The organism is Amycolatopsis sp. NPDC101161, from assembly GCF_044768185.1.
Lineage (GTDB): Bacteria > Actinomycetota > Actinomycetes > Mycobacteriales > Pseudonocardiaceae > Amycolatopsis.
The window spans coordinates 1,611,265-1,666,191 of the sequence record NZ_JBIWPI010000002.1 but is presented as its reverse complement, the minus strand read 5'-3'; the positions used below and the strand labels follow the sequence as shown (position 1 = coordinate 1,666,191).

Here is a 54,927-nt window from a genome sequence, read left to right as displayed (position 1 = left end):
TTACCCGGCGATGGTGAGCCTGCTCGCGCCCGGCGGGTCCGAACGCGCTGTCGGCGTCCTCTTCGCGACGCTCACCGTGTCCCGGGTGCCGCTGCTGCTGCTCTCCCCGCTGCAGGCGCTCGCCGTGCCGACGGTCGTCCGGCTTTCGGGCACCGAGGACGGGCAGCACCGGCTGCGGAAGCTCCTCGCGGTCGGCGCGCTCGGCACGATCGTCGTCGGCGTGGTCGGCGCGCTGGTCGGCTGGCTGATCGGGCCGTGGCTGGTCTCCCTGCTCTACGGCTCGGGCTTCGTCGCCCAGGGCTGGTGGGTGGCGTGGATGGTGTGGGGTGCGGTGCTGCTCACCGCGCTGCAGCTGATGACGGCCGTGCTGGTGGCCCGCAAGGAAGCCAACAAGGTGCTGGTCACCTGGGCCGTGGTCGCGGTCGCCACCGCCGCGACGCTGCTGCTCGTGCCGGGTGACCCGATCCTCAAGGCGGTCGCCGGGCTGGCCGGGGGGCCGACGCTGGGTCTCGTGGTCGTGTTGATGTTCGTCTTGCGGCGCCCGGGCAACGTGCGGCCCGCTCCGGACGTCCCAGTAGGGTGACCCCGGCCGGACCCGGGACAGGGCGGCGTGAAACGCCGGTGAGGTTGGACAGCGGAAAACCATGAACGTACTTCTGGTCGTGCTCGCCTTCTGGCTGCCGGGCCTCGTCTTCGGGGCGGCGATCCGGCTGCGTGGCTGGCTGCTCGCCGCGGCCGCGCCGATCCTGACGTTCGGCATCGTCAGCCTGGGCGTCCCGGTGCTCGGCGGCCTCGGCATCCGCTGGACCACGCTCGACGTCGCGCTGTGGACGCTCGTGCTGTCGGTGGTCGGCTTCGGGCTCGCGTTCGCAGTGCAGCGGTTCACCGCGCGCCGCCACCCTGACTGGGCCGAGAAGGACGCCGCCGCGGCCGCGCCCGCCCGCTCGCTGCGCGAGCACCTGCTGATCGGTGCCGGCGTCGGGGCCGGCAGCCTCGTCGGGATCGTCACGTTCCTGCGCGGCGCCCGCGGCCTCAACCAGGTCCAGCAGGGCTGGGACGCGCCGTTCCACGCCAACCTCGTCCGCTGGATCGCCGAGCACGGCGACGCCCGGCCCTCGACCGTCGGCACCATCGCGAACCTGCCGAACCAGACGAACTACTTCTACCCGGACACCTACCACGCCCTGCTCGCGCTGGTCTTCGACAAGGCCGGGCTGGCGATGATGCCGACGCTCAACACGGGCGCGCTCACCGTCATCCTGTGCGTGCCGATCGGCGTCGCGGCGATGTGCCACGTCTGGCGGATGCCCACGCTGGCGGTCGCCGCGGCCGCCGCGGTCTCGGCGTCGTTCACCAACTTCCCGTACGACTCGCTGTGGCGCGGCCCGCTGTGGCCGTACGTCGCCGGGGTCGCGCTGATCCCGGCGATGCTCGCGCTCGCGCGCCGGCTCCTGGAGCCGCGCGGGATCTCCGGCCCGGTCGCGATCGGCGTCGGCGTCGCGGGCCTGATCGGCCTGCACACCAGCGTCGCGTTCGTCGTCGTCGTGTACTTCCTGCTGATCCTGCTCGCGGTGCTCTTCAAGTTCGAGCCGATCGACTGGCGCCGGTCGGCGGCCTCTCTCGGGGCCACGGTCGCGCTCGCCGTCGTCTGCGGGCTGCCGCTCGCGCTGCCTTCGCTGTACAACGCCGGCGGCGTGACGAGCGCGTACTGGGCGTCGGAGGCCACCGTCACCGGCGGCCTCGGGGAGACCATCACCTTCTCGCCGATGGCCGCGTTCCCGCAGTGGTGGATCGGCGTGCCCGCCCTGATCGGCGTCTTCCTGCTGGTGAAGCACCGCCGGATGCTGTGGATGGTCGCCGCCTACGTCGTCTTCGGCGGGCTGTTCGCGGCCACCGTGTCGCTCGAGACGCCGCTCATCCACACCCTGACCGGCATCTTCTACAACGACCACTGGCGGATCGGCGCGCTGGTCCCGCTGGCCGGCGCGGTCGCGTTCGGCGAGTTCACCGACACCGCCGCCCGCTGGTTCGCGCGCAAGGCCGGCGGCCGGCTGCCGAACGTCTCGCCGGCGACGCTCACCGCGGTCGGTGTCGTGCTGCTCGTGGTCGTCGTGGGCGGCCTGAGCCGCGGTGGCTACATCGGCCGCAACGCCGCCCGCCTGCAGATGAACTACAGCGGCGGCCCGACGGTCAGCAACGACGAGCGCTCGGCGTTCGACTGGCTCGCCGGCCACGTCGCGCCCGGCGAGCGGGTGATGAACGGCAAGGCCGACGGCTCGGTCTGGATGTACGCGCTCGACGGCGTCCAGCCGGTCGAGTGGACGTTCTACGGCGCCGAGGGGAACACCCCGGCCGGCTACCTCGGGGTCTACCTCGACGACATCGACAAGTTCCCGCGCGTGCGGGAACTGCTCACCGACCTCAAGGTCCGGTACGTCTTCGTCGGCAAGGGCAAGGTCACCCCGGACACGAACAACGGGCCCGGCCTGAACCACCTCGACGCCACCACCGGCTTCAAGGTCGTCTTCCGGAACCCCGGTGCCACGGTCTACGAGATCGAGGGTCAGCAGGGCGTCGTCTCAGCTGGGGCCGCTCCAGGGTCCGGGGCCGGTAACGGGCAGTGAAAGGCTAAAGTGATCGCGTGTCCAGCACCTCTGTGACCAGCCGCCGCGTGCTCATCGTGATGCCCGCGCTGAACGAGTCCGCGAGCGTCGCTTCGGTCATCGACCAGGTGAAACGCGCCCTCCCGGACGGCGACCTGCTGGTCGTCGACGACGGCTCGGTCGACGAGACCGCCAAGCTCGCCCGCGCGGCCGGGGCCGAGGTGGCCCGCCTCGCGGTCAACCTGGGCGTCGGCGGTGCGATGCGCACCGGGTTCCGCTACGCCGCCGCCCGCGGGTACGACGTCGTCGTGCAGGTGGACGCGGACGGCCAGCACGACCCGGACGAGCTCGACGCGCTGCTGCGCGGGCTGGACGACGCCGACATCGTGATCGGTTCCCGGTTCGCCGGCAAGGGCTCGTACAAGGCCAGCGGGCCGCGCAAGTACGCGATGGTCGCGCTCTCGCTGGTGTTCTCGCGGCTGGCGAAGACCAAGCTCACCGACGTCACGTCGGGGTTCAAGGCGATGGGGCCGCGCGCGATCAAGCTGTTCGCCGGCTACTACCCGGCGGAGTACCTCGGCGACACCGTGGAGTCCCTGGTCATGGCCATCCGGGCGAAGCTGACCATCAAGGAGATCCCGGTCGTCATGCGGGAACGCGCGGGCGGCACGCCCAGCCACTCGCCGCTCAAGTCGGCCGTCTACCTGAGCCGGGCCGGGCTCGCACTGCTGCTGGCGCTGGTGCGTCGCCGCCCGGCGGTCGACTCCTCCGACTCGGCGTAAGGGGAAGCAGAAATGCAGGGTTGGCGCATTCTCAGCATCATCGTCGCCTGCGTCGTGCTGTTCGTCGTCCTCGAGATGATGCGCCGGCGGAAGCTGCGGGAGAAGTACGCGGGCGTGTGGCTCGTCGTCTCGATCGGCGTGGTCGTCCTCGCGGTGCTGCCGCAGGCGGCCGACTTCCTCGCCAAGCACACCGGCGTCCAGACGCCGTCGAACTTCGTCTTCCTCCTCGCCGGCGTCGTGCTGGCCCTGGTGTCGCTGCACCTCTCGACCGAGGTCGGGCACCTGGAGGAGGAGGTGCGCACGTCGGTCGAGGAGATCGCGCTGCTGCGCTGCGAGCTCGAGGACGCCAAGCGCGAGCTGGCGGGCCGGATCAGCGAGCTGGAGGCGCGCACGACCGCGCCGGACGACGTCAAAGGGCTTCCCGAGGTCGAGCGCGTCAGCAAGTGACCGCGTGATCGACGCCCTCCTCGCCGCGCCCGCGCGGCTGGGGGCGGTGCGGCTGCTGGCCGTCGACGGCCCGTCGGGCGCCGGGAAGTCCACACTGGCCGCCCAGGTCGTCGCCGACCTGCGTGCGCGCGGCTGCCGGACCGAGCTGGTGAGCACCGATGCCTTCGCGACGTGGGAAGACCCGGTTTCGTGGTGGCCGCGGCTGGTGAACGGCGTTCTGAGGCCTCTCGCGGCCGGCGTCGAAGGCGCTTACCGGCGGATGGACTGGACAAGCGGGACGCCGCGGCCGGGCGAGCTCGTCCGGGTGCCCGTGCCGGACGTCCTGGTGCTGGAAGGCGTCTCGAGCGGCCGCACTTCGGTAAGACCCCTGCTTTCGCACCTCTGCTGGCTTTCCGGCGGCTCCGACACCGACCGGCTGGCCAGAACCGTGGCACGGGACGGCGCGGCCGCACAGGCTGAACTGGAGCGCTGGCAGCGCTTCGAGCGCGGCTGGTTCGCCGTCGACGGCACTCGTGCGGCCGCCGGCACCCGACTTTCGTAGGGGTTCGTTCGGTCACCGTGCGTGAACGCTGGACTCCGGATCGATCAAGGTGGAACGGTTGCGCCACCACGACCGGGCTAACGTTGGTACCGCCATCTGAGTTAGTGATCCGGCACCCGGTGCAGTTGCGGGCCACAAACGGTCACATTTTGTCACGAATTATGGACACATTGCGGTCAAATCGGTGCCCACGTAGCGCGATCGTAACCTCACGTACTTAAGCCTGGGCCGAGTTCCCGCTAGTGTCGCGGGGCACACCGATCGTCCGTCGAGTTCCTGACCGACCGGACGGTGACTTTGATCCCGAACATCTCCCAAGGGGTGCCAGATGCAGCAATTGCGGCTGACCCGAACACGCCGCGTGGCCCTGATCGGGCTCGCCGGCGCGCTCGCGGTTTCGCTGTCCGCTTGTGCGGAATCCAAGCGTGATGAGGGCGCGGGGGGTGGTTCCGGGGGCACGATGATCTTCGGTGCGGCCGGTAACCCGAAGTTGTTCGACCCGATCTTCAACGACGAGGGCGAGACCTTCCGGATCACGCGGCAGATCTTCGACACGCTGATCCAGAACAAGCCGGGCACCGCCGACCTCGAGCCCTCCCTCGCCGAGAAGTGGGAGCCCAGCAACGACGGCAAGACCTGGACCTTCAGCCTGAAGCAGGGCGTGAAGTTCTCCGATGGCACGGCCTTCGACGCGACCGCGGTCTGCTACAACTTCGACCGCTGGTACAACATGAAGGGCGCTGCCGCCCAGAGCCAGATGATCTACTACGCCGACGTCTTCGGCGGGTTCGCCAAGAACGAGAGCACCGACTACAGCGACCCGGTCTACAAGAGCTGCGAAGCCAAGGACCCGGCGACCGCGGTCGTGAACCTGAACAAGGCCAAGGGCGCGTTCCCGGCGGCGTTCACGCTGCCGTCGTTCGCGATGCAGAGCCCGGCCGCGCTGAAGCAGTACAACGCGGACCAGGTCACGCAGAGCGGTGACTCGTTCACCTACAGCGAGTACGCGAACAAGCACCCGGTCGGCACCGGGCCGTTCAAGTTCGACAGCTGGGACCAGGGCAAGGGCGAGATCACCCTGGCCAAGAACGACACCAGCCCGACCCAGACGGCGAAGCTCGACAAGCTGATCTTCAAGGTCATCCCGGACGAGAACGCCCGCAAGCAGGCGCTCAAGGCCGGCGACATCCAGGGCTACGACTACCCGGCGCCCGCCGACTACAACCTGCTGCGCGGGGACGGCGAGCAGGTGCTCGTGCGGCCGCCGTTCAACGTGCTGTACCTGGGCATCAACCAGTCCGGCCCGGCCGGGGAGAAGCTGAAGGACGTCCGCGTCCGCCAGGCGCTGGCCTACGGCATCAACCGCGAGCAGTTCGTCAAGAGCAAGCTGCCCGAGGGCTCCGAGGTCGCCACCGAGTTCGTCCCCAAGACGATCTCCGGCTACACCGACGACGTCACCAAGTACCCGTACGACCAGCAGAAGGCCAAGGACCTGCTGCAGCAGGCCGGCGCGACGAACCTGACGCTGAAGTTCTACTACCCGACCGAGGTCACGCGTCCGTACATGCCGAACCCGGCGGACGTCTTCACGTCGATCTCCGAGGACCTGAAGGCCATCGGCATCAAGGTCGAGGCCGTCGCCAAGCCGTGGAACGGTGGCTACAAGGACGACGTCCAGAAGTTCGGCAAGCAGGACCTGCACCTGCTCGGCTGGACCGGTGACTACAACGACGCCGGGAACTTCGTCGGCACCTTCTTCGGCCGCAAGAAGCCGGAGTTCGGGTTCGACAACCCGCAGCTGTTCCAGGCGCTGTCCGCCGCGGACGCTTCGCCCGCCGGCGACGCGCACGCCAAGGCGTACCAGGAAGTCAACAAGCAGATCATGGACTACCTGCCCGCGATCCCGATCTCCTACGGCCCGCCCGCCATCGTGGTCGGCCCGAAGGTCAAGGGTCTGGTCGCCAGTCCGCTGACCGACGAGCGGTTCAACACCGTCACCGTCAACTGAGTTCTGCCTCGAGGGCATGGGGTGGGCGCTACCGCGCCCACCCCATGCCCGTACCTCCCGGGCTGGCCCCAAAGGACACCAAGTGCTCCGTTTTCTCGTGCGTCGGCTGCTACAAGCGATACCGACGCTGCTCATCCTGTCCATCCTGGTCTTCGCCTGGCTCCGCTCGCTGCCCGGAGGGCCCGCGGCCGCCCTCCTCGGCGACAAGGCCACGCCGGAGAAGATCGCCAACCTCAACCACGTGCTGGGGCTCGACCAGCCGGTCATCATCCAGTACTTCAAGTTCCTCGGCCGCGCGGTCACCGGTGACTTCGGCTCCTCGCTGGTCTCCACCCAGCCGGTGATGTCGGAGATCGGCACGTTCCTGCCGGCCACCATCGAGCTGGGGATCTCCGCGATGATCGTCGCGGTGCTCATCGGCATCCCGGCGGGCTACCTCTCGGCGCGCTACCGCGGTGGCGTCGCCGACAACGTGATCATCGTGCTGACCCTGGTCGGCGTCGCGGTCCCCGTCTTCTTCCTCGGCTACATGATGCAAGACCTGCTCGCCGGCCCGCTGGGCCTGCCGTCGCAGGGCCGGCAGACCGCCGGGCTCGACGCCACCGCCGTCACGAACTTCGCCGTCCTCGACGGCATCATGACCAGCGAGTGGGACGCCGTCTGGGACGCGATCAAGCACCTGATCCTCCCGGCGTTCGCGCTCGCGACCATCCCGCTCGCGGTGATCACCCGGATCACCCGCGCGTCGGTGCTCGAAGTGCTCAACGAGGACTTCATCCGCACGGCCAACTCCAAGGGCCTCACGCAGCCGGTGGTCCGCCGCCGGCACGTGCTGCGCAACGGCCTGCTGCCCGTGGTCACCACGATCGGCCTGCAGACCGGCGCGCTGCTCGGCGGCGCGGTGCTGACCGAGCGCGTGTTCAACTTCCGCGGCCTCGGGTTCCTGCTGGCCGAAGGCATCGAACGGCGTGACTACCCCCGGCTCCAGGCACTGCTGCTGTTCGGGGCTCTGGTGTACGTGCTGGTGAACATGCTGGTCGACGTCTCGTACGGGATCATCGACCCGAGGGTGCGTGTGCGATGAACACTTTGGTGAACAAGAAGAAAGAGCCGATCGACAAGCTCGCCGCGGCGAGCGGGCACAGCCTCGGCGGCGAAGCCCTGCGGCGGATGCTGCGCAGCCCGGTCGCCATCACCGGCGCCGCGATCACCGGCCTCTTCGTGCTGCTGGCGGTGTTCGCGCCGCTGATCGCGCCCAAGGACCCGTTCGAGCGGTACCTGCAGGACAAGGTCGCCCTCGGCCAGGGGATCATCCCCGGCGCCCAGCCGGGCTTCCCGCTCGGCGTGGACGACTTCGGCCGCGACGAGCTGTCGCGGCTGATCGTCGGCGCGCAGAACACCCTCCTCGTCGGCGTGCTGGCCACGGTGATCGGCGTGCTCCTCGGCGTCGTGATCGGCGGCCTCGCCGGCGCGTTCGGCGGCTGGGTCGACACCGTCCTCATGCGACTCGTCGACGTCATGCTGTCGGTGCCGTCGCTGCTGCTGGCCATCTCGGTGGCGGCGCTGTTCGCCAAGCCGAGCCAGTGGACGGTGATCCTCGCCGTCTCGATGATCGGGGTACCGATCTTCGCGCGGCTGCTGCGCGGTTCGATGCTGGTGCAGCGCAGCAGTGACCACGTCCTCGCGGCGACGTCGCTGGGCGTGAAGCGCGGCGCGATCGTGTTCCGGCACATGCTGCCGAACTCGCTCGGCCCGGTCATCGTGCAGGCGACGCTGACCCTGGCGACCGCCATCCTCGAGGCCGCGGCGCTGTCGTTCCTCGGTCTGGGCGACCCGGACCCGAACCGGGCGGAGTGGGGCATCATGCTGAGCAAGGGTGCCCGGCAGTTCCTCGACGTCCGGCCCGAGCTGGCGTACTACCCCGCGATCGCGATCATCGTCGTCGCGCTCGGGTTCACGCTGCTCGGCGAGTCCCTCCGCGAAGCCCTCGACCCGAAGAACAGGCGGTGAACCCCGATGGCACTCCTTGAGGTCCGTGATCTCACGGTCCAGTTCGTCCGCCGTGGCGAGCAGTCGTTCACCGCGGTGGACAACGTCAGCTTCGACGTCGAACCGGGCCAGACGGTCGGCCTGGTCGGCGAGTCCGGCTGCGGCAAGTCCGTGACGTCGCTGGCGATCATGCGGTTGCTCGCCAAGCGCGGCAACAAGGTCAGCGGTTCGGTGCGCTTCGAAGGCACCGACCTGCTGCGGTTGTCCGACCGCGAAATGCGCGACCGCCGCGGCCGCGACCTCGGCATGGTGTTCCAGGACCCGCTGTCCTCGCTGAACCCGGTCATCCCGATCGGGCTGCAGATCACCGAGGTGCTGGAGCGCCACCGCGGGATGTCGCGCAAGGCGGCGTCCGTCGAAGCGGTGGACCTGCTCGACAAGGTCGGCATCCCCGACCCGTCGCGCCGGCTTTCCGAGTACCCGCACCAGCTTTCCGGCGGGATGCGGCAGCGCGCGCTGATCGCGATCGCGCTGGCGTGCCGGCCGCGGCTGCTCATCGCCGACGAGCCGACCACCGCGCTGGACGTCACCATCCAGGCGCAGATCCTGGCGCTGCTGCGGGAACTGGTGCAGGACACCGGCACCGCGCTGATCATGATCACGCACGACCTCGGCGTCGTCGCCGGGCTCTGCGACGAGGTCAACGTGCTCTACGGCGGCAAGATCGTCGAGCGCGCGCAGCGGCACCAGCTGTTCGCCGAGCCGCGGCACCCGTACACGCACGGCCTGCTCGCCTCGATCCCGCGCCTGGACGCGGGCCGCGGCGAGAAGCTGATCCCCATCCGGGGCTCGGTGGCCGACAACATCCCGTGGGACCACGGGTGCGCGTTCGCGCCGCGGTGCCCCAACGCGCTGCAGGTCTGCCGCGAGGTCCAGCCGCAGCTGGTGCCCGACCAGGGCGCGCTGCTGCGCTGTCACAACCCCGTGCGGCCCGCGGTCGCCGCGGGAGGAGGAGCCCGATGACCCGTCCTGCTGGTGACGTGCTGCTCGAGGTCAGCGACCTCAAGGTGCACTTCCCGATCAAGCGCGGCGTCGTGTTCGACCGGACGGTCGGGCACGTCTACGCGGTCGACGGCGTCGACCTGGCCATCCGCCGTGGCGAAACCTACGGCCTGGTGGGCGAATCCGGCTGCGGCAAGTCCACTTTGGGCCGGGCGATCCTGCGGCTCAACGAGCCGACCGCCGGTTCCGTGAAGTTCGACGGCACGGACGTCGCTCAGCTCAAGGGAGAGGAACTGCGGAAGGCCCGGCGCCGGATGCAGATGATCTTCCAGGACCCGATGTCCAGTTTGGACCCGCGCCAGTCGGTCGAGTCCATCCTCGTCGAGGGCATGCACGCGCACGGCCTCGACAAGGACAAGGACGCCACCCAGCGGCGGCTGCGGCAGCTGCTGGCCGCGGTCGGCCTCCCGGAGACGTCGCTGCGCAAGTACCCGCACGAGTTCTCGGGCGGGCAGCGCCAGCGCATCGGCATCGCGCGGGCGCTGGCGGTGGAGCCGGACCTGATCGTCGCCGACGAGCCGGTGTCCGCATTGGACGTTTCGGTGCAGGCCCAGGTCGTCAACCTGCTGGAGGACCTGCAGGACCAGCTCGGCCTGACGTACGTGGTGATCGCGCACGACCTCGCGGTGGTGCGCCACATCTCCGACCGCATCGGCGTGATGTACCTGGGCGCGCTGGTCGAGGAGACCGACGCGGACTCGCTGTACCGGGACCCGCTGCACCCGTACACGCGGGCGCTGCTGTCGGCCATCCCGGTGCCGGACCCGCAGGTCGAGGACACCCGCGAGCAGATCCTGCTCGCCGGTGACCTGCCCTCGCCCGCCAACCCGCCGACGGGCTGCCGCTTCCACACGCGCTGCCCGTGGCGGCAGGCGAGCCTGTGCGACACCGACCGCCCGCAGCTGCGCGAGATCGGCGGCGGGCACCGGGTGGCGTGCCACTACGCGGAGGACATCCGCGACGGGCGCATCCAGCCGCACGACGTCGAGCCGGAGCTGGTGGAGCTCACCGGGGCGCTGAACCCCGACCTGGGCCCGCCGGACGTCGGCACAGCCGCCGAGATCCTCTGAGTTCTCGTTTTGCGGGGCCGGCCGGGGTTTTCGCCCCGGCCGGCCCCTTTTTCACGGCTTGAGGTCGAGCGCGGCGCTCATCGAGCCGTCCATGTAGAACGGCGTCGAGTCGTGGACGTGGGTGATCCGCCAGTCGCCGTCCTGCTCGCGGAAGCAGACGGTGGAGCGGAACCACAGCTCGAAGGGCTGGGGCATCCCCTTCGGCGTCGTCGACAGGCGGGTGAGCGCGTGGCAGTACGCGATGCCGCCACCGACGACGATTTCGAGGTCGCGGGTCTCGTACTCGATCGGACCGTCGAAGCCCGCGAACCACGCTTCGCGGGCTTCGACGTCTTCGCCGTGGTGGACCAGCGGCGGGGCGAGGGTGAACGCGACGGCGTCCGGTGCGTACTGCGCGGCCAGCGCTCGGGCGTCACGGGTCGTCATCGCCTTTTCACGCGCCGCCATCAAGTCGCGGATTCGCTGCTCGGTCATGCCATCCTCCTGGGGTGTGGTGGGCGTTCGCCGGGGACGTAGGCGCCACCGCGCGGATTTCGACACCGGCCGGGAGGCGTTCGTGAAATACGTGGTCCTGATCTACGGCAACCCCGAGTCCCGCCAGGCGTGGGAGGGCATGAGCGAGGAGCAGCGGGCCGCCGGGCTCGCGTACTACCAGCAGCTCAACGACGACCTCGACGAGTCCGGGGAGCGGATCGTCTCCGAGCGGCTGGCGTACCCGGAGCTGACGACGAGGATCAGCGCCGGCACGACGACCGACGGGCCGTTCGCCGAGGCCAAGGAGTTCCTCGCGGGCTTCTACCTGCTCGACTGCGCGGATCTGGATCGAGCGGTCGAGATCGCGGGACGGATCCCGGAGGCGGCGTTCGGGGTGGTGGAGGTGCGGCCGGTGATGGGGCTGCACGGGCCGGAGCTGTGAACCCGGAGCTGCTGCGGTCACTGGCGCCCCAGGTCCTGGCGGCGCTGGTCCGGAAGTACGGCGACTTCGAGGCGTGCGAGGACGCCGTCCAGGAGGCGTTGCTGGCGGCGTCCCAGCAGTGGCCGTCGTCGGGGGTTCCGGACCACCCGAAGGGCTGGCTGATCACGACGGCGTCCAGGCGGCGCATCGAGCAGTGGCGCAGCGACTCGGCCCGGCAGCGGCGCGAGGAGGCGGTCGCGTTGGCCTCGCCGCCGGACCCGTCGCCTGCTCCCGGCGTCGACGACACGCTGACGTTGCTGCTGCTGTGCTGCCACCCGGCGCTTGCGCGGCCTTCGCAGGTGGCGTTGACGCTGCGCGCGGTGGGAGGCCTGACGACGGCGGAGATAGCCCGAGCGTTCCTGGTCCCGGAGGCGACGATCGGCCAGCGGATCAGCCGGGCGAAGCGCGCGCTGCGCGGCGAGCGGTTCTCCGGGGACGCGGGTCCCGAGCGGCTGGCGGCGGTGCTGCAGGTGCTGTACTTGATCTTCACGGAGGGCCACACGGCCAGTTCGGGCGGCTCGGTGAGCCGAGTCGAGCTGACGACGGAAGCGATCCGGCTGGTCCGCGGATTGCACGCGGAGCTCCCGGCCGACGGCGAGGTGACGGGCTTGCTGGCGCTGATGTTGCTGACGGAGGCCCGCCGCCCGGCCCGGGTGTCGGCGTCGGGGGCGTTGGTCCCGTTGGCTTCGCAGGACCGGAAGCTGTGGAGCGCGGAGTCGATCGCGGAGGGGGTCGAGTTGATCACGGATGCGTTGGCGACGGCCCCGATCGGGCCATACCAGCTCCAGGCGGCGATCGCGGCGGTCCACGCGGAGGCGGCTTCGACGGAGTCGACGGACTGGGAGCAGATCTTGACGTTGTACGACTTGCTGCAGGTGGTGGCACCTGGGCCGATGGTGACGTTGAACCGGGTGGTGGCGTTTGCGCAGGTCCACGGGGCTGAAGCGGGGTTGGCGGAGCTGGCCGGGGTGGAGTTGAAGGACCACTATCGGGTGGACGCCGTGCGGGGTCACTTGCTGGAGGAGGCGGGGGATTTCGGTGGGGCCCGGGAGGCGTATTTGGCGGCGGCTCGGCGGACGTTGAGTCTGCCGGAGCAGGGCTACCTGCAGGCTCGGGCGGCGAAGCTGAAGCCTTGACCACTGCGTCCCCAGGTTGTCCACATGGGGGTGAACCCTGTGGACAACTCCACCCCACCTGGGTGACCCCCGACTGAAGTCGTACCCCTGGCAATACCTGAGTAGGCCGCCCGGGGCACCCCGCCCCCGGTACCCTTTGAAAAGCAGATTCCGAAACAGCAGGGGGTACGGCCAGTGCACATCGACCAATGGCTGGAGGCGATCCCGCCGCTTTCGGTGTACCTGATCGTCGGCGCGGTGATCATGATCGAAAGCCTGGGCATTCCGCTGCCCGGCGAGATCGTGCTGGTCAGCGCCGCCCTGCTGGCGTCGCAGCACAGCACCCTGAACCCCCTGTGGATCGGTGTTCTGGCCAGCGCCGGGGCCATCATCGGGGACAGCATCGGCTATCTGATCGGAAAGACCGGCGGCCAACGGCTGTTCGCCTGGGCGGGCCGGAAATTCCCGAAGCACTTCGGCCCGACGCACATCGCCAACGCCGAACGGATCTTCAACAAACGCGGTGTCTGGGCCGTCTTCCTCGGCCGCTTCATCGCGTTCCTGCGCATCCTCGCCGGGCCGCTCGCCGGCTCGCTCCGCATGCACTACCCGAAGTTCCTGCTGGCGAACGCCGCCGGCGGCATCATCTGGGCCGGGGGCACCACCGCCGCCGTCTACTACCTCGGCGTCGTCGCCGAACAGTGGCTCGGGAACTTCTCCAAGTACGGCCTCGTCGCCGCCATCGTCCTCGGCGTCGTCGTCTTCTTCGTCATGAAGAAGCGGCTCGGCAAGAAGCACGAGAGCGAAGAAGCGCCGAAGCAGGAAGAGAACGCGGCCTAGACCGCCACCAGCTCCGGCGCCGGCTTGCGCGCCGGCCGCAGGGAGCCCAGCAGCACCCCGGCGATCACGACGACGGCGGCGCCGACCTCCAGCCAGGTCGGCCGCTCGCCGAGGAACGCGAACGACGCCGTCAGGCCGACCACCGGCACCAGCAGCGAGAACGGCGACACCACGCCGGCCGGGTTGCGGCGCATCAGCGTCGTCCACAGGCCCGACCCGACGACCGTGCCGATCAGCACGACGTAGGTCAGTCCGCCCAGCGCGGTCAGGCCGGTCGGCGTCCCGAGCGTGGCCAGCGACCGCCACTGCGCGGCCGGGCCCTCCATGACCAGCGACAACGCGAACATCGGCAGCGGCGGCACCACCGACATCCACAGCGTGAAGTGCAGCGGGTTGTCCGGTTCGGCCTTGCGCGTGCTCAGGTTGCCGAACGCCCAGCTCAACGCGCCCAGCAGCGTCAGGACCATCGGCAGCAGCGCCGCGTGCCCGGACTGCTGCCACGCGATCGCGGCCATCCCGGCGACGGCCAGCGCGATGCCGGCCAGCTGGTGCGGCGTGACGCGTTCACGCAGGAAGACCGCGCCGAGCAGCACCGTGAACGGCGCCGACGCCTGCAGCACCAGCGACGCGAGCCCCGTCGGCATCCCGGTGTCCATCGCGATGAACAGGAACGCGAACTGCCCGGTGCCGAACCCGAGGCCGTAGCCGAGCAGGTACCGCACCTTCACCTTCGGCCACGGCACGAACAGGATCGTCGGCACGGCGATGACGGCGAACCGCAGCGCGCCCGCGAACACCGGCGGGAACTGGCCGAGCGTCGCGTGGATGGCGAGGAAGTTGAGGCCCCAGAGGACGGCGACGAGCACGGCGAGCAGGCGGTCACGGGTGGGCATGCCTCCACTGTGCCGAGGGCGACCGTGAAGGACCAGCGAGAATATCTGTACGAACCTTGTAGCCGTGCTTCACGAAAACCCGCCCTGACCTGGGCCGATCGGTGGACGTGACGTCTCGGGCCGTGCTCACCCGGCCGCCGCGCTATTGCCCGGGATGTCCGGATCCGGTGACGATGGGCCTCCGCCGACGACTGGGGAGTTTCCGATGCTGCGAGGCGTACTGCCACTGACCGGGTTCGCGGCGCTGACGGCGGCGCTCGACGTCTTCGCCGGCAACCAGCTGGAACAGCTGCGACCGGCGACCGTCGCCGCGGTGTCCTTCACCCTCGCTGCCGTGTTCTTCCTGGTGTTCGCGCTGCTGCGCGACGGCGTGGCCGCGACGTTCCGCCCGCTGCGCGACCTGCGCCGGGACGTCGTGATGATCAACGTGACGACGGCCGCGACCTGGCTGTCGATGCTCTTCGCGCTGCGCTACCTCGAACCGGCGGTGGTGAACGTCGTCGGCATCGCGCTCGGCCCGGTGCTGACGCTGGCGTTCAACCCGTTGCTGCGCAAGGGAACCGCCATCCTGCGCGCGGAGGCCTGGGTCGCGGTCGGGATCGGCGTGCTGATCGGACTGCTGGTCTGGGGCTCGTTCACCGGCCACAGTGGACTCGACCGGACGCCCGGCGAGACGCTGGTCGGCGTCGTGCTCGTGCTCATCACCGGGGTCGGCTCGGTCACCAACGTCATCTACTCGAAGCGGCTGAGCGACGCCGAGCTGCCGCCGCGGCGGGTGCTCGCCGTGCGGTTCTTCCTGATCCTGGCGATGACCTGGGTGCTCGTCGCGGTCGACGACGCGCCGGCCGTCGGGGCGGCGTTCGGGCCGTCCGCGCTGATCGCCCTGTTCGGCGTCGCGCTGCCGCTCTACCTGCTGCAGGTGGGCATCCGGCGGACCGAGCCGATCACCGCGTCGATCCTGCTGACGCTGTCGCCGCTGTTCGCGTACGTGCTGCAGCTCGCCGACCACCGCCTGACGCCGTCGGTGCTCACCCTCGGCTGCGTGGCCGGGATCGTCGCGCTGGTCAGCGCCGGGACGGTCGCGCGTCTGCGGCACGACCGTGAAGCGAGGGCCGCCGAAAGCGTCGCCACTGTGTAGCCGCGCTTCAACTACGCTGGGGCCGTGGACCTGGGTCGCCTGCGCACGCTGCGCGAGTTCGCCGACCGCGGCAGCGTTACGGCGGCCGCGCGGGCGCTGCACTGCACGCCGTCGGCGGTTTCGCAGCAGCTGCGCGCGCTCCAGGGCGAGGTCGGGCTGCCGCTCACCGAACCGGCCGGGCGGGGGCTGCGGCTGACCGACGCCGGCCGGGCGCTGGTCGCCCGCGCCGACGAGGTGCTGGCCGCGCTCGAACGCGCGGAGTCCGAACTGGACACCTACCGCAGCGCGCCGCGCGGGCGCGTGCGGGTCGCGATCTTCCAGTCGGCCGGGCTGATGCTGCTGCCGGGCCTGCTGACCCGCGTCGCCGGGCACGACGGCCTGGAGGTCGACGTCCGCGACGTCGACATGACGCCGCCGGAGGTGCCCGGCCTGGTCGCGGACTACGACGTCGTCGTCGCGCACCGGGACGAGCACGCGCCGGAGTTCGACTCCGGCCGCCTGGACGTCGTGCCGCTGCTGCGGGAGCCGCTCGACGTCGCGCTCCCGGCCGGGCACCGGCTGGCGGCCAAGCGGCGGGTGGACCTGGCGGAGCTGGCCGACGAACGCTGGATCGGCGTCGACCACGGCTTCCCGGTGGACGACGTGCTGCGCTCGCTGACCGTCCGCACCGGCGTCCGGCCGGTGGTGGTGCAGCGGATCAACGACTTCCGCATCACCGAGCGGCTCGTCGCGGCGGGCCACGGGATCGCGCTGGTCCCGCGCTACACGATCGACACCCGCCGCGGCAGCGGCCTGGTCAGCAGGCCCCTGGCGGGGATCCGCGCGGCCCGGCTGGTGGAGGCGGTCTGCCGCACGGGAGCCCGGCAACGGCCGGCGGTGGCCCAGGTGATCGACGAGCTGCGCGCGGAGGTCGCCCAGCTCACCGCTTGAAGCCGCGCAGGTAGGCCAGCGCGATGCCCAGCGCGTCCTCCAGCGCCGTGAGGTCGTGCCGGATGTGGGCCAGCAGCAGTCCACCTTGGACGGACGTCATCGCCGCCTGCGCCAGCCGCGCCGGGTCGGCGTCGGGTGCGAGCTCTCCCCTGTCCCGCAACGTGGTCAGCCCACGCTCCAAATGGGACTCCCACATCCGGTAGGCCTGGTCGACCAGTGGCGCGAGCTTCGGGTTGTCGCCCACTTCGCCGGCGAGGTTGCCCAGCGGGCACGCGATCGGCGCGCCGGCGCGGCGGTGGACGTCCAGCAGCTGCTCGGTCCACGTCTCGAGATCGGCCCACGAGGACAGCGTGAAGATCGCCGGCTGGTTGCCGAGGATCTGCTCGAGGTACCGGTCGATCACGGCGCCGACCAGCTGCTCCTTGTTCTTGAAGTAGTGGTACATCTGCGATTTCCCGGCCCCGCTCGCGGCGAGCACCTTGTCGACGCTCGTGCCCGCGACGCCGTCGACGTACATCAGCTGGGCCGCCGCGTCGACGATCGCGTCCCGCGTCCGCTTGCCGCGCGGGGTCGAAGCCGCTTGCGTCTCCATGTACTGGATAGTACAGTTCGGCCCACTGTACCGATCAGTACAACTGACCCAGGGGGATCCATGACGCTCAACGACGCCCTGACCGACGTCAACGCGAAGGCCCGCGGTGCCTTGCCGCCGGAGATCTTCGAGGTCCTCGAAGCGGACCGCCGTCGGGCGACCGGGACGAAGTTCGCCGAGGTGGGCGACAAGGTCGACGACTTCGAGCTGCCCGGCGCCGACGGCACACCGTCGAGCCTGGGCGATTTCCTCGTGGACGGCCCGGCCGTGCTCGTCTTCTACCGCGGCCAGTGGTGCCCGTACTGCAACCTGACCCTGCGCACCTACCAGCAGGAACTCGTGCCCGAGCTGAAGGCGCTCGGCGCGAGCCTGGTCGCGATCAGCCCGCAGAAGCCGGACGGCCCACTCCCGGACCTCGAGTTCCCGGTGCTGTCGGACGTCGGCAGCACCGTCGCGCGCGGACTCGGGCTGAGCTATCCGGTTTCCGCGCCCGTCCGCGAGGCCATGGAGAAGCTCGGCACGGACCTCGAGCAGGTCAACGGCACCTGGGAGCTGGTCCACCCGGCGGTCGTCGTGGTCGACCAGGACCGGGTGCTCCGGTTCGTCGACGTCCACCCGGACTTCGTCACGCGCACCGAGCCGGCCGACGTCCTCGAAGCCGTCAAATCGCTCTAGCGCCGCGCTTCACGCCGTAGGTGATCACCGAACCCAGGATCAGGGCGACGCCCAGGGAGAGCAGCATGCTGATCCCGGGTTCGGTGATGAGCCGGCCGCCCGCGTAGCCGAGGAAGGCGACGTAGGACGTCCAGAGCGTGACGCCGACGGCCGAGGCGGTGAAGAACTCCGCCATCGGCCAGCGGAGGGAGCCGGCGAGCAGTGCGCCGACCGTGCCGCCCGACGGCAGCCAGCGGGCGATCACCAGTACGGGACGCGGGTGGCGCTGCAGCCGCCCGTCGACCCAGCCGATGCCGGCGGCGATCGTGCGCCGCCGGCTCAGCCGGTTCAGCGCCGCCCGGCCACCGAACCGGCCGAGGGCGTAGAGCGCCTGGTCGGACGCCAGGCACCCGGCGCTCGCCACGGCGATCACCAGGGCCAGCGAAGTCCCGCCCTGCGCCGCCGCGACGCCCATGCCGAGGAGCGTCACCTCGGTGGGCAGCAGGGGCACCAGCGAGACGACGAACAGCACCAGCAGTCCGGCCGTAGTCGCGTCCACATCTCCATTAACCGCCTGCCGGGTCCGGAAAACTCCTGATCAAGGGGGACTCACAGGAACCCGACAGGCGGCCCACAGGTTCAGCGGTTGGCGCGGTTCACCGCCGAGACGACCGCGCGCAGCGACGCCGTCACGATCGACGGGTCGATGCCGATGCCCCAGAACACCCGGTCCGAGATCGCGCACTCGATGTACGACGCGGCGCGCGCGTCGTCGCCCGGGGAGAGCGTGTGCTCGGAGTAGTCCAGGAGCCGCAGGTCGAAGCCTACGGTCGACAACGCGTCGAAGAACGCCGCGATCGGGCCGTTGCCGCGGCCGGTGACCTCGTGCTCGTCACCCTCGACCTTCACGGTCGCGGTGATGTCGTATTCGCCGTCACCGTTGTCGCGGACGTGCTGGCGGACCAGCTCCAGCGGCGTCTTCAGCTCCAGGTACTCGGCCGAGAAGGCGTTGTACATCGTGGCCGGGTCGACCTCGCCGCCCTCGGAGTCGGTGTAGCGCTGGATGACCTTCGAGAACTCGATCTGCAGGCGCCGCGGCAGGTCGAGCTGGTGCTCGGCCTTCATGATGTAGGCGACGCCGCCCTTGCCGGACTGCGAGTTCACGCGGATCACGGCCTCGTAGGTGCGGCCGACGTCCTTCGGGTCGATCGGCAGGTACGGGACCTCCCACGGGTACTCGTCGATCGGGACGCCCGCCTTGTCGGCGGCGTCCTTCAGCGCGTCGAGGCCCTTGTTGATCGCGTCCTGGTGGCTGCCCGAGAAGGCCGTGAACACCAGGTCGCCGCCCCACGGCGAGCGCTCGCCGACCGGCAGCTGGTTGCAGTACTCGACGGTCCGCTTGATCTCGTCCATGTCGGAGAAGTCGATCTGCGGGTCGATGCCCTGGCTGTAGAGGTTCATGCCCAGCGCGACCAGGTCGACGTTGCCGGTGCGCTCGCCGTTGCCGAACAGGCAGCCTTCGATGCGGTCGGCACCGGCCTGGTAGCCCAGCTCGGCGGCGGCGATGCCGGTGCCGCGGTCGTTGTGCGGGTGCAGCGACAGGATCACCGAGTCGCGGCGCTCCAGGTTGCGGCTCATCCACTCGATCGAGTCGGCGTAGACGTTCGGCGTCGCCATCTCGACGGTCGCCGGCAGGTTCAGGATCACCGGCTTCTCCGGCGTCGGCTGCCAGATCTCGGTGACGGCGTTGCAGACCTCGAGCGCGTACGACAGCTCGGTGCCGGTGTAGGACTCCGGGGAGTACTGGAAGCGGAAGTCGGTGTCCGGCTGCTTCGCGGCCAGCTCGACGACCATTTCCGCGGCCTGCGTCGCGATCTTCTTGATGCCTTCGCGCTCCTCGCGGAAGACGACGCGGCGCTGCAGGATCGAGGTCGAGTTGTAGATGTGGACGATCGCCCGCGGCGCGCCTTCGAGCGACTGGAACGTCCGCTCGATCAGCTCGGGGCGGCACTGGGTCAGCACCTGGATGCTGACGTCGTCCGGGATGGCGCCCTCTTCGATGATCTCGCGGACGAAGTCGAAGTCGGTCTGGCTCGCGGCCGGGAAGCCGACCTCGATCTCCTTGTAGCCCATGCGTACGAGCAGGTCGAAGAACTTCCGCTTGCGCGCGGGCGACATGGGGTCGATCAGGGCCTGGTTGCCGTCCCGCAGGTCGACGGCGCACCACAGCGGCGCGCGCTCGATGCGCTTTTCGGGCCAGGTGCGGTCGGGCAGGTCGATGTTCTCGACGAGGTCGTACCAGGGGCGGTAGCGGTGGACCGGCATGGAGGTGCCGCGCTGGGTGTTCCAGGCGGGCTGGTCGGCGGGCGCGGTACGCGAAGGCTTGCGGATCTTGCTCATGGTGTTTCGAAGGTCTCCAGCTCGACGGGTGCGACCGGCACCACGAAGCCCCGCGACGAGGAGCCGGTCAGATCAGGCCCCGTCGCGGCAGCGAAGCAGGAGAACACGCGCCACGCCCCCACCATAACCACGGAACGCCGGGTGAGGGAAGCCGGGCGGTCCGTTCCGGGGGTTACCTGTGGGTAGCCATCGGTCGGTCGCCGTGCGAAACTGCGAGCATGGGTGAGCACGCAGAGTCGTCGTCTTCTTCGTCGGCGTCGTCTTCGGAGGAGACGAAGGTCTCCCGCCGGGCCCCGGTCGACTGGCGCGGCGCGAGCGGCCGGGTGGCCTCGGTGCTGGCGTCGATCGTCCGCTGGGTGGGGTTGATCTTCGCCGCGTTCCTGGTGATCCACGTGATCTTCACGGTCGGCTCGGCGAACCCGGACAACGGCATCGTGTCGTTCGTGAAGTCCTGGGCGGACTCGCTGGCGCTGGGGTTCAGCGATCTGTTCACACCGAGTGACGAGAAGCTGCGAGTCCTGGTGAACTACGGCATCGCGGCGATCTTCTGGCTCGTGGTGTCCGGGATTCTCGCGAAGGTGATCCGGCGGGTCGGCGGCGCTTCCTGATTCCGCGGTGATCACGATCGGCGCGGCCTCGTAACGCACGGTCGCCGCCGGGCGACATCAGCACGCCGGAAGGGGTGCTGATCATGTCCGTTTCACAGCCTGTCGTGACGAAGCCGAGCGCGGTCGCCCGCGTGGGCAGTCGCTGGTACTTCGTCGTCACCATCGCCACTGTCGGGCTGTTCGCCTGGGTTCCGTTCGTGCACGCCGCCGTCCGCCTCGGGCGGAAGTCGCTGTACGCGCGGGCCGCCGCGTTCGGTGCGGCCGCCGCGGTCATGGGTGTGCTGCTCTCGCTGGCACCGAAGGACGCCGCAGGCAAGACGGTCGGCACGACCGGGGACGTGCTCACCTCGATCGCCACGATCCTGGGCCTTGTCGTGGTCGCCGTCGCCTGCGTCCAGCAGGTCAAGCTCCGCCGGCAGGTCCTCGGCCTGGCGCCGGTCGAACAGGGCGACCCGGCCCTCGCCGCCGCGCTCGCCGCGCGGGAACGGCGTGCCGAGGCCAGGAAGCTCGTCGCCACCGATCCGCTGATCGCGCGCGACCTGCGGATCGGCCGGCCCGACCTGCCGCGCAACTACGACGACGGCGGCCTCGTCGACCTCAACAACGCGCCCGCGGCCGTCATCGCGTCGGTTTGCGGGCTCGATCCCGAGACGGCCGCTGCCATCGTCGACATCAGGGTGGAAGTCGGTGGGTTCGCCGCCGTGGACGACGTCGGCACCGTGGTGCCCTACGCGGCCCTGGACCGGGTACGCGACCGGGCGATCGTCCTGCCGAGCTAGAACGCGGCCGTGCCCCACTGGTCGGTGAACGCGAACTCCTCCAGCGGCAGCCGCACCCGTTCCGACTTCTCCCGCTCGACCCGCCAGTCCTCCTCCAGGACGTCGGGTGGAGCCGGTGACCCCACCGCGATGGCCACCTTCGGGACGGCATCGGCAGGCAGCGAAAACGCCGACCGCACCGCGTCCGCCGAAAACCCCGCCATCTGGTGCGCCACCAAGCCCAGCTCCACGGCCTGCAGCACGAGGTTCTCCGACGCCAGCCCCAGTCCGTACTCGGCGTACGGCACCGAACCCTTCTCGTTCGTCGTCACCATCACGCCGATCAGCAGCAACCCGGCCCGGTGCGCCCAAGCGCGGTTGCCCGAGTTCAACGTCGACAAGATCGCGTCGAACGACGGTGTCCCGCGCAGCCCGACCAGGTAGCGGGCCGGCTGGGTGTTGCCGAACGACGGGGCCCAGCGGGCTGCCTCCAGCAGCGCCCGGACCTGGTCCTGAGTCACCGGAACAGACGCGTCCAAGGCCCGCGGGCTCCACCGCTCGGCCATCAGGGAAGCGATCGGGACGCTCGTCACAGCTGGTTTGCGCACGATCATCACCGTACCCAGGCGTGCGCTGCATCACTCGGGAGGAAGGGCTCCGCGCATTTCGTTGGTGTTACGGAAGATTTACTTCCCAACGAGCCGCGCCCGGGGTCCGCCGCACGTCAAGAGGGTGGCGGCCCGTCCAACCCCCGGTAGGCTCCACTTCAAATCATGGGACGCGGGGGCTCTCCGGTGCCCACCAGGGAGCCGCCCGGCCCGCGAGGAGGTTCGGGCGTGGCCCTCGTGGTCCAGAAGTACGGCGGATCGTCGCTGGAAAGTGCCGACCGGATCAAGCGCGTCGCGGAGCGGATCGTCGCCACGAAGAAGGCGGGCAACGACGTCGTCGTGGTCTGCTCGGCGATGGGTGACACCACCGACGAACTGCTCGACCTGGCGCAGCAGGTGAACCCGGCGCCGCCGGAGCGGGAGATGGACATGCTGCTCACCGCGGGTGAGCGCATCTCGAACTCCCTCGTCGCCATGGCCATCGCGGCCCAGGGCGCCGAGGCCTGGTCGTTCACCGGTTCGCAAGCCGGCGTCGTCACGACGTCGGTGCACGGCAACGCGCGCATCATCGACGTCACCCCGAGCCGCGTCACCGAGGCGCTCGAGCAGGGCTACATCGCGCTGGTGGCGGGCTTCCAGGGCGTCGCGCAGGACACCAAGGACATCACCACGCTCGGCCGCGGCGGGTCGGACACCACCGCCGTCGCGCTGGCCGCCGCGCTGAACGCCGACGTCTGCGAGATCTACTCCGATGTGGACGGTGTGTACTCCGCCGACCCGCGGATCGTGCCGGACGCGAAGAAGCTCGACGTCATCCCCTACGAGGAGATGCTCGAGCTCGCCGCGAGCGGGTCGAAGATCCTGCACCTGCGTTCGGTCGAGTACGCGCGCCGCTACGGCGTCCCGATCCGAGTCCGCTCTTCCTACAGTGACAAGCCGGGCACGACGGTGACCGGTTCTATCGAGGAGATCCCCGTGGAACAAGCCCTGATCACCGGTGTGGCGCACGACCGCTCCGAAGCCAAGATCACGGTCACCGGGGTGCCGGACCACGCCGGCGCCGCGGCCCGGATCTTCCGCGTGATCGCCGATGCCGAGATCGACATCGACATGGTGCTGCAGAACGTGTCCAGCACGGTGTCCGGCCGCACGGACATCACCTTCACGCTGTCGAAGGCCAACGGCGCCAAGGCGGTCAAGGAACTCGAGAAGGTCAAGGCGGAGATCAGCTTCGAGTCGGTGCTCTACGACGACCACGTCGGCAAGGTCTCGCTGGTCGGCGCCGGGATGCGCTCGCACCCGGGTGTCACGGCGACGTTCTGCGAAGCGCTGGCCAACGCCGGCGTCAACATCGAAATCATCAACACCTCGGAAATCCGGATCTCGGTGCTGATCCGGGACGCCCAGCTCGACGACGCCGTGCGCGCGATCCACGACGCGTTCGAGCTCGGTGGCGACGAGGAAGCTGTGGTCTACGCGGGGAGTGGTCGCTGATGGCGGAAGGTCTGCGGGTCGGGGTGGTCGGGGCGACCGGCCAGGTCGGCGCGGTCATGCGCAAGCTGCTGGCGGAGCGGGAGTTCCCGATCGCCGAGCTCCGGTACTTCGCTTCGGCGCGCTCGGCGGGTTCGAAGCTGCCTTGGCGCGACACGGAAATCACGGTCGAGGACGCGGCGACGGCCGATCCGTCCGGTTTGGACATCGCGCTGTTCTCCGCGGGCGGCTCGACGTCCAAGGCGCAGGCGCCGCGGTTCGCCGAGGCGGGCGCGACGGTGATCGACAACTCCTCGGCGTTCCGGATGGACCCGGACGTGCCGCTGGTCGTCAGCGAGGTCAACCCGCAGGCGATCAAGGAGGCGCGCAAGGGGATCATCGCGAACCCCAACTGCACCACCATGGCCGCGATGCCGGTGCTGAAGCCGCTGCACGACGAGGCCGGGCTGGTCCGGCTGGTGGCCTCGACGTACCAGGCGGTGTCCGGCAGCGGGCTGGCCGGCGTCGACGAGCTGGCGGGCCAGGTCAAGGCGGCCGCCGAGCACGCGTCGCTGCTCACCCACGACGGCGCGGCGATCGACTTCCCGAAGCCGGAGAAGTACGTCCGCCCGATCGCGTTCAACGTCCTCCCGATGGCCGGGTCCATTGTGGACGACGGCGAGTTCGAGACGGACGAAGAGAAGAAGTTCCGCAACGAGAGCCGCAAGATCCTGAGCATCCCGGGCCTCGGCGTGTCGTGCACCTGCGTGCGCGTGCCGGTGTTCTCGGGCCACTCGATCTCGGTGAACGCCGAGTTCGAGCGGGCGCTGACGGTCGAGCGCGCGACGGAGCTGCTGACGCACGCGCCCGGTGTGGAGCTGTCGGAGGTCCCGACCCCGCTGCAGGCGGCGGGCAACGACCCGAGCTACGTCGGCCGCATCCGCGTCGACCAGGGCATCGAGGACGGCCGCGGGCTGGCGCTGTTCATCTCCAACGACAACCTCCGCAAGGGCGCGGCGCTCAACGCCGTGCAGATCGCGGAGCTGATCGCCGAACAGAAGTAGCGGTCCACACGACGAAGGCCCCCTCGCGCGAGGGGGCCTTCGTCGTGTTCACGGCCGGGTCGCGCCGTGGCAGGCCAGGTAGCGCGTCTTGACGAATTCGAACACCGGCTTGCCGCCGTAGGCCCAGACCAGCGCGTCGGCGTGCGCGCCGAGCACCTTGAACTGCTCGACGGCCTCGTCGCAGCGGCCGGCGACCACCAGCGCCTTGGCCGCGTAGGCGCGGTCGCGGAGGTTCGCCGGGTGGTCCCGGCCGTCGCCGGCCAGCCACGGCAGGACGACGTCCAGGGCCTTCGCGGTCCGGTCGCTCTTCCACGCCTCGACCTCCTTGGCCTCCGCTTCATGCGCGGCGACGAGGCCCAGGCCGGCGAGCTTCGGCGCCTTCGCGACGGCTTCGTCGGCGAAGGCGAACATCTGCTCGTGCGAGCCGAACCACTTGGCGCACCAGTACTGCAGCGCCTGCTCGTGGCCCTGCCGGTGGACCGGGTCGCGGGCCACGAGCTCCGCCCACACCTCGCGGAAGGCGTCGTTGCCGTACTGCCGCCCGCGGGCGATGGTGAGCATCGTGTACCACGGCGTCGGGTCGGCCGGTGCCGCCGCGGCCGCGGCGCGGACGGCTTCTTCGGCCTGCTCGAGCACGCGGAAGAACCCGGCCCACTGGTCTTCGGAGACGCGTTCGGCGGCGAACGACGTGCGGATCTGCCAGGCCAGCGCGACCAGGCCCTGCGCGTGGACGGCTTCCGCGTCCGCGGTTCCCGTCACCCTCCAGGCTTTCACCGGGGCATCGTCGTCCGCCGCGGCGTCCCCGAGCTGCTGCACGGCGAAGGCGCGGCGGTCCCAGTCGGTGCCGAGGTCCGCCAGCAGCGCGGCACCAGGCTGCCAATCACCGGCGCGGTAGGCCGCGACGGCCTCGGCGAGGCGGGCGTCGGCGAAGAACTTCGCCGCCGTCACGTCCTTGTCGGGCGGGAGACCCCACAGAGCGACGTCCGGCATCTCGGTCTTCGGCTTGCCGTCTTGGGGCACGTACTGCGCGAGCTCCGCCGGCGAGAGCGTCTTCGCGTAGTCCTCGACGCTCATCCCGCGGGCGCGCGCGGCCTTCACCAGCGCGACGGCGGCCTTGCGGCGCTTGGAGTTGAACAGGGACAGCAAGGTTTCTCCTCAGGACGGGACGGGCAGCGCGCCGGCGGCGGTGAGCAGACGGCGCAGGGGGACGGTGTCGGGGTCGGCCGCCGCGGCGGCGTCGAGAGCGGTGGGCAGGTCCGTGCCGTACGGCTCGTCGAAGACGAGCTCCGGCGGACCGGACCAGGACAGCTTCCAGCGCAGCACGCCGGCTTCGGCCAGCGCCGGGGTGACCACGACGGACAACCGCTCGCGGACGGACGTGGCCAGGAACTCGCGCTTCGCCCGCGGCCCGGCCGACGCGGGCGGCTTGCTCTCCGGATCGGCCAGCTCGGCCGCGCGGCCCGCGTCGATCAGGTCGAGCGCTTCGGCGAGGGTCCGCCCGGCGAGGATCCCGGCGGCGAACCGGGCACCGGTGTGGCGGAGACCGACGTTCACGAGGGCGTCCCAGTCGAGCCGTCCCTTGGCCTTCGCCTCGGGTGACAGCCCGTCGGTCAGGACGGCGTCCAGCGTCGCGACCGGGTCGCGCAGGACCTCGCTCGCCGGGTGGGCGCCGTCGGGCCGCGCGGGCACCTCGGGCCGGGCCTCCAGCGCCGCGATCCGCGCCGGCGTGGGCGGGTGCGTGTCGTAGCGCGACGCCTCCTCGTCCGGCGGGTTCCGGCGGATCCGGTCGAGCTCCTCGGCGCGCTCGGTGTCGGCGAGCAGCAGCTGGAACCCGGCGGCCAGCCGGTCGGGCAGGTAGCCGGCGTCCCAGCCGAGCGAGGCGTAGCGGTCGAGGTAGAAGCCCCAGGCCACCCCGAGGGCTTCGACCTCGCGCAGCGCGCTGGTCGCGGCCGCGGTGCCGGCGAGGCTCGCCGCGGCCACGTCGGCCGCGAGTTCCTGACGACGGCAAACCGCCGCGGACACCGAGAAGTAGAGCTTCGCGTAGAGCACGAACAGCCTGCGGATCAGGCCTTCGAACCAGCCGTCGCCGCCCAGGCCGGTCAGCGCTTTCTCGATCGACCGGCGGCCGCGGTAGGTCAGCCCGGCCAGCCGCGTGTCGCGGTTGGTGTAGTGCGCCAGCTCGTGCCCGAGCAGGGCGCGCAGCTGGTCGTGGCGCAGGCCGGCGAACAGCTGGGCGCCGATGAACATCTCGCGCCGGCGCACCCGCAGGCCGAGCCACCCGGTCCGCTCGCGCACGCCGGCGTTGACCTCGCTGACCAGCGTGATCGAGTCCGGCGGGCGGGTGCCGACGGTGTCGGCCAGCTCCCGGACGAGCGCCCACAGCGCAGGCTGGCCCTCCGGGGTCACCGGCACGCCCGGCTGCGCGTCACCGCGGGTCCGCTCGATCGCGAACAGGGCCTTGAGCAGCGCGAACGACACCGGAACCGCGACGATGCCGAGCTTGATCGCCAGCAGCCCGGAGTGCTGGAACGCGTAGTATTCGGCGACGGCGAGGCCGCCGACGACCAGCAGCACGAGCACCGGGAACCCGGCCAGCAGTACGACGGCGACGAGCGCGCGCCACGAAGTCTTCACGATTCCTCCCCCACACCGTCCCTTCCGGACAGTCGGCTCATTCTGCCGGATGGAGCGCGTCCACCGGATTTCTTTTTGCTCACGAAGAAATCGCGTTGGTGTTTTGACGGCGGCCGGGGGATCCTGTGCACCGCAAGCAAGTCCAGGGGAGGAAACCATGTACACCGCCGTCGACGGCGCGCGCGTCCCGATTCGGATGTGGGCGGATCCCGCGTCCGTCGAAGACCAGGCCATGCGGCAGCTGCAGAACGTCGCCAACCTGCCGTGGGTGCACGGCGTCGCCGTGATGCCCGATGTGCACTACGGCAAGGGCGCCACCGTCGGCAGCGTCATCGCCATGCGCGACGCCGTTTCGCCCGCCGCCGTCGGGGTCGACATCGGGTGCGGGATGAGCGCCGTCCGCACGTCGCTGACCGCCGCCGACCTGCCCGACGACCTCGGGAAGCTGCGTCGCCGGATCGAAAGCGCCGTGCCCGTGGGCTTCGGGCTGCACAAGACGCCCGTGAACCCCGCGAAGGTGCACGGCGTCGGCGGCTGGGACGCCTTCTGGAAGGGCTTCGGCCGGCTGCACGAGGGCGTCCAGGAGCTGCACGACCGGGCCGCGCGGCAGATCGGGAGCCTCGGCGGCGGGAACCACTTCATCGAGGTCTGCCTCGAGCAGGGTGGCGCCGACGAGGGCCGCGTCTGGCTGATGCTGCACTCGGGTTCGCGCAACATCGGCAAGGAGCTCGCGGAGCGGCACATGGCCGTCGCGCGGAAGCTGCCGCACAACGCCGACCTGCCGGACCGGGACCTCGCCGTGTTCGTCGCGGGCACGCCGGAAATGGCGGCGTACCGGCGCGACCTGTTCTGGGCGCAGGACTACGCGGCGCGCAACCGCGCCACGATGGTCGCGCTCGTGAAGCAGGCGCTGAAGGACGTCGTCCCGCAGACGACCTTCGACGACGCGATCTCGTGCCACCACAACTACGTCGCCGAGGAGACCTACGACGGCGTCGAGCTGCTCGTCACCCGGAAGGGCGCGATCCGCGCCGGATCGGGTGACCTCGGGATCATCCCGGGCAGCATGGGGACCGGTTCGTACATCGTCCGCGGCCTCGGGAACGAGTCGTCCTTCCAGTCGGCGTCGCACGGCGCCGGCCGCCGGATGTCGCGCACCAAGGCCAAGAAGCTGTTCACGGCCGACGACCTCGCGGCGCAGACGGCGGGCGTCGAGTGCCGCAAGGACTCGGGCGTCGTCGACGAGATCCCGGCCGCGTACAAGGACATCGAAACGGTGATCCAGGCCCAGACGGACCTGGTCGAGGTCGTGGCGCACCTCAAGCAGGTGGTCTGCGTCAAGGGCTGAGCGGTACCTTGGCGCCATGACGAGGGGTGGAACGACGGCCGCGTTGCTGGCCGGGGCCGCACTGCTGCTGAGCGGGTGCGACGAGGTCAGCAACGCGGTCGACCAGGGCTCCAAGACCGTCGACAAGGTGAGCGTCTGCACCGAAGCGCTCGGGCTGGCGGACCTGAACCCGCTGGTCGACCCGGACAAGCTCAAGGCCCGTGCCGCGGACAAGGAGAAGCGGCTGCGGGAGCTCGCCTCGGACGTCCAGGACCAGGACGTCCGGAACGCGCTGCTCGGCATGGCCGGGTCCTACGTCGAGGTGCAGAAGGAGCGCATCGAAGACGCCGGCGTCGTCGCCCAGTGGGTGCAGCGCAACGTCAAGAAGCTCGACGCCCTTCGCGCGGCCTGCGGCTAAGCCCTCACGACGTCCGGCACCGCGAAGCGCGGGTTGGCGCCGGCAGCGACCACCCGCATCACGAAGCCGGCCGCTTCCTCGGCCTGCCGGGCCGCGGTGAGCCCGCCCAGCACCGCGGTCCGCGCGCCGAGGTCACGGATCAGCGCGGTGGCCCGGCTCAGGGCGTCGGTGTCGTCGCCGCAGAGCGCGACGACCGGCGACGCACTCCTCTCCCCGGTGAACGGCCAGGACGCGCCGGCGAACAGGTGCAGTGCCTTGACCACGTGGGCACCGACCGCGACTTCGGCGACCAGTTCGGCGGCCGACCCGGTCTCCGGGAGCAAGCGCCCGGTTGCGTAGTCCACGGCGTTGGTGCAGTCGATGACGGTCTTCCCCGACAGCAGCCCATCCGCGCCGCCGACGAGCTTCAGTGCTTCTTCCAGCCCGTCCCAGGCGATCGCCACCACGATGGCCTCGGCCTGGCCGGCGAGCTCGCCCGGATCGAGCGGCGTGGCGGCATCACCGATCCGCTCCGCGGCGGCCTTCGCCCGGTCGGGGCGACGGCCGGTGACGACGATCGAGTGCCCGGCGCTCGCCCACGCGCTCCCCAGTGCCACCGCGAGGTTCCCGGTCCCCAACAGTCCGATCTTCACCTTGGTCTCCTTCGTCTCGTGAGGTCTCACGACGACGCTAAGAGCCCGTCTCCTACCCATCGGTAGGAGCGCGGGTGGAAGGTTGGACAGGTGAACGAACAAGGCTGCGAGACCTTCATCTCGGACTGCCACGTACGAGCCGCGGTCGAGCTCATCAGCCACACGTGGGACCCGGTCGTCGTTTCCGCCCTGCGCATGGGGCCGACCCGGCGCAGCATTCTGCTGGATCGCATCGCCGGAGTCAGCGACAAGGTGCTGACCGAGTCCCTCCGGCGCCTGGCCTCGCGCGGACTGGTCGCGCGGACGGGACGCGACGCCGCCGTCTACGAACTCACCCCGCTGGGGGCGTCCTTCGCCACGGGGCCGCTGGCTCACCTCGCCGAGTGGGCCGCGGAGAACCAGGGCGAACTGTCCTGACCCGCTAGCTTTCGGCCAGCGCGGGGACCGGCTCCGCGGCCGGTTCCGGCGTTCGCCGGTGGAGCAGGCCGGCCGCCGCGATCACCAGGCCGCCGAGCCCGGCCGCGGCGAAGCCCCACGCCGGACTCGAGTGGTCGATCGCGAAGCCGACCACCGGGCTGCCCAGCGCCAGCCCGAGCCGCGTCGACGCGTCCTGCAGCCCCATCGCCTCGCCGCGGACCTGCGGCGGCGCGATCCGGCTGACCGTCTCGGTGGTCGCCGCGAGCGTCGGCGCGCAGGCCAGGTTCGTGGGGATCAGCAGCAGCATCAGCAGCCACCACGGCTGGTCCGCGAGCCCGACCGGCACCACGAGCAGCGCGAGCAGGAGCATCAGCAGGCCCTGCGGCAACGACTTCTTCACCGCGCCGTGCACGATGCCGCCGGCGATCGAAGCCACGCACATCACCGCGATCACCAGCCCGGTCACGCCGATTTCGCCGTTCGCGCGCAGCGCCGCGAGGGTCGCCAGCTCGGTGCCGACGAGCACGAACAGCGCGCCGGCGGCGATCAGCAGCGTCGCCACGAGCCGGCCGGTCAGCCAGCTCCGCAGCGGCGGCCGGGTCGTCGACGCACCGGGCTCGACCGACTCGCGGATCGGCGGGTCGATCAGCCAGATCAGGAACGCCGTGCCGCCGAACAGGACGCCGAGCGCGCTGAGCGTGAACGTCGGCGAGAGCGTGGTGATCGCCGCGATGCCGATCGCCGGGCCGATCATGAACGTCGCTTCGATCGAGATCGTGTCGAGCGAGTACGCCGCGCGGCGCTCCTCGACCGGCACGAGCGCGGCCAGGACCTGCCGCGCCAGCGAGCCCGCCGGCACCGAGAGCATCCCGGCCGGGACCGCGACCGCGGCGAGCGCCGCGTAGGGCAGGTGCGGCGCGGCGAACCAGAACACCGTCGTGCCGATCCCGCAGACGGCGACGATCGGGCGCAGGCCGTAGCGGTCGAAGCAGCGGCCCAGCAGCGGCGCGCCGAGGGCCATGCCGAGGGTGATGCCCGCGCCGACCAGCCCGGCGGCGCCGTAGCCGCGGCCCAGGCCGGTGACGATGTACAGCGTCATCAGCACGCCGTTCATGGTCATCGGCAACCGCGCCAGGAACATCAGGGCCATCGTCGACGGGACTCGGGGAACGGACAGGACCCGGCGGTACGGCTGGAACGGCACGTCTCGATGAGAACCCAAGGTGGTACGCGCGTGCAACTTATTTCTCGCTGGTGTCCGGAGATTCTGAGAGTTACTATCATTTGGTAGTCGCTATCAAATGGGGGTAGCTATGACTCAACTACAGCCACGCAGGTGGTGGGCGCTCGGAGCGCTCGCGGTGAGCCTGCTGACCGTCGGCCTCGACCTGACGGTGCTGAACGTCGCCGTGCCGACGCTCGCCGTCGACCTCGGCGCCACGACCACGCAGCTGCAGTGGTTCGGCAACGCGTACACGCTCGCGCTGGCCGCTCTGCTGCTGCCCGCGGGCCTGCTCGGCGACCGGTTCGGCCCGAAGAAACTGCTGCTCGGCGCGCTCGCGCTGTTCGGGCTGGCCTCGCTGGCCTGCGCCTACGCGAGCACGCCCGGCCAGCTGATCGCCGCCCGCGTCGTGCTCGGCGCCGGTGCCGCGTTCCTCATCCCGCTGTCGCTTTCGCTGCTCAACACCCTGTTCCCGCCGCAGGAGCGGGCGAAGGCGCTGACGACGTGGGTCATGGCCACGTTCGCCGGCATCCCGCTCGGACCGCTGCTCGGCGGCTGGCTGCTCGACCACTACGCGTGGGGCTCGGTGTTCCTGATCAACGTCCCGCTGACCGTGATCGGCCTGGTCGCGGTGCTCTTCCTGGTCCCGCTCACGCCCGGCTCCGGCCGCGGCGCGATCGACGTCCCGGGCATCGTGCTCTCGGCGGCCGGGCTGGTCGCGCTGACGTACGGGTTCGTCCACGCGGGCGAGCACGGCTGGGCCGACCCGGTGACGTACGGCCTCATCGCGCTCGGCGCCGCCGTGCTCGCGGTGTTCGGCTGGACGCAGACGCGGACGGCCGCGCCGCTCACCGACCTGGCGCTGTTCCGCGAGCCGCGGTTCGTCTGGGGCGCGGTGCTCGCGACGATGGCGTCGTTCGCGCTGATGGGCCTGCTGTTCGTGCTGCCGCAGCTGTTCCAGGCGGTGCAGGGGGCCGACGCGCTGCAGACCGGCGTGCGGCTGCTGCCGCTGATCGGCGGGATGCTGGTGTCGGCCAAGATCGCCGAACGGCTGGTCGCCGCGGTGGGCGTGCGGGTGGTCGTCACGGCGGGGTTCGCGCTGCTCGCGGCCGGGCTGGCGTGGGGTTCGACGACATCGCCGTCGGACAGCTACGGCGTGACGGTGGCCTGGGAGGTCGTCATCGGCTTGGGCACGGGGTGCACGCTGCCGCCGCTGATGTCGATGGCGATGGGCGCGCTCACCGAGGGCCGTTCGGGGGCGGGGTCGGCGCTGATCCAGGTGTTGCGCCAGGTCGGCGGCACGATCGGGGTGGCGGTGCTGGGCACGGTGCTCAACGGCGTCTACCGCGACGGCGTGGCCACCGAAGGGTTGCCGGCGCCGGTGGCGGACGCGGTGCGCGGCAGTGCGTCGAGCGCGGTGGCCGTCGCGGCGAAGCTGCACCTGCCGTCGCTGGCCGACTCCGCGCGGGTGGCCTTCACCGACGGCATGGCGGCGACGCTCTGGGTGTGCGCCGGGCTCGGCCTCGCCGGCGCGCTGCTCGCGCTGCTGTTCCTGCCCGGGCGGACGGCCCCGGAGGCGCGGCCGCGAGAATCGGAGCATGACGTCGTCGCCAGCTGAGCCCTCGGGGCTGCGGGAACGCAAGAAGGCCAAGACGCGCGCCGCGATCCAGCGGCACGCGTTGCGGCTGTTCCACGAGCAGGGCTACAGCGCGACCACGGTCGACCAGATCGCGGCGGCGGCGGAGATCTCGCCCAGCACGTTCTTCCGCTACTTCCCGACGAAGGAAGAGACGGTGCTGTACGACCCGTTCGACCCGTTGCTGATCGCGGCGGCCCTGGCCCAGCCGGCCGAGCTGAGCCCGATCGGCGCGTTGCGCGCGACGGTGGACGTGCTCCGCGAGCACCTGTCCGGCGAGGCGTGGGAGCAGGAACGCCAGCGGCAGCAGCTGGTGTTCCGCGAGCCGGAGTTGCGCACGGCGGTGATGGACAAGTTCGCCGAGGGGATCGAGCTGCTGGCGGGGCTGGCGGCCCAGCGAACCGGCCGAGCGGCGGACGACTTCGAGGTGCGCAACTGGGCGGGGGCGGTGGTCGGAGTGGTACTGGCGGCGTTCGTCGGCGCGGCGGGGGATCCGGAGATGGACCCGCTGGTGGTGGTGGACCGAGCGGTGGCGCACTTGGAGGCGGGGCTGCCGCTGTAGGGGGGCGCTCGGCAGCTGCGGGGCGCGAGCGGCTCGGTGCAGGTAGGAGGGAGGCGCCTGCTCGCGGCGGCCGCACGGTCGGCGGCCAGCTGGCCGGGTAGGGACGCCTGCCTGCGGCGGCGGCGCTCGCGCGGCTGGTTGGTGGGCGGGTTGCCTTGCTGCTGTGGCGCGCGGCCCGGCGAGAGGACTGCCTGCTCGCGGCGGACGTGTGCGGCCGGCGTCGGCTGGCCGGTGAGGGCGCCTGCCTGCGGCCCGGCGGCGGCCCGGGGCTGCGCTTGGTGGGCGGGTGCCTTGCTGCGGCTGGCGTGCGCGCGGTCCGGTGGCGGCGCTCGCACGGCTGGTTGGTAGGCGGGCTGCCTTGCCGCCGCGGGGGGGGGCGTGCGGCCTGGCGGGGCTCGCGCGGTCGGCTGGCGCGAGGCGAGCGAGCGGGCCGGAAGCCCGTCCGACCCGATCGGCCATCCGTGTCTCCCGCTGCCGCTCGCCGCCAAGTACAGACCCTTTCCCCACCTTCCCCGCGCCCGATTTCGGAATTGATTTCGCATTCCCGTGTCCACCTCGGGGAACACCGTGTGGGTGGCGGTGCGAGCGTGGGGGACGACCCTTCTGGAGCAGTCGCGACACGCGGTCCGACGGAGTGATGAAGCTAAATGATCACCGTTTACACCCGCGTGAGTGACCCAACTGCTCCACAGTGGACATCCACTACCAGCAGTGACAGTAAGAATCGATCATGATGATCTTCAGGGGGACGGGCAAGGTTTCGACGTTAATCAATTGCGGGCCAGTTCGCCTCTCGCGCATCCGGCACGTAAGGGTTAGAAAACGTCCCCAACCGGTGATCGGGTGGCCTATCTCCGATACGGGGGGTATCGATTTACCCCGTCAGGTCTCGACGCCAGGAGGTAGGAATGAAAGGCAAGTTCGGGCGATCCGTCGCCCTCGTAGCCGCGAGCAGTCTGCTGGCGGTCGGTATGGCGGGGATCGCCTCGGCGAGCCCGGCGAGCCCGGACGGGGGCAAGGGTTCCTCCAGCACCCAGGCCCTCGCCGCACAGGTGCTCCAGATGCGTGACGACCTGACCAAGGTGGCCTACGCGGGCAACGTCGGTGCCACGCGCGGCGATCTCGGTCAGCTCAGCCCCGTGCTCGGGGACATCGCGGCCGGCAAGCGCTACACCGTCCAGACCGACACCGAGCAGCTCGCCGGTCTGGCCAAGGGACGCGCGGACGAGAGCACCCGGCTCCTGACCGACCCCACGGCCAAGGCGCGCCAGCTGCCGCCGCTGCCGTTGCCGATCCCCTCGCTGCCGGACCTGCCGGGCCCGCTGAAGATCGTCAGCGACCTGGTGAAGGCCCTGCTCGCCGCGGTCACCGGCATCCTGGGCGGGCTCCTCGGCGGCTTGCCCGTGCCGCCGCTGCCGGTACCGCCGCTGCCGGTTCCCGGCTCGTAGCCACCGAAAAACAGGGGGGCCCGGAGCCCGGCCGCGGACATTCCTCCGCGCCGGGCTCCGGGTTCGTTCCCGCCAGGGCCGCCGCCGCAAGTCCCGGCAACGGCGTGACCCGGCTCAGTCCCGTTTGGACAGACCCTGCCGCAGGGCGCCCGCCGTCTCGGCCAGCGCTTCGCGGAACCGGGTGCCCACCCCGGTGAAGTTGATGAACCCGTGGATCAGGTCCTCGTGCCGGCGCACCGCCACCTCGACACCCGCTTCGCGCAGCTTCTCCGCGTACGCCTCACCTTCGTCGCGAAGCGGGTCGAACCCCGCCGTGACGACCAGGGCCGGCGGCAGGCCGCTCAGGTCGTCCGCGTGCAGCGGGGACAGCCGCGGGTCGGTCAAGTCCGTGCCCGAAGGCACGTAGTGGCCCTCGAACCACTTCATGTGCACGTCCGTCAGGAACAGGTCCTCGGCGAACAGGTCCTGCGAGCGGTACCGCCGCGCGAAGTCCGTCGCCGGGTAGATCAGCAGCTGGAACGCCGGCGCCGGCCCGCCGCGCCGCACCGCCTGCTGGGCCGTGACCGCCGCGAGGTTGCCGCCCGCGCTGTCGCCGCCGACGGCGATGCGCGCCGGGTCCGCGCCGAGGTCGCTCGCCTTCGCCACGGCGTACTCGAACGCCGCCAGGGCGTCTTCCGTCGCCGAGGGGAACGGGAACTCCGGCGCCAGCCGGTACTCGATCGACAGCACCCGCACCCCGGCGTGCTTGGCCAGGAACCGGACGGCGTTGTCGTGGCTCGCGCGCGTCCCGATCACCCAGCCGCCGCCGTGGAAGAACACCAGCAGCGGCGACTTCTCGGGCAGCCCGACCGGCGTGTACAGCGTCGCGGGCAGGTCGCCGTCCGGCGTCGGCACGGCGATCTCGCGCACCGAAACCGGCTCGATCGGCTTGCCGCTGACCAGGTGCCGCCCGACGTCGAGCAGGGCGCGCGACTGCTCCACCGACCCCTGCACCAGTTCGGCGCCGGACAGTTTCTGCAGCCGGAGCAGCAGCTGGGCGTCGAGCGCGAGGTCCTGGCCGTCGATCCGGACCGGGCGCCCCGCGAGAGCGCGCTTCACGGGCGTGGGCAGCCAGAACGCGAGCTGGGAAGCCGCGGCCTGGGCGCGGACCGGGAGCGGGATCGCCATCGTTGCCTCCTGAGCGTCGGTGCCGCCCCGGACGTTACTCGTCAGTAGGTAACAGGTCCAGCTGTGACGCGGCCCTCGGTCCCAAACTCTGGATATCCACTTAAGTGGAGGGGTTAGCCTGAAAGACGTGACTTCAGCCAGGACGCTCAACGTGCTCGGGATCGGCGGCTCTCTGCGGGAGGGCTCCCAGTCCGAACGCGCGCTGCGGATCGCGCTCGAGGGCGCGGCGGAAGTCGGCGTCCGGACCCGGATGCTCAGCGGGCCGGACCTGGTGCTGCCGTTCTACGACGCCGGCGAGCCGGACCGCGACGAGCGCGCCGCCACCCTCATCGAAGCCGTGCGGCAGGCCGACGGGCTCATCGTCGTGTCGCCGGGCTACCACGGCGCGCTGTCCGGCCTGGTCAAGAACGCCCTGGACTACGTCGAAGACCTGCGTGACGACCGCCGTCCCTACCTCGACGGCCGCGCCGTCGGGCTGGCCGCCGTCGCCTACGGCTGGCAGGCTGCGGTCACCACGCTCGAGCAGCTGCGCACGATCACGCACGCGCTGCGCGGCTGGGCCACCCCGCTGGGGGGTTCGATCAACTCGGCCGAGACCAAGTTCGACGAAGGCGGCAGCGCGTCGGACGAGAAGAGCGTCCGCACCCTTCGCCTGATCGGGCGGCAGGTCGCGGAGTTCGCCGTGACGCGCGCCGCATGACGTTTCGCCCGGTGGGCGCCGGGTAATCGATCCACGTGATGCCTGCCATGTGGGGGCACTGTTCCGCGGGTGCGGGATGTTGTGCCCAGTGAGACGCTCGCTGTGGAGTGTCCGCGAAACGAAGGCAGGCTGAGCATGGGTCAGGCGATCTACACCGCGGTGGCGACGGCGCGCGGCGACGGCCGCAACGGCGAGGTGACCTCCTCCGACGGCGTCATCGACGAGTCCCTGGCCATCCCCAAGGAGATGGGCGGCCCGGGCGGGGACAAGACCAACCCCGAGCAGCTCTTCGCCGCCGGTTATTCGGCCTGCTTCCACAGCGCGCTGCAGCTGGTCGCGCGCCAGGCCAAGGTCCCGCTGAACGGCTCGACCGTGACCGCGGAGGTCAGCGTGCTCAAGCAGGAGGTCGGGTTCGGCCTCGGCGTCGCGCTGAACGTCTCCCTGCCGGGTCTCGAGCAGGCGCAGGCCGACCAGCTGGTCGAGCAGGCCCACCAGGTGTGCCCGTACTCCAACGCGACCCGCGGCAACATCGAGGTCGCGCTCTCCGCCACCGTCTGACCCGCACGCCGAACGAGTCGAGGAAAGGATCACCGCCAGATGAGCAAGTCTCCGATCAAGAGCCCGCTTTCCGAGGCCGACAAGGAGATCACCGGCAACGCCCTGCAGGCGACGCTGGTCGACCTGGTCGACCTGTCCCTCATCGCGAAGCAGGCGCACTGGAACGTCGTCGGCGCCAACTTCCGCAGCGCGCACCTGCAGCTCGACGAGCTGGTCAACACCGCGCGCCAGTACGTCGACGAGGTCGCCGAGCGCGCCAACGCCATCGGCATCTCGCCGAACGGCAAGGCCAAGACCGTCGTCGAGAGCTCGGGCGTACCCGAGTACCCCGACAACTGGCAGTCCGTGGAGTCCACGGTCGCCGCGATCGTCGACATCCTCGCCGCGCTCATCGAGCGGCTGCGCCAGCGCATCGACGAGACCGACAAGAGCGACCTCGTGACGCAGGACCTGCTGATCGAGATCACCCGCGCGCTGGAAGAGGCGCACTGGATGTGGCAGGCCCAGCAGGCTTGATTTTCCCGTCAAAGGGGTCGTTCCGGACGGAGCGGCCCCTTTGACGTTGCCAGGCTTAGTACGTTCGGTCGCATGGTCTTGCATCAGGGGAAAACCGACCGCCCGGACCGCGCCGGCGGCACGAACCCGCTGTACGCCGGGGCGAACCCGGCGCTGGCGGCGGGGTTGGTCATGCCGCACGACAAGCTGCGCGACGACCCGCTCCCGCCGGACGCCGCGCTGCAGCTCGTGCGCGACGAGCTGATGCTCGACGGCAACGCGCGGCTCAACCTCGCCACGTTCGTCACGACGTGGATGGAGCCGCAGGCGCGCGAGCTGATGGCCGAGTGCGTCGACAAGAACATGATCGACAAGGACGAGTACCCGCAGACGGCCGAGCTGGAGCGCCGCTGCGTGAACATCCTCGCCGACCTGTGGCACGCCCCCGACCCGACGGACATCATGGGCTGCTCGACGACCGGGTCGTCGGAGGCCTGCATGCTCGCCGGGATGGCGCTCAAGCGGCGCTGGTCCAAGCTCGGGCGCACCGGCAAGCCGAACCTGGTGATGGGCGTGAACGTCCAGGTCTGCTGGGAGAAGTTCTGCGAGTACTGGGAGGTCGAGCCGCGGCTGGTGCCGATGGACGGCGACCGCTACCACCTCACGGCCGACGAAGCCGTCGCGCGCTGCGACGAGAACACGATCGGCGTGGTGGCCATTCTCGGCTCGACGTTCGACGGCAGCTACGAGCCGGTCGCGGAGATCACCGCGGCGCTGGACGCCCTGCAGGAGCGGACCGGCTGGAACATCCCCGTGCACGTCGACGGCGCTTCGGGCGCGATGATCGCGCCGTTCCTCGACCCGGACCTGGAGTGGGACTTCCGGCTGCCGCGGGTGGCGTCGATCAACACGTCGGGCCACAAGTACGGGCTCGTGTACCCGGGCGTGGGCTGGGTGGTGTGGCGCGACCAGGCCGCGCTGCCGTCGGAGCTGGTGTTCAACGTCAACTACCTCGGTGGCGACATGCCGACGTTCGCGTTGAACTTCTCGCGCCCGGGCGCCGAGGTCGCGGCCCAGTACTACACGTTCGTGCGGCTGGGCCGCGAAGGGTTCCGCGCGGTGCAGCAGGCTTCGCGTGACGTCGCCATGCACCTGTCGTCCAGGATCGCGGCGCTCGGGCCGTTCGAGCTGCTGACCCGCGGCGACCAGCTGCCGGTGTTCGCGGTCACGACCCGCGCGGACGCGGGCTTCGACGTCTTCGACGTGTCACGACGGCTGCGCGAGCGGGGCTGGCTGGTGCCGGCGTACACGTTCCCGGAGCACCGGACGGACCTGGCGGTGCTGCGGATCGTCGTCCGCAACGGCTTCACGCACGACCTGGCGGACCTGCTGCTGGCCGACCTCGCGCGGGCCTTGCCGGAGCTGGAGAAGGAGGGCGGCCGCCCGAAGGACCCCGCGAAGGCGACCGCCTTCCACCACTAGTGCCAGGACTTGGCGCGGGCGTACTGGTCCGGCCAGGGCACGTCCGCGCCGAGCGCGTTCGCCGCGCGCAGCGGCCAGTGCGGGTCCCGCAGCAGCGCGCGGGCCAGGAACACGACGTCGGCCTGGTCGTTCTCGACGATCTCCTCGGCCTGGCGCGGGTCGGTGATCATGCCGACCGCGCCGGTCGGGAGGCCGGCTTCGGCGCGGATCCGCTCGGCGAACGGCACCTGGTAGCCGGGCCCGACCGGGATGTCCGGGTTCGGGGTGTTGCCGCCGGTCGACGTGTCGACCAGGTCGATCCCGCGCTCGGCCAGCAGCTTCGCCAGCCGGACGGAGTCGTCGAGGGTCCAGCCGCCGTCGGTCCAGTCGGTGGCGCTCAGCCGGGCGAACAGGGGGACGTTCGTCGTCGCGCGCACGGCGTCGGCGATTTCGAGCGCCAGCCGGGCGCGGCCTTCGAAGTCGCCGCCGTACCGGTCGGTGCGCGTGTTCGACAGCGGGGACAGGAACTGGTGGACGAGGTAGCCGTGCGCGAAGTGCAGTTCGAGCGCGTCGAACCCGGCGCTTTCCGCTCGACGGGCGGCCTCCGCGAACGCTTCCGGCAGCGCGCTCACTTCGTCCGTGGTCAGCGCCCGCGGGGTGGCGTACTGGCCGAACGCCGTCGCGGACGGGCCGACGCTCTCCCAGCCGCCCTCTTCTGGCGGGACGCTGCCGGTGCCTTCCCACGGCCGGCGCGTGGAGCCCTTGCGGCCGGCGTGGCCCAGCTGCATGCCGATGGCCGTGCCCTGGCCGTGCACGAAGTCGACGATCCGGCGCCAGGCATCGGCCTGGGTCTCGTTCCAGATGCCGGTGTCCTGGGGACTGATCCGGCCTTCCGGCACGACGGCGGTGGCTTCGGTCATCACGAGCCCCGCGCCGCCGGTGGCGAACTGGCCGAGGTGCACGAGGTGCCAGTCGCCGGGGACGCCGTCGGTGGCGGAGTACTGGCACATCGGCGACACCCAGGCGCGGTTCGGCAGGGTCAGGCCGCGGACGGTGATCGGGCTGAAGAGTCGGCTCACGTAGAGGATCAACGACACGTGCCGGTGGTCTCTTCCCGTCGCCAGGAGCGGGTACCGGCGAGTAACGTCGACCACATGGGTGTCGCTGCTGACGAACGCCAGGCCTTGAGCTCCCTCCTCGACCAACTCGGGCCCGACGCGCCCACCCTGTGCGAGGGGTGGACCACCCGGGACCTCGCCGCGCACCTCGTCGTGCGCGAACACCGGCCCGACGCCGCTCCCGGGATCGTCGTGCCCGCGCTCGCCGGGTACACGCAGAAGGTCCAGGACCGCTACGCCGGCAAACCCTGGGGCACGCTCGTCGCGCAGGTCCGGCAGGGTCCGTCGAAGTTCTGGCCCACCGCCATCGGCCCGCTCGACGAGCTGACCAACACCGCCGAGTTCCTCGTCCACCACGAGGACGTCCGGCGGGCGCAGCCCGGCTGGGAACCGCGGCCCGCCGACGCCACCCGGGACGCTGCAGCCTGGAAGTCGGCGAAGCAGGCCGCCAAGCTCAACCTCCGCAAAGCGCCCGTCGGCGTCACCCTCCGGACGAAGGACGGCCGGGAGGCCGCCGTCAAGACCGGGCCCGACCCGGTCACCGTCGTCGGCGAGCCCGTCGACCTGCTGCTGTTCGTGTTCGGCCGCGACGCCGTGCACCTCGAGTTCGAAGGCGACGCGGCCGCCGTCACGAAGCTGCAGGCAGTGAACCGCGGACTCTGACCGAGACCCACCGCCCCACCGGCAACGCGACCACGATCGCGGCCAGCACCAGGTGCACGGCCATGAACGCGACCGCGGCCGGCACGCTCGGCGGTCCGCCGAGGAACACGATCATGTGCGACGCCCACTTCAGCTCGGTCGGCTTCGTGCCCGCCGCCCAGACGTCGTTGAGCGCCCAGAACGTCAGGTCGTTCACGCCCGAGATGACCACCAGGATCGACGCGATCCCGACTTTGAGCACGTTCGCCGTCCGGCCGCCGCCGAGGCGGTAGGCCAGCAGCGCGAACAGCACGATGAACGTCGTCACGAACAGCTCGAACTGGTACACCGGCTGGAAGTCCTGGTCGGCCGAGCGAGCGAACGCCTGGACCCGCATGACCAGCTCGGTGTCCAAATAGGACATGTAGACGAACACCGCGAACACGATCAGCGCCGGGCCGAAGCGACCGCGCGGGAACAGTGAAACCGTCAGCACGGCGAAGACGAACGGGCACAGCTTGAACGCCCAGTCGCCGACGTTGTCCAGGGTCTGGTCCGGCGGCAGCACCACCATGATCAGCAACGCCGTGACCACCGCCGGGACGGCGGCCACCAGCCACAGCCACTGCCGCCGCCGGTACAGCGCGGCGACCAGGCCGGGCGACTCCAAAACCGTCACAGTTCCTTCTCCACCCAGAACGGGCCCAGCGCCAGCGCGTCGACGTCGGTCTTGAGGTAGCACGCGATCGCGTCGGCCGGGCTCGCCACGATCGGCTCGTTGTTGTCGTTGAACGAGGTGTTGACGACCATCGGCACGCCGGTCAGCTTCTCGAACTCGCTGATCATCCGGTAGTACAGCGGGTTGTCGGTCCGGCTGACGGTCTGCACGCGCGCGGTGCCGTCGACGTGCGTGATCGCCGGGACCTCGGCCCGCTTGTCCGGCAGGACGTCGAACACCAGCAGCATCACCGGGGAAGGGTAGTCGCTGACGAAGTACTCGCCCGCCCGCTCTTCCAGGCACGACGGCGCGAACGGCCGGAACGCCTCGCGGTGCTTCACCTTCTCGTTCATCCGCGTCTTGGATTCGGGGTCGCGCGGGTCGGCGACGAGCGACCGGTTGCCCAGCGCCCGCGGCCCGCACTCCATCCGGCCCTGCACCCAGCCGACGATCTTGCCTTCGGCGATCTTGGCGGCGGTGTGCGCCGCGATGTCGTCGACGCGCTCGTATTCGACGCCGGCGTCCTGCAGCGCCAGCTCCATCTCGGCTTCGGTGTAGTCGGGGCCGGTGTAGGTGTAGCCGTCGCGGGGGCGCGGCTTGCCGTACTTCGCGACCGAGACGTCCAAAGCCGCGCCGAGCGCGCAGCCGTCGTCGGCCGCCGCGGGCTGGGCGAAGAAGTCCTCGAACGGCGTCTCCAGCAGGATCCGGCCGTTCATGACGCTGTTCAACGCGACCCCGCCGGCGACGCACAGCCGTTTCGAGCCTGTCTCGCGCTGAAGCCACCGCGCCAGGTGCAGGCCCGCTTCTTCGAGCGTCACCTGCAGGGCGTACGCGATGTCGCAGTAGTGCTGGGGAACGGGATTCGCGGCGGTGACGCGGGTTTTCGGCCGCGCGGGACCGAAGGCGTCGGTGAACTTCTTCGACATCACGTGCTTGCCGGTGCGGTGGTGGCCGAACCAGCTCAGGTCCAGCTCGAAGCCGCCGTCGTCGTCGAGGTGGATGAGCTGCTTGAACGCGTCGACGTAGGTGTCCTCGCCCAGCGGCGCGAGACCCATGATCTTGCCTTCGTCGCGGGTCGGGTAGAAGCCCAGGTAGCCCGTGACGCCGGCGTACATCGCGCCGAGGGAGTGCGGGAACTTGATCCGCCGCAGGTCGACGATCTTGTTGCCGCGGCCGTGCGCGAGGTAGGTCGCCGTGCCGTCGCTGCCGATGCCGTCGAAGGTCAGGACGGCCGACTCGTCCCACGGCGAGATGAAGTAGCCGCTGGCCGCGTGCGCGCGGTGGTGGTCGACGAGGTGCGTCTTGAACTTCGTCGGCCCGGTCCAGCCGACGGCCTCCTTGACGTCGTTCGCGAGCGTGTAGGACCGCCTGATGTGCGCGAGGACCGCGCCGCCGACGTGGTAGTCGTCGTGGCCCTGGCCGCCGCCGGTCCGGAAGGTGTCGACCATGCCCGCGGACTTGCCGCCCTCGTCGCCGTTGGCGTTGCGGAAGACGTCGAGCGTGCCGGGGAAGTAGCGCGCGAACACCTTGGCCGCGTGGATGCCTTCCTTCCAGCGCTGCCAGTAGTAGGCGACGTGGTCGACGTCGGCGAGCGTGATCCCGCCGCGTTCCAGGCAGAACTTGATGGCTTCGGCGGGGAAACCGCCGTCGTGCTTGACGCGGGTGAAGCGTTCCTCCTCGGCGAAGGCGATGATCTCGCCGTCGCGGACGAGTGCCGCGGCCGAGTCGTGGACCCGGCTGATGCCCAGTACGTACATGACTTTCTCCCGGAGTTTCAGCGGCGGCGGACCAGGCGTCGCAAGACGGCGGCCTTCACGGCGAGGGCGAGGACCAGCGCGGCGAACCCGCCGACCGGCCCGAGGGCGGGGACGAGCAGCGCAGCCGCGACGGCGGTGGCGGCCAGCGAGAGGACGGCGGTGCCGGACGTCAGCGTCAGCACCTTGCTGTTGGTGTTTTCGATGAGGAAGCCCGCGTACAGCCCGATCGCGTACAACGCGGTTTCGGCGAGGACGAGCAGCCCGAGGACGACGTAGGCGTCTTCGGCGGTGAGCAGGCCGCGGGTCCCGGGGATGGCGAGACCCGCGGCCAGCAGCACGACGACCGCGATACCCGCGCGTTCGACCAGCGCGAGCAGGCCGACGGCCCGGGCGCGGCCGGCCGCCGCGCCGGTGCCGCGCATCCGCCGCGACGCCGCCGGCTGGTGCAGCTTGAGCTGGTAGTACAGCAGCGAGCAGACCGCGCTCGACGCCAGCAGCGCCAGGTAGAACGGGCCGCTGTCGGTGGTCCGGCCGGACAGCGCGAGCACCGCGAACACGACCGAGGTCGAGATGACGTCGAGCAGCTCGGTCAGCCCGAGCAGCACCGTGCTGCGGCCGAACGCGGGCAGCAGCCGGTGCCCCGGCACCCCGCCGCCGCTCAGCCACGGCTTCGGCAGCAGGGCCACCGACGCACCGAGGATCACGAGGATCCCGCCGAGCAGCAACGCCAAGTGCGTCTCGGGAGACCAGCGGACCGCCCACGTCACGCACGTGACGGCACCGACGACGACCGCGCCCGCGGTGAACGCGAGAGCGTCCAAAGTGGACTTATCGCGCAGCCGGTGCAGACCGGACACGGTCATCAGCAGCCCGCCGGAGATCGACCAGGCCGCCGCGGTCAGGTACAGCGCGGCGGCCGAGCGCGGGGCCACCACCAGCGCGACGGCCGTCGCGGCCAGCACCGCCAGCACCGGCACCGCGGCGATCCGGACCGCGAGCGCCGCGACGGCGTCCCGGGTCCGGCGCAGCCGCGGCAGGCTCTTCAACGCGGACTTCTCCGCCGCGGCCGGCACGAAGTTCAGCCAGGTCATCAGGCCCAGCGCGTTCGCGAACCTTCCGTAGTCGCGGGCGCCCCAAGCGGTGATCAGCACCAGCCCCATCAGCTGGACCGCCAGCCGGAAGGCGCCGCGGCCGGCGAGCAGCCGCAGCACCACCGCCGGCCGCGGCGGAGCCGCGACCGGCGGGGCGGCAGACGGCGCGGTCACGGCAGGGGTACCGCCATGTCCTGGTCGTGCAGCAGGAACTTCAGCGTGCCGCGGACGGCGTTCTCGCGCGAGAGCAGCTCCGGCACCGAGCCGGCGGTGAGCACGACGTAGCCGAGCTTGTGCCCGGCCTGCTCGTAGGGCCGGACGAACGAACCCTCGTCGGCGAACAGGTGCAGCCCGACCAGGCCCGGCATCGCGCGGACGTCGTCGGCACCGTCCACCCGGGACAGGTGGCCGCCGCGGTCGGACGCGAGGATGTGCACCAGCGTCGGCTTCGGCTCGTGCAGGTCCAGCCGCACCTCGTCGCCGGTGGCGGCGGCGATCCCGGCACCGATCAGGTCGGCGCCGTGGCAGTGCGCGATCGCCTCGGCGAGCCCGTTGCCGCCCATCCGGGCACCCATCTCGACCAGGTACAGGCGCCCGTCCCGGCCCAGGACGGCGTCCAGCGTCAGCGGTCCGGTCCGATAGCCGAGCTCGGTGCAGATCAGGTCGAGGGCCTCGATCAGGCCGAGCTCGACGTCGGCCGGGAGCTCGCCGGGCAGCAGGTGCGACGACGTCACGAAGAACGGCGGCGGCGTGAGCACGCGTTCGGTGACGGCGTGGAAGACGATCCGGCCCTCGACGGCCAGCGCCTCGATGGTGAAGTGCGAGCCGTCGAGGTGTTCCTCCACCACCAGCCGGCCGGACGGCGAGAACGCGAGCGACTCGGTGAACGCCTTGGTCAGCAGGCCGGGCCCGGCGCACGAGACGACCCCGCGGCTGCCGGAGGAGTCGACCGGCTTGACGAGCGCGGGGAACCGCAGCTGCTGGGCGGCGTGCACGAGCTCGGGACCCGGACGGCCGTCCACGCTGCGGTAGCTCGGCAGTCCCAGGTGGTCGCACAGGGCGCGGAAGACGGACTTGTCCGTCGACGCGCGGACCGCGTACTCGGGCAGCGGGTCCGGCATGCCCCAGTGCCGGGTGAGCCACGCCAAGGCGGGCAGGCCGACGTCGCTGGCGGGGCACAGCACGCCGGCGAGGTCGCGGCGGCCCTCCAGCGCCGCCGCGATCTGCTCCGGCGCCCGGACGCTGACCTGCAGGAACTCGTCGGCGTAGGCCACCGCCGGCGCGCCGGGCCGGACGTCCACGCAGATCGTGCGGAACCCCAGCTCCCGCGCCCGCTCGTAGGTGCTGACCGAACCGTCCGCGCCCCCCAGGACCACCAGGGTTCTCGCGGGGTCCTTCTTCGAACTCGTCACGCTGAAACGCCTTTCCCCAGATGCACATCGATGAGCCGGGGACCCGCGGGGTCCACCGGGGTGAAGAGCCGGTCCTCGGCGTCGACGACGACGTTCGCCTCCCGGACGTAGAACTGCCGCGGCCGCGGCTGCCCGGCGCCGACCACGACGAGGTAGCGCACGGTCAGCGACGCCACCAGCAGCAGCACCGCGAGCAGCGCGAACAGCAGCGTGGCCGTGACACCGGCGCCGAGCAGGCCGAAGGCCGCCGCGCCACCGGCGAGCACCGCGATCCCCGCGGCCAGCAGGGCCGTCGCGGACGCCGCCGTCGTGAGCCGCCGGGTGAACCCGACGAAGAGCTCGATGGCGTGCGAAGCCAGGAACCCGAAGCCCACTTTGGACTCACCGCGCTCCCGCGCCCGGTGGGCGACCTGGACGCACGTGTAGCGGCTGGTCAGCCGGGGCACGGTGGCCAGGAAGTACGGCGTGCCGAGCCGCAGGTCCACGATCTTGCGGGCCAGCTCCGCGCGGACCAGCCGGAACGCCGTGGCGCCCGGCGGGATCTCGATGCGCAGCACCCGCCGGCCGAGGAAGTGGAAGGCCGCGGTGCCCCAGCGCCGCGGCAGCGGGTCCTGGCGGTTGGTGCGGACGCCGAAGACGGCGTCGTTGCCCTGCTCGGCCGCCGCGATCAGCTTCTCCGCCTCGGCCGCGGGGAACTGCTGGTCGGCGTCGACGTGCAGGATCCACGGCTGCGACGCATAGCGGTAGCCGGCCGAGAAAGCGGCCTCGAAACCGAAGTTCCGCGAAAAGGACAGGTACCGCACGCGCGGGTCGGCCGCCGCGAGCTTGCGGATCTCCTCCAGTGTCCCGTCGACGCTCCCGTCGTCGACGAAGAACAATTCCAGTGAAAGGTGACCGAGTTCGTTGGTTATTTCCCGATAGGACGGTCCGATGTTGTCGACTTCGTTGAAGCACGGGATGACTACGGTCAGTCCACTTTGGGCAGGCCCCGGGAAAGGGGCGGTCATCTCCGGCGCCAGGCGGGCAGTGGCGCTTTCGTGGCCGAACGGTCACGGACAGTGTGAAAAGCGATCATGAATCCCCCAGTCGGATCCGGTAAGTCCGCTTGCCGATATGCGGTGTTGCGGAGTTATAAGCAGACGGATCGTTGTTGTGCGACGGCAGGACTACGAATTCCTCCGTTCAGACCCAGACCAAAGTAGTAACCCATCCGGCATTCGGGGTGTCCTGACGGCGAAGTCCTTCCCCACACAGCGTCGATGACGCAGACTCCCCGGCCATGTGGAATCTGGGGGCGGGGGTCGTTTGGCGCGCGGCTTACGCACGGGCGGTGCGCTCGGCGTTCGCGACGGTGCCGTTCTACCGGGAGCGCTGGGCGCTCGACGGCCGGGAAGACCCGGTGCTGGTGCCCGGGCGCACCGGGACGAACGGCGGCGCGGCACCCCTCGCGGAAGCGGTGCACCAGCTGGTCGACCTCGTGCCGCTCGCCGGCGGCGCGCAGCGGACGGAGCCCGCGCGCGGGCTCGGCCGGGTGCTGCGGACGGCCCGCCGGCCGGGGCCCGGCGACCTCGTCGTCCTGCTGGGACCGGACGACCTGCGGCCGCCCGCCGACCTGCCGAAGGGCGTGCGGGGCTGCGTCGCCGACCCGGACGCGCCGGGCCCGTCGGTGCTGCGCGAGGTGACGGCCGTGCTGGACCGCGGGCACCGCGTGTTCGCCGTCGGCGACGACAAGGCGATCGCCGCGTTCGCCGGGGATCCCCGCGTCGAGGCCGTGCCGCAGCGCGAACTCGATTCACTGGACGCCGGCCCCTACGGCGTGCTGCGCGACCCGGTGCTCGGGTACCTCGGCGCGTTCGGCGACTGCGGGCGGTGGCACCTCGACTGGCCGCACGTCTACGCGCGGAAAACCGCCGGCGGCCTCGCGTTCACGCTGCTCCGGCAGGCATCCCCGCGGTTCGTCGACGTCATCCCGGCCGGCGGGGTGCGCGGCGAGATCGCGCCGTGCCCGCGGCACGGCAGCCCGGTCGTCCTGGCATGAGGTTCGAGGTCCGCGATCCCCGGGCCGACCCGGCCCCCGCGGGCTGGGCGGCGTTCGCCCAAGCCGCGCGCGTGCACCCCGTCTGGAGCTACGACGTGATGGCGCTCGAAGCCTGGGGCGCCCGCAACCCGCAGCTGCTGGTCGTCGCCTCCGAGGGCGACGAGCTCGTCGCGGCGATGTCCGTTCTGGTCTGCCGGCCCCGGCTGGCCCCGCGGTTCGCGCCGCGACCCGGTAAGCGCTTGCTGAGACCGTTCTGGGCCGAGGTTTACCAACCGTGGCTGAGCGGCTACCCCGGGGTGGTCTTCGCGCCGGGTTTCCGGGACCGGGCCGCGTTGCTGCGCGCGTTCGAGCGGCAGGCGGCCCGGTTGCTCGGCCCCGGCCTGGTCGCCGTGGTGTACCGGGCGATCGGGGAAGACCTCGCCGGCGGTCTCGAGGGCCGCGGCCGGCTCGTCAAGCGCGTGGACCCGGTGGCCGTGCTCGAGAACCGGTTCGAGTCCGAAGAGGACTGGTTCGCCACGCTGTCGAAGTCCCGCCGCGCCGCGCTGCGGCGGCAACGCCGGCGGCTCGCGGAGGACCCCACCCTGGTGGTGCGGGGCGGCCCGGCCCGCGCCGACCTCGACGGGGCCGAGCTGGCCCGGTTGATCCGGGAGCACCGCGAGCGGTACGGCCGGCTCGCGCTGGACACGCGCACGATGCCGTCGTCGACGTTCCTCGACCGGTTCGTCCGGCGGCCGGACGTGCACACGCTGACCTACCGCGGCACCGACGGGCGGCTGCTCGCGGTGCAGACCCTGCTCGACCACCCGGACGCCCCGGTCCTGCAGCACTGGGCCGCGCTGCCGCCCGGCGCGGGCGGGAAGCGATGGCTGTACTTCGACTCCTACGTCCGCGCGGTCCGCTTCACCGCGCAGCGAGGGGCGATTGAGCTGTCCGCGGGCCGCGGGATGATCGAGCTGAAGGAAGATCTCGGCTTCCGGCCGCGGCCGCTGTACACGGCCGCGGTACCGAGGCCGGTGCTGGGCCGATGAGCGCGCCGACGACGACCGCGGTGTCGCAAGTGGACATCCACGACCCCCGGACCGGCCCGCGGCCGGAGGGGTGGACCGAGTTCCGGGCCCGGTGTCTGCCGCCGGTGTGGGACTACGAGCTGCTGCGCCGGGAGGCGTGGCTGGCGAAGAACCCGCCGGTGCTCGCCGTCGTCCGCGCGGGCGGCCGGATCGCGGGCGCGTTCGCGGTGATGGTGTGCCGGGGCTGGGGCGGGCGGGCCTTCGGGCCGGTGTCCGGCGGCCGGCTGCGGCCGCGCTGGGCCGAGGTCTACCTCCCGCTGTTGAGCGGTTACCCGGCCTGCGTCTTCGACGAGGAGTTCACCGATCGGCGCGCGGCGATCCGGGAGTTCGAACGCGCGCTACGGGCGTACGTCGGCCCGGGCCTGCTCGGCGTGGTCTACCGCGCGATGGACCCCGGGTTGGTCCCCGCGCTCGGCGGCCGCGGCCGGATGACGCGGGAGATCGACCCCGCCGCGGTGCTGGTGAACCGCTACTCCACTGTGGACGAATGGGCGGCGACGCTCGCCCCGGACGTCCGCCGGTACCTGAACCCGGACGTCGCCACCGAAGCGGCCTTCGGGCGCACCGACCTCGACCCGCACGAACTGGCCGTGCTGCTCAACGCCCACCGCGCGCGGCAGGACGACCGCGCGTGGGCCGGCGGGCAGCGGTCGCGGATCGGCGGCCTGCACCTGGACACCCGCAGCCCGGTCGCCCCCGCGTACCTCGACGCGCTCGTCCGCCGGCCGGACGTGCTGACCCGCACCTACCGCGACGGAACCGGCCGGCTGCTCGGCTTCAACACGATGATCGACCACGAAACGGGGTGCGCGGTGCACCACTGGGCGGCGCTCCCGAGCGCGGCCGGGGGCCGGAAGGGGCTCTATGTCGACTGTTACGCCCGGTGCGTGGCGCACATGATCGCCGAGGGACGGCCCGAGCTGACCGCGGGCCGCGCGATGCTGCCGGAGAAGACGGCGCTGGGCTTCGGCACGCGGAGCCTGTTCTCGGTGGCCGTGCCGAGGCCGGTGCTGGGCCGATGACCTGGTCGATCCGGGTGCTCGACCCGCGCACCGATCCCGAGCCGGCCGGCTGGGCCGCGTTCCTCGAAGCCCAGCAGGCCCCGCTGACCTGGGACTACGGCCTGCTGTGCACGGAGTCGCGGCCGTCGCGCAGCCCGTACCTGCTGACCGTGGTCACCGACGGCGCGGACATCGTCGCCGCGGTGCTCGCCATGGTCTGCCGGCCGACGTCGTCGTCCGCGCCCGGCCCGGTCGACGGTCCGGCCCGGTGGGGTCCGCGCTGGCTGGAGGTCCAGCACGCGTGGTTGTCGGCGTACCCGGCGTGGCTGTTCGCCGAAGGGCTCGACGTCGCCGCACGCCGCGAGATCCTGCGCCGGTTCGAACGCGCGGCCTGCCGGCGCACCGGCCCCGGCTGCCTCGGCGTGGTGTACCGCGCGATCCCGCCGGACGACGCCGGGCTGGTGTCCGGGCGCGGCCGGCTCGTCCGAGAGATCAACCCGACCTTGGTGCTGGAGAACACCTTCGGCGACCTCGACGATTGGCTGGCGTCGTTGAGCCGCAACCGGCGCTCGAGCCTGCGCGGCCAGATCCGCAAGATCGCCGCCGACCCCGGGCTCGTCGTCCGCGCCGGGACGGCCCGCGACGACCTCGACCCGGCGGAGCTGGCGGCGATGCTGCGCGCCCACCGCGAGACGAAGGGCCCGGTGAAGTTCGACCAGCGCGGCCCGGTCACCGCCGAGTACCTCGGCGAGCTCGTCGGGCGCCCCGACGTCGTCACCACGACCTACCACGACGACGGCGGCCGCCTGCTCGCGTTCACCGACCTGCTCGACCACCCGGTGATGCCGCTGCACCAGCACTGGGCCGCGCTGCCGCCGGGGGACGGCCGGCCGAAGCACCTCTACTTCGACGTCGTCGTGCGGGGAGTGCGGCACATGATCGAGAACAACCGGAAGTTCCTTTCGCTGGGCCGCGGGGTCACCGACCTCAAGACGTCGCTGGGGTTCACGCCGAGCCCGATGCTCGGCGTCGTCGTGCCGAGGCCGGTGACGCGGTGGTGATCGACGTGCTCGACCCGCGTCACGACGCGGAACCGGCGTACTGGACGGCGTTGCGCGAGCGCGCCGGCCTGCGGGCCGACTGGAGCTGGGAGGTGCTCGCGACCCAGGCGTGGGCCGCGCGGACCCCGCAGCCGGTGACCGTGCTGCGCGAGGGAACCGACCTCCGCGGGGTCGTCAGCGCCGCCTGGGTGACCGGCCGGACGCGGCGGCACCGGTTCGCCGGGAGCGGCCGCGGCCGGTTCGGCGGCCTCGACGTCCGCGGGCCCGGCGCGGGTTCGCAGCCGGGCTGGTGGTTCGCGGACGCGGGCGAAGACGGCGGCGTCCGGCGGCTGCTGGAGTCCTACGTCCCGGCGATGCGCGCCGAGCTCGGCCGCGGGTTCCGCGGGCTGCTCGTCCGGCAGGTCGGCGAGCCGGGCGTGCCCGCCGTCGACGGCCGGTTCCGGCTGGTGCGGCGGACCGAGGACGTCGCGGTGCTCGACGTCGCGCGGTTCGGTTCCCGCGACGACTGGATGAACTCGCTGGCCCGCAAGCGGAAGCAGAACCTGCGCAAGATCTTCCGCACCTTCGACGCCGACCCGTCGGTCGAGGTGCGCTTCCGGCCGGGGAAGGAGGCCGACCCGGTCGCCGTCGCCGAGGTGCTGCGGCACAACGAGCGCAAGCACCACGACGTCCCGATCGTGCCGCTGCCGCACTTCACCGGCTACCTCAAGGCGCTGCTGCGGCAGCCGGACGTGTGGGTGATCGAGTACCACGACACCCGGACCGGCCGGCTGCTCGCGCTCGCGACCCTGCTCGACCACCCGGACCTCCCGATCGCCCGGCACTGGGGCGCCCTGTCGCCGGAGGCGGGAGGACGGCCGAACCTGTACTTCCACTTCTACGGCGAGGCGGTCCGCTGGGCGATCGCGACCGGGCGGCCGTCGGTGGTGTTCGGCAAGAAGATGACGGAGATGAAGGCGACCCTCGGCGCGCGGCTCGTCCCGCAGTACGCGGCGGCGGTGCCGGTGCTAGCTTCGCGACGTCCCGTCTAGCACCCAGGAGCCGCCATGCCGATGATCAGCGTTGCCATGTTCCCCGGCCGCACACCGGCCCAGAAGAGCGCGTTGGTCCGGGAGCTGACGGACGCGTTCATCCGCACCTGCGGCGGCAAGCCCGAGGGCGTCCAGGTGACACTGGTCGAGGTCGGCGCCGACCACTGGGCCACCGGCGGCGTCCTGCACTCCGAACGCTGACCCGCCGGGAGGCCGTCCGGCCTCCCGGCGAGTGCGTCAGCGCAGGCCGAGGGCCCGCAGCGCGAAGTGGACCTCGATCGACGTCTGCTTGATCGTCTCCGCGATCACCAGCGAGCCGTGGCCCGCGTCGTAGCGGTAGAACTCGTGGTGCAGGTCGCGGCCGCCGAGGCGGTCGAGGTAGTTCTCGATCTGGCGGATCGGGCAGCGCGGGTCGTTGTCGCCGGCCAGCACGAGCACCGGTGCCGTCACGGCGTCGACGTACGTCAGCGGCGAGCACTCCCGGTACACCGCCGGCACGTCTTCCGGCGAGCCGCCGAACAGAGCACGGTCGAACGAGCGCAGCTGCTCCATCTCGTCCTCGTACGCGGCGACGTAGTCGGCCACCGGCACCCCGGCGACGCCCGCCGCCCACCGCGTCGGCTGCGTGCCGAGCGCGAGCAGCGACAGGTAGCCGCCCCACGAAGCGCCGTTCACGACGCACTTGGCCGGGTCACTGAGTCCACTTTGGATGGCCCAGTCGTGCACCGCGGCTACGTCCTCGAGCTCGGTCAGCCCGGGCCGGCCCTCGATGGCGTCGCGCCAGGCCGAGCCGTAGCCGGTCGACCCGCGGTAGTTGACCTCGACCACCGCGAACCCGGCGTCGAGCCAGGTCGCACGGTAGGCGGAGAAGCGGTCCTCGTCGGCCGAGTGCGGGCCGCCGTGCAGCGAGAACACCGTCGGCAGCGGGCCCTCCGGCGCGTTCGACGGCCGCGAGACCAGCGCGTGGATCCGGCCGCCGACGCCTTCGACGAACGCGTCGGTCACCGGCTCCGACCCCGGCGCGCGCTCGCCCGGCGGCTCGAGCAGCACCGAGTCGGTGCCGTCGGCCGCGCGCGCCCGGACCGCGGCCGGCTCGGCGGCGCTGGACCACGAGTACTCGACCGTCCCGTCCGGACGGACGCCGGCGCCGCCGATGCGCCCGGCCGGCGTGTCCACAGAGGACAGTTCGGCCGTGTCGAGGTCGTAGCGGTACAACGAGCTGCGGCCTTCGTGGAAGTGGACGACGAGCAGGGCCCGCGCGTCCGGGTACCAGCCGGCGACGACTTCGCCGGGCAGATCGAGCTCGATCTCGGTCTCGCTGTCGGCCCGGACGTCCCAGACGAGCAGCTCTTCGCGGCCCCGGCGCTCGTGCAGCACCAGCAGGCGCTGGTCGCCGGGCAGCGGCGAGAACTCGAGGGCGGTCAGGCCCTTGCCCTCGCCGTCCCACTTGTCCGCGACGGTCCCGAACCCGTCGGTGGCGAGCACCCGCAGGGCGGGGTGGCGCGAGTCGCCGTGCTCGGAGTGGGAGATCGCGATCAGGCTCTCGTCGCGGGACATCGACGCGATGCCGGCGTCGTCCGCGTGGCTGTAGAAGCGCTGCGTCTCGCCGCCGATCCGGGCGAACAGCTCGCTGCCGTCGTCGGTCGAGACGCCGACCGCGACGAGTTTCGCGCCGATCTCGAGGCCGGCGGGGTAGCCGTCGTGGACGTCGGGCACGGCCTTCTCGGGTTCGCTGCCCTCGGTCGCGGCGAAGGGCTCGCGCACCCAGGAGCCGAACTCGTCGCCGTCGGTGTCGTCGAACCACCAGATCCATTCGCCGTCCGGGGACGGCGTCGCGTGCAGGGTGCCGTTCGGCCGGTCGGTGACGCGGCGGTGCTCGCCGGTCGCGCGGTTCCAGGCGTAGACCTCCCAGACACCGCTGGAGTTGGAGACGTAGATGTTGGCGTCGGGGGCGTCGCGGGCCCACTCGGGCGTCGAGATGCGCGGCGCGTGGAAGCGGGCGCGCCAGCGGTTCTCGGCTTCGGCGTCGTCGAACAGCCGGTCCGGGACCACCGCGGGCGGATATTGGTTCGCTGACTGCGTGCTCACCCCTCGATCCTGCCACCTTCTGGCCGTACTGTGTGCGGGGTGCTGGAGGGTTACGCGCCGGGCTACGGGCGAGACGCGGTTTCGATGATGTCCGCGCGCACGGCGGCGGAGCGCGCGACGTTCGCCCAGCCGCTGTTCGCACCGGGGATGTGGGTCGTCGACCTCGGCTGCGGCCCGGGTTCGATCACGCTCGGCCTCGCCGCGGAGTCCCGGATGACGGGCGTCGACCTCGACGCGGGGCAGATCGCGATGGCCCGCGACCTCGCGCGCCGGGCCGGCCGGTCCACAGTGGACTTCCTGGTGGCGTCGGCCTACGACCTGCCGTTCGCGTCCGGCAGTGTGGACGTGGCGTTTTCCCACGCGTTGTTCGAGCACCTGTCCCGTCCGCTGGACGCTTTGGCGGAACTGCGCCGGGTGCTGAAGCCGGGCGGCCGGCTCGCTTTGTCCACATCGGACTGGAGCAAGGCGAGGCTGCGCCCGAAGACGGCGAACGTCGACGCGGCGCTGAGAGGGCACTACCTGCTGCGCCGCCAGGCGGGCGGCAACCCGTTCGCCGGCCGGGTGATCGCCGACCAGTGCGTCACGGCGGGGTTCACGGAGGTGGTGTCGAGAGCCCGCTACCGCTCGGACATGAGCTACCGCGACCTGGCGAAGTACGTGGAGTCGCGGCTGGAGGCGGCGCTCGAGGAGGAGGGGCGC

56 protein-coding genes (2 of these 56 cut by a window edge) are annotated in these 54,927 nt (G+C 71.3%); 38 read left to right on the top strand and 18 right to left on the bottom strand.

Annotated features, from left to right (window positions below):
• The 10 genes from ACIRSS_RS19215 to ACIRSS_RS19170 all read left to right on the top strand — a co-directional run.
• Positions 1-583: the 3' portion of a hypothetical protein gene (locus ACIRSS_RS19215; RefSeq protein WP_400896515.1), read on the top strand. It extends 722 nt beyond the left edge of the window; only the last 583 of its 1,305 coding nucleotides appear in the window; its start codon lies off the left edge, out of view; it ends in the stop codon at positions 581-583.
• Positions 584-644: 61 nt separating this feature from the next.
• Positions 645-2,624 (top strand): DUF6541 family protein, encoded by a 1,980-nt coding sequence (locus tag ACIRSS_RS19210; RefSeq protein WP_400896513.1) that lies wholly within the window; start codon positions 645-647, stop codon positions 2,622-2,624.
• Between the two features lie 59 nt (positions 2,625-2,683).
• Positions 2,684-3,385 carry a glycosyltransferase family 2 protein gene (locus ACIRSS_RS19205; protein ID WP_400897562.1) on the top strand — a complete coding sequence of 234 codons (702 nt, stop codon included), beginning with the start codon at positions 2,684-2,686 and terminating at the stop codon, positions 3,383-3,385.
• Between the two features lie 12 nt (positions 3,386-3,397).
• Entirely contained in the window at positions 3,398-3,832 is a 435-nt protein-coding gene (locus tag ACIRSS_RS19200) for a DUF2304 domain-containing protein (protein WP_400896511.1), read from the top strand.
• 4 nt (positions 3,833-3,836) lie between these two features.
• Positions 3,837-4,373, top strand: coding sequence for a uridine kinase (locus ACIRSS_RS19195; RefSeq protein WP_400896509.1), 537 nt, complete (start codon positions 3,837-3,839; stop codon positions 4,371-4,373).
• A 328-nt stretch (positions 4,374-4,701) separates the two neighbouring features.
• On the top strand, positions 4,702-6,381 hold the full coding sequence (locus ACIRSS_RS19190) for an ABC transporter substrate-binding protein (RefSeq protein ID WP_400896507.1): 1,680 nt from the start codon (positions 4,702-4,704) through the stop codon (positions 6,379-6,381).
• Positions 6,382-6,463: 82 nt separating this feature from the next.
• Positions 6,464-7,465 carry an ABC transporter permease gene (locus ACIRSS_RS19185; protein WP_400896505.1) on the top strand — a complete coding sequence of 334 codons (1,002 nt, stop codon included), beginning with the start codon at positions 6,464-6,466 and terminating at the stop codon, positions 7,463-7,465.
• The gene (locus ACIRSS_RS19180) at positions 7,462-8,391 is read left to right on the top strand and encodes an ABC transporter permease (RefSeq protein ID WP_400896503.1); all 930 of its coding nucleotides are present in this window, start codon (positions 7,462-7,464) and stop codon (positions 8,389-8,391) included. The genes ACIRSS_RS19185 and ACIRSS_RS19180 overlap by 4 nt, the downstream gene beginning before the upstream one ends.
• A gap of 6 nt (positions 8,392-8,397) precedes the next feature.
• On the top strand, positions 8,398-9,393 hold the full coding sequence (locus ACIRSS_RS19175) for an ABC transporter ATP-binding protein (protein WP_400896501.1): 996 nt from the start codon (positions 8,398-8,400) through the stop codon (positions 9,391-9,393).
• On the top strand, positions 9,390-10,502 hold the full coding sequence (locus ACIRSS_RS19170; protein WP_400896499.1) for an ABC transporter ATP-binding protein: 1,113 nt from the start codon (positions 9,390-9,392) through the stop codon (positions 10,500-10,502). The genes ACIRSS_RS19175 and ACIRSS_RS19170 overlap by 4 nt, the downstream gene beginning before the upstream one ends.
• A gap of 51 nt (positions 10,503-10,553) precedes the next feature.
• Here the strand turns inward: ACIRSS_RS19170 and ACIRSS_RS19165 are convergent, their stop codons facing one another.
• Positions 10,554-10,976: a YybH family protein gene (locus tag ACIRSS_RS19165; RefSeq protein ID WP_400896497.1), complete on the bottom strand. Its 423-nt coding sequence runs from the start codon at positions 10,974-10,976 to the stop codon at positions 10,554-10,556.
• Between the two features lie 82 nt (positions 10,977-11,058).
• Here ACIRSS_RS19165 and ACIRSS_RS19160 point away from each other — a divergent pair, with 82 nt between their 5' ends.
• The 3 genes from ACIRSS_RS19160 to ACIRSS_RS19150 all read left to right on the top strand — a co-directional run bounded on the left by ACIRSS_RS19160 (position 11,059) and on the right by ACIRSS_RS19150 (position 13,412).
• Complete coding sequence (locus tag ACIRSS_RS19160; protein ID WP_400896495.1) at positions 11,059-11,418, top strand: YciI family protein; 360 nt, start codon at positions 11,059-11,061, stop codon at positions 11,416-11,418.
• Entirely contained in the window at positions 11,415-12,593 is a 1,179-nt protein-coding gene (locus ACIRSS_RS19155; RefSeq protein ID WP_400896493.1) for an RNA polymerase sigma factor, read from the top strand. The genes ACIRSS_RS19160 and ACIRSS_RS19155 overlap by 4 nt, the downstream gene beginning before the upstream one ends.
• A gap of 174 nt (positions 12,594-12,767) precedes the next feature.
• The gene (locus ACIRSS_RS19150; RefSeq protein ID WP_400896491.1) at positions 12,768-13,412 is read left to right on the top strand and encodes a DedA family protein; all 645 of its coding nucleotides are present in this window, start codon (positions 12,768-12,770) and stop codon (positions 13,410-13,412) included.
• Here ACIRSS_RS19150 and ACIRSS_RS19145 read toward each other — a convergent pair.
• Positions 13,409-14,305 carry an EamA family transporter gene (locus ACIRSS_RS19145; protein ID WP_400896489.1) on the bottom strand — a complete coding sequence of 299 codons (897 nt, stop codon included), beginning with the start codon at positions 14,303-14,305 and terminating at the stop codon, positions 13,409-13,411. The two genes, ACIRSS_RS19150 and ACIRSS_RS19145, sit on opposite strands and share 4 nt — an antisense overlap.
• A 205-nt stretch (positions 14,306-14,510) precedes the next feature.
• Between ACIRSS_RS19145 and ACIRSS_RS19140 the strand changes: the two genes are divergently transcribed.
• Together ACIRSS_RS19140 and ACIRSS_RS19135 are read left to right on the top strand one after the other, a co-directional pair.
• Positions 14,511-15,443 (top strand): DMT family transporter, encoded by a 933-nt coding sequence (locus ACIRSS_RS19140; protein WP_400896487.1) that lies wholly within the window; start codon positions 14,511-14,513, stop codon positions 15,441-15,443.
• A gap of 24 nt (positions 15,444-15,467) precedes the next feature.
• Positions 15,468-16,373 carry a LysR family transcriptional regulator gene (locus ACIRSS_RS19135; protein ID WP_400896485.1) on the top strand — a complete coding sequence of 302 codons (906 nt, stop codon included), beginning with the start codon at positions 15,468-15,470 and terminating at the stop codon, positions 16,371-16,373.
• Here the strand turns inward: ACIRSS_RS19135 and ACIRSS_RS19130 are convergent.
• Positions 16,363-16,965, bottom strand: a complete 603-nt coding sequence (locus ACIRSS_RS19130) for a TetR/AcrR family transcriptional regulator (RefSeq protein ID WP_400896483.1) — start codon at positions 16,963-16,965, stop codon at positions 16,363-16,365. The two genes, ACIRSS_RS19135 and ACIRSS_RS19130, sit on opposite strands and share 11 nt — an antisense overlap.
• A gap of 60 nt (positions 16,966-17,025) precedes the next feature.
• On the opposite strand from ACIRSS_RS19130, the gene ACIRSS_RS19125 reads away from it, so the two are divergent.
• Positions 17,026-17,640, top strand: a complete 615-nt coding sequence (locus ACIRSS_RS19125) for a peroxiredoxin-like family protein (RefSeq protein WP_400896481.1) — start codon at positions 17,026-17,028, stop codon at positions 17,638-17,640.
• Here ACIRSS_RS19125 and ACIRSS_RS19120 read toward each other — a convergent pair.
• On the bottom strand, positions 17,627-18,178 hold the full coding sequence (locus ACIRSS_RS19120; RefSeq protein WP_400896479.1) for a DedA family protein: 552 nt from the start codon (positions 18,176-18,178) through the stop codon (positions 17,627-17,629). The genes ACIRSS_RS19125 and ACIRSS_RS19120 overlap by 14 nt on opposite strands.
• An 80-nt stretch (positions 18,179-18,258) precedes the next feature.
• Complete coding sequence (gene leuA / locus ACIRSS_RS19115) at positions 18,259-20,019, bottom strand: 2-isopropylmalate synthase (protein ID WP_400896477.1); 1,761 nt, start codon at positions 20,017-20,019, stop codon at positions 18,259-18,261.
• Positions 20,020-20,237: 218 nt separating this feature from the next.
• Between leuA and ACIRSS_RS19110 the strand changes: the two genes are divergently transcribed.
• The gene (locus ACIRSS_RS19110) at positions 20,238-20,627 is read left to right on the top strand and encodes a hypothetical protein (RefSeq protein ID WP_400896475.1); all 390 of its coding nucleotides are present in this window, start codon (positions 20,238-20,240) and stop codon (positions 20,625-20,627) included.
• A gap of 83 nt (positions 20,628-20,710) precedes the next feature.
• The gene (locus tag ACIRSS_RS19105) at positions 20,711-21,406 is read left to right on the top strand and encodes a ComEA family DNA-binding protein (RefSeq protein WP_400896473.1); all 696 of its coding nucleotides are present in this window, start codon (positions 20,711-20,713) and stop codon (positions 21,404-21,406) included.
• Here the strand turns inward: ACIRSS_RS19105 and ACIRSS_RS19100 are convergent.
• Positions 21,403-21,999: a nitroreductase family protein gene (locus ACIRSS_RS19100; protein ID WP_400896471.1), complete on the bottom strand. Its 597-nt coding sequence runs from the start codon at positions 21,997-21,999 to the stop codon at positions 21,403-21,405. The genes ACIRSS_RS19105 and ACIRSS_RS19100 overlap by 4 nt on opposite strands.
• Positions 22,000-22,221: 222 nt before the next feature.
• Here ACIRSS_RS19100 and ACIRSS_RS19095 point away from each other — a divergent pair, with 222 nt between their 5' ends.
• Positions 22,222-23,487 carry an aspartate kinase gene (locus ACIRSS_RS19095; RefSeq protein ID WP_400896469.1) on the top strand — a complete coding sequence of 422 codons (1,266 nt, stop codon included), beginning with the start codon at positions 22,222-22,224 and terminating at the stop codon, positions 23,485-23,487.
• Positions 23,487-24,527, top strand: a complete 1,041-nt coding sequence (locus ACIRSS_RS19090) for an aspartate-semialdehyde dehydrogenase (protein WP_400896467.1) — start codon at positions 23,487-23,489, stop codon at positions 24,525-24,527. Before ACIRSS_RS19095 ends, ACIRSS_RS19090 begins: the two co-directional genes overlap by 1 nt.
• Before the next feature lie 48 nt (positions 24,528-24,575).
• On the opposite strand, the gene ACIRSS_RS19085 is transcribed toward ACIRSS_RS19090, so the two are convergent.
• Complete coding sequence (locus ACIRSS_RS19085; RefSeq protein WP_400896465.1) at positions 24,576-25,673, bottom strand: DUF4034 domain-containing protein; 1,098 nt, start codon at positions 25,671-25,673, stop codon at positions 24,576-24,578.
• 9 nt (positions 25,674-25,682) lie between these two features.
• Positions 25,683-27,161 (bottom strand): M48 family metalloprotease, encoded by a 1,479-nt coding sequence (locus ACIRSS_RS19080; RefSeq protein ID WP_400896463.1) that lies wholly within the window; start codon positions 27,159-27,161, stop codon positions 25,683-25,685.
• Positions 27,162-27,318: 157 nt separating this feature from the next.
• Between ACIRSS_RS19080 and ACIRSS_RS19075 the strand changes: the two genes are divergently transcribed.
• Together ACIRSS_RS19075 and ACIRSS_RS19070 are read left to right on the top strand one after the other, a co-directional pair.
• The gene (locus tag ACIRSS_RS19075) at positions 27,319-28,509 is read left to right on the top strand and encodes an RtcB family protein (protein WP_400896461.1); all 1,191 of its coding nucleotides are present in this window, start codon (positions 27,319-27,321) and stop codon (positions 28,507-28,509) included.
• A 16-nt stretch (positions 28,510-28,525) separates the two neighbouring features.
• Positions 28,526-28,906, top strand: coding sequence for a hypothetical protein (locus ACIRSS_RS19070; protein ID WP_400896459.1), 381 nt, complete (start codon positions 28,526-28,528; stop codon positions 28,904-28,906).
• Here ACIRSS_RS19070 and ACIRSS_RS19065 read toward each other — a convergent pair.
• Positions 28,903-29,538 carry an NADPH-dependent F420 reductase gene (locus ACIRSS_RS19065; RefSeq protein WP_400896457.1) on the bottom strand — a complete coding sequence of 212 codons (636 nt, stop codon included), beginning with the start codon at positions 29,536-29,538 and terminating at the stop codon, positions 28,903-28,905. The genes ACIRSS_RS19070 and ACIRSS_RS19065 overlap by 4 nt on opposite strands.
• 90 nt (positions 29,539-29,628) lie before the next feature.
• On the opposite strand from ACIRSS_RS19065, the gene ACIRSS_RS19060 reads away from it, so the two are divergent.
• A complete protein-coding gene (locus ACIRSS_RS19060; protein WP_400896455.1) occupies positions 29,629-29,955 on the top strand; it encodes a winged helix-turn-helix transcriptional regulator in 327 nt (108 codons plus the stop codon).
• A gap of 4 nt (positions 29,956-29,959) precedes the next feature.
• Here the strand turns inward: ACIRSS_RS19060 and ACIRSS_RS19055 are convergent, their stop codons facing one another.
• Entirely contained in the window at positions 29,960-31,096 is a 1,137-nt protein-coding gene (locus ACIRSS_RS19055; protein WP_400897560.1) for an MFS transporter, read from the bottom strand.
• Positions 31,097-31,316: 220 nt separating this feature from the next.
• Between ACIRSS_RS19055 and ACIRSS_RS19050 the strand changes: the two genes are divergently transcribed.
• The 3 genes from ACIRSS_RS19050 to ACIRSS_RS19040 all read left to right on the top strand — a co-directional run bounded on the left by ACIRSS_RS19050 (position 31,317) and on the right by ACIRSS_RS19040 (position 34,823).
• Positions 31,317-32,795 (top strand): DHA2 family efflux MFS transporter permease subunit, encoded by a 1,479-nt coding sequence (locus tag ACIRSS_RS19050; protein WP_400896453.1) that lies wholly within the window; start codon positions 31,317-31,319, stop codon positions 32,793-32,795.
• Positions 32,776-33,375 (top strand): TetR family transcriptional regulator, encoded by a 600-nt coding sequence (locus ACIRSS_RS19045; RefSeq protein WP_400896451.1) that lies wholly within the window; start codon positions 32,776-32,778, stop codon positions 33,373-33,375. The genes ACIRSS_RS19050 and ACIRSS_RS19045 overlap by 20 nt, the downstream gene beginning before the upstream one ends.
• Positions 33,376-34,283: 908 nt before the next feature.
• Positions 34,284-34,823: a hypothetical protein gene (locus tag ACIRSS_RS19040; protein WP_400896449.1), complete on the top strand. Its 540-nt coding sequence runs from the start codon at positions 34,284-34,286 to the stop codon at positions 34,821-34,823.
• Positions 34,824-34,937: 114 nt separating this feature from the next.
• On the opposite strand, the gene ACIRSS_RS19035 is transcribed toward ACIRSS_RS19040, so the two are convergent.
• Complete coding sequence (locus tag ACIRSS_RS19035) at positions 34,938-35,990, bottom strand: alpha/beta hydrolase (RefSeq protein ID WP_400896447.1); 1,053 nt, start codon at positions 35,988-35,990, stop codon at positions 34,938-34,940.
• 151 nt (positions 35,991-36,141) lie between these two features.
• Between ACIRSS_RS19035 and ACIRSS_RS19030 the strand changes: the two genes are divergently transcribed.
• The 4 genes from ACIRSS_RS19030 (at position 36,142) to ACIRSS_RS19015 (ending at position 39,225) form a co-directional block, all read left to right on the top strand.
• Complete coding sequence (locus tag ACIRSS_RS19030) at positions 36,142-36,690, top strand: NADPH-dependent FMN reductase (RefSeq protein ID WP_400897558.1); 549 nt, start codon at positions 36,142-36,144, stop codon at positions 36,688-36,690.
• Positions 36,691-36,825: 135 nt separating this feature from the next.
• Positions 36,826-37,248 (top strand): organic hydroperoxide resistance protein, encoded by a 423-nt coding sequence (locus ACIRSS_RS19025; RefSeq protein WP_285457651.1) that lies wholly within the window; start codon positions 36,826-36,828, stop codon positions 37,246-37,248.
• Positions 37,249-37,287: 39 nt separating this feature from the next.
• Entirely contained in the window at positions 37,288-37,764 is a 477-nt protein-coding gene (locus tag ACIRSS_RS19020; protein WP_091319033.1) for a Dps family protein, read from the top strand.
• Positions 37,765-37,836: 72 nt separating this feature from the next.
• The gene (locus ACIRSS_RS19015) at positions 37,837-39,225 is read left to right on the top strand and encodes a glutamate decarboxylase (protein WP_400896445.1); all 1,389 of its coding nucleotides are present in this window, start codon (positions 37,837-37,839) and stop codon (positions 39,223-39,225) included.
• Here ACIRSS_RS19015 and ACIRSS_RS19010 read toward each other — a convergent pair.
• On the bottom strand, positions 39,222-40,283 hold the full coding sequence (locus ACIRSS_RS19010) for an NADH:flavin oxidoreductase/NADH oxidase (RefSeq protein WP_400896443.1): 1,062 nt from the start codon (positions 40,281-40,283) through the stop codon (positions 39,222-39,224). The two genes, ACIRSS_RS19015 and ACIRSS_RS19010, sit on opposite strands and share 4 nt — an antisense overlap.
• 75 nt (positions 40,284-40,358) lie before the next feature.
• Here ACIRSS_RS19010 and ACIRSS_RS19005 point away from each other — a divergent pair, with 75 nt between their 5' ends.
• Positions 40,359-40,985 (top strand): TIGR03085 family metal-binding protein, encoded by a 627-nt coding sequence (locus ACIRSS_RS19005; protein WP_400896441.1) that lies wholly within the window; start codon positions 40,359-40,361, stop codon positions 40,983-40,985.
• Here the strand turns inward: ACIRSS_RS19005 and ACIRSS_RS19000 are convergent.
• Genes ACIRSS_RS19000 through ACIRSS_RS18980 form a run of 5 tightly spaced genes read right to left on the bottom strand, consistent with a single transcriptional unit; the run spans position 40,951 to position 46,949 of the window.
• Positions 40,951-41,643: a hypothetical protein gene (locus tag ACIRSS_RS19000; protein WP_400896439.1), complete on the bottom strand. Its 693-nt coding sequence runs from the start codon at positions 41,641-41,643 to the stop codon at positions 40,951-40,953. The genes ACIRSS_RS19005 and ACIRSS_RS19000 overlap by 35 nt on opposite strands.
• Positions 41,640-43,439, bottom strand: coding sequence for a carbamoyltransferase (locus ACIRSS_RS18995; RefSeq protein WP_400896437.1), 1,800 nt, complete (start codon positions 43,437-43,439; stop codon positions 41,640-41,642). The genes ACIRSS_RS19000 and ACIRSS_RS18995 overlap by 4 nt, the downstream gene beginning before the upstream one ends.
• A 17-nt stretch (positions 43,440-43,456) precedes the next feature.
• Positions 43,457-44,704: a hypothetical protein gene (locus ACIRSS_RS18990; RefSeq protein ID WP_400896435.1), complete on the bottom strand. Its 1,248-nt coding sequence runs from the start codon at positions 44,702-44,704 to the stop codon at positions 43,457-43,459.
• The gene (locus ACIRSS_RS18985) at positions 44,701-45,942 is read right to left on the bottom strand and encodes an ATP-grasp domain-containing protein (protein WP_400896433.1); all 1,242 of its coding nucleotides are present in this window, start codon (positions 45,940-45,942) and stop codon (positions 44,701-44,703) included. The genes ACIRSS_RS18990 and ACIRSS_RS18985 overlap by 4 nt, the downstream gene beginning before the upstream one ends.
• Positions 45,939-46,949 (bottom strand): glycosyltransferase family 2 protein, encoded by a 1,011-nt coding sequence (locus tag ACIRSS_RS18980; protein WP_400896431.1) that lies wholly within the window; start codon positions 46,947-46,949, stop codon positions 45,939-45,941. The genes ACIRSS_RS18985 and ACIRSS_RS18980 overlap by 4 nt, the downstream gene beginning before the upstream one ends.
• Before the next feature lie 323 nt (positions 46,950-47,272).
• Between ACIRSS_RS18980 and ACIRSS_RS18975 the strand changes: the two genes are divergently transcribed.
• Genes ACIRSS_RS18975 through ACIRSS_RS18950 form a run of 6 tightly spaced genes read left to right on the top strand, consistent with a single transcriptional unit; the run spans position 47,273 to position 52,341 of the window.
• On the top strand, positions 47,273-47,980 hold the full coding sequence (locus ACIRSS_RS18975) for a hypothetical protein (protein ID WP_400897556.1): 708 nt from the start codon (positions 47,273-47,275) through the stop codon (positions 47,978-47,980).
• Positions 47,977-49,008 carry a GNAT family N-acetyltransferase gene (locus ACIRSS_RS18970; RefSeq protein ID WP_400896429.1) on the top strand — a complete coding sequence of 344 codons (1,032 nt, stop codon included), beginning with the start codon at positions 47,977-47,979 and terminating at the stop codon, positions 49,006-49,008. The genes ACIRSS_RS18975 and ACIRSS_RS18970 overlap by 4 nt, the downstream gene beginning before the upstream one ends.
• Entirely contained in the window at positions 49,005-50,069 is a 1,065-nt protein-coding gene (locus tag ACIRSS_RS18965) for a hypothetical protein (RefSeq protein ID WP_400896428.1), read from the top strand. Before ACIRSS_RS18970 ends, ACIRSS_RS18965 begins: the two co-directional genes overlap by 4 nt.
• Positions 50,066-51,109: a GNAT family N-acetyltransferase gene (locus ACIRSS_RS18960; protein WP_400896427.1), complete on the top strand. Its 1,044-nt coding sequence runs from the start codon at positions 50,066-50,068 to the stop codon at positions 51,107-51,109. Before ACIRSS_RS18965 ends, ACIRSS_RS18960 begins: the two co-directional genes overlap by 4 nt.
• Positions 51,103-52,140: a GNAT family N-acetyltransferase gene (locus ACIRSS_RS18955; RefSeq protein WP_400896426.1), complete on the top strand. Its 1,038-nt coding sequence runs from the start codon at positions 51,103-51,105 to the stop codon at positions 52,138-52,140. Before ACIRSS_RS18960 ends, ACIRSS_RS18955 begins: the two co-directional genes overlap by 7 nt.
• A gap of 15 nt (positions 52,141-52,155) precedes the next feature.
• A complete protein-coding gene (locus tag ACIRSS_RS18950; RefSeq protein ID WP_013230573.1) occupies positions 52,156-52,341 on the top strand; it encodes a tautomerase family protein in 186 nt (61 codons plus the stop codon).
• A gap of 36 nt (positions 52,342-52,377) precedes the next feature.
• On the opposite strand, the gene ACIRSS_RS18945 is transcribed toward ACIRSS_RS18950, so the two are convergent.
• On the bottom strand, positions 52,378-54,228 hold the full coding sequence (locus ACIRSS_RS18945) for a prolyl oligopeptidase family serine peptidase (protein ID WP_400896425.1): 1,851 nt from the start codon (positions 54,226-54,228) through the stop codon (positions 52,378-52,380).
• Between the two features lie 39 nt (positions 54,229-54,267).
• On the opposite strand from ACIRSS_RS18945, the gene ACIRSS_RS18940 reads away from it, so the two are divergent.
• Positions 54,268-54,927, top strand: partial view of a class I SAM-dependent methyltransferase gene (locus tag ACIRSS_RS18940; protein WP_400896424.1) — the 5' portion only. The gene runs 105 nt beyond the window's last position; only the first 660 of its 765 coding nucleotides appear in the window; the start codon lies at positions 54,268-54,270; the stop codon falls past the right edge of the window.

Excerpts from the sequence above, each read along its gene's own strand:
- ACIRSS_RS19210 (WP_400896513.1), top strand. The coding sequence starts at position 645 with ATGAACGTACTTCTGGTCGTGCTCGCCTTCTGGCTGCCGGGCCTCGTC.
- ACIRSS_RS19205 (WP_400897562.1), top strand. The coding sequence starts at position 2,684 with ATGCCCGCGCTGAACGAGTCCGCGAGCGTCGCTTCGGTCATCGACCAG.
- ACIRSS_RS19200 (WP_400896511.1), top strand. The coding sequence starts at position 3,398 with ATGCAGGGTTGGCGCATTCTCAGCATCATCGTCGCCTGCGTCGTGCTG.
- ACIRSS_RS19190 (WP_400896507.1), top strand. The coding sequence starts at position 4,702 with ATGCAGCAATTGCGGCTGACCCGAACACGCCGCGTGGCCCTGATCGGG.
- ACIRSS_RS19180 (WP_400896503.1), top strand. The coding sequence starts at position 7,462 with ATGAACACTTTGGTGAACAAGAAGAAAGAGCCGATCGACAAGCTCGCC.
- ACIRSS_RS19175 (WP_400896501.1), top strand. The coding sequence starts at position 8,398 with ATGGCACTCCTTGAGGTCCGTGATCTCACGGTCCAGTTCGTCCGCCGT.
- ACIRSS_RS19170 (WP_400896499.1), top strand. The coding sequence starts at position 9,390 with ATGACCCGTCCTGCTGGTGACGTGCTGCTCGAGGTCAGCGACCTCAAG.
- ACIRSS_RS19165 (WP_400896497.1), bottom strand. The coding sequence starts at position 10,976 with ATGACCGAGCAGCGAATCCGCGACTTGATGGCGGCGCGTGAAAAGGCG.
- ACIRSS_RS19145 (WP_400896489.1), bottom strand. The coding sequence starts at position 14,305 with ATGCCCACCCGTGACCGCCTGCTCGCCGTGCTCGTCGCCGTCCTCTGG.
- ACIRSS_RS19140 (WP_400896487.1), top strand. The coding sequence starts at position 14,511 with ATGCTGCGAGGCGTACTGCCACTGACCGGGTTCGCGGCGCTGACGGCG.
- ACIRSS_RS19130 (WP_400896483.1), bottom strand. The coding sequence starts at position 16,965 with ATGGAGACGCAAGCGGCTTCGACCCCGCGCGGCAAGCGGACGCGGGAC.
- ACIRSS_RS19125 (WP_400896481.1), top strand. The coding sequence starts at position 17,026 with ATGACGCTCAACGACGCCCTGACCGACGTCAACGCGAAGGCCCGCGGT.
- leuA (WP_400896477.1), bottom strand. The coding sequence starts at position 20,019 with ATGAGCAAGATCCGCAAGCCTTCGCGTACCGCGCCCGCCGACCAGCCC.
- ACIRSS_RS19110 (WP_400896475.1), top strand. The coding sequence starts at position 20,238 with ATGGGTGAGCACGCAGAGTCGTCGTCTTCTTCGTCGGCGTCGTCTTCG.
- ACIRSS_RS19105 (WP_400896473.1), top strand. The coding sequence starts at position 20,711 with ATGTCCGTTTCACAGCCTGTCGTGACGAAGCCGAGCGCGGTCGCCCGC.
- ACIRSS_RS19100 (WP_400896471.1), bottom strand. The coding sequence starts at position 21,999 with ATGATCGTGCGCAAACCAGCTGTGACGAGCGTCCCGATCGCTTCCCTG.
- ACIRSS_RS19090 (WP_400896467.1), top strand. The coding sequence starts at position 23,487 with ATGGCGGAAGGTCTGCGGGTCGGGGTGGTCGGGGCGACCGGCCAGGTC.
- ACIRSS_RS19075 (WP_400896461.1), top strand. The coding sequence starts at position 27,319 with ATGTACACCGCCGTCGACGGCGCGCGCGTCCCGATTCGGATGTGGGCG.
- ACIRSS_RS19070 (WP_400896459.1), top strand. The coding sequence starts at position 28,526 with ATGACGAGGGGTGGAACGACGGCCGCGTTGCTGGCCGGGGCCGCACTG.
- ACIRSS_RS19055 (WP_400897560.1), bottom strand. The coding sequence starts at position 31,096 with ATGTTCCTGGCGCGGTTGCCGATGACCATGAACGGCGTGCTGATGACG.
- ACIRSS_RS19045 (WP_400896451.1), top strand. The coding sequence starts at position 32,776 with ATGACGTCGTCGCCAGCTGAGCCCTCGGGGCTGCGGGAACGCAAGAAG.
- ACIRSS_RS19040 (WP_400896449.1), top strand. The coding sequence starts at position 34,284 with ATGAAAGGCAAGTTCGGGCGATCCGTCGCCCTCGTAGCCGCGAGCAGT.
- ACIRSS_RS19035 (WP_400896447.1), bottom strand. The coding sequence starts at position 35,990 with ATGGCGATCCCGCTCCCGGTCCGCGCCCAGGCCGCGGCTTCCCAGCTC.
- ACIRSS_RS19025 (WP_285457651.1), top strand. The coding sequence starts at position 36,826 with ATGGGTCAGGCGATCTACACCGCGGTGGCGACGGCGCGCGGCGACGGC.
- ACIRSS_RS19020 (WP_091319033.1), top strand. The coding sequence starts at position 37,288 with ATGAGCAAGTCTCCGATCAAGAGCCCGCTTTCCGAGGCCGACAAGGAG.
- ACIRSS_RS19015 (WP_400896445.1), top strand. The coding sequence starts at position 37,837 with ATGGTCTTGCATCAGGGGAAAACCGACCGCCCGGACCGCGCCGGCGGC.
- ACIRSS_RS19005 (WP_400896441.1), top strand. The coding sequence starts at position 40,359 with ATGGGTGTCGCTGCTGACGAACGCCAGGCCTTGAGCTCCCTCCTCGAC.
- ACIRSS_RS18995 (WP_400896437.1), bottom strand. The coding sequence starts at position 43,439 with ATGTACGTACTGGGCATCAGCCGGGTCCACGACTCGGCCGCGGCACTC.
- ACIRSS_RS18980 (WP_400896431.1), bottom strand. The coding sequence starts at position 46,949 with ATGACCGCCCCTTTCCCGGGGCCTGCCCAAAGTGGACTGACCGTAGTC.
- ACIRSS_RS18970 (WP_400896429.1), top strand. The coding sequence starts at position 47,977 with ATGAGGTTCGAGGTCCGCGATCCCCGGGCCGACCCGGCCCCCGCGGGC.
- ACIRSS_RS18965 (WP_400896428.1), top strand. The coding sequence starts at position 49,005 with ATGAGCGCGCCGACGACGACCGCGGTGTCGCAAGTGGACATCCACGAC.
- ACIRSS_RS18960 (WP_400896427.1), top strand. The coding sequence starts at position 50,066 with ATGACCTGGTCGATCCGGGTGCTCGACCCGCGCACCGATCCCGAGCCG.
- ACIRSS_RS18950 (WP_013230573.1), top strand. The coding sequence starts at position 52,156 with ATGCCGATGATCAGCGTTGCCATGTTCCCCGGCCGCACACCGGCCCAG.